The following is a 45,982-nucleotide window of genomic DNA, read 5'->3' as shown; positions in this document are numbered from 1 at the left end:
CCCGGCGCTGGGCCCAAGCAGTATGGTGGCCACCATACTGTGGCCGATCAACTCAGCAAACATCAGATAGGCGGCTCGGGTGTCGCGATGCTGCTGCAGCCAATACCAGGCGAGCAGCCACAGGCAAATACTGCCGATATTGATCCACATGAGCGTTTTGGTGTGCAGCAGCGAAAACAAACCGGCCAAACCGATATGCAATACCAACCCTACCAAGGCGGCAACTTGCAATACCGCGTGTTTACGCCCTTGCGGGTTCATAATGGCGAAGGCTTTTGTACGGCTGAGGCCGGACAACCAGTCGGTTAACGACATAAGCTTTTATCCGAGTCCAGTAGCTTTTATCTAAGCTTAACGGCTTTACTCAGATTCGCCACTGCGCGCCGCGCGATGCTTACTTTTCGGTACACTTTTGTTCACCCACAGCCAGCACTTGTGCGTTACACTTTAGTAAATCCCGCAACTGATTCGCTCGCGCCGTATGAAAAACCAACACTCCGCCCAGACAAGCGCTTTACCGCGCTTTTTTCTACTCTATCTGGGCGCACTGGTCGCTCTGGGCCCTGTGGCCATGGACGCTTACTTACCGGCATTGCCGTCTATGGCAAAGGCGCTCGATGTACCCATCGCTGTTCTCAACGCGTCCATCAGTACATTTTTAGTCGGGTTTGCTTTGGGGCAACTTATGGGCGGCCCTATTTCCGATCAGGTGGGCCGCAAAACGGTGTGTGTCGTCGGCACGGGGTTATTTATTATCGCCAGCGGCGCCATCGCATTATCCGACTCGGCCAACGTCATCAACCTGTGGCGTTTACTGCAAGCGTTTGGCGGCGGCTTTGCAACCATTACCGCCATGGCACAAGTGCGCGACAGCTACCCCGCCGAGGAAATCGGCAAGCGCTTTGCCACGGTAATGATGGTGATGATGATCGCGCCGGTAATAGCACCGCTGATCGGCACCGGGTTGCTGCACTTTGGCTGGCGCAGTATTTTTATTTTTCAGGTGTTATACGCCCTGACAATGCTGGCCATAATGCTGAGCTTAATCCCGGAGACGTTAACCCAACCGCGACAGCGATTATCCCTTGGGCGGGTTGCCTCACAGTACAGCGCGATATTACGGCATCGCTACCAAGGCCAGTTGCTGGCCTTGCGCTTTGCCCTGTGTATTGGCTCGGCAGCGGGTGTGTTGCTTATTTTTGTTACTCACTCATCGTTTATGTACATGAGTTACTTTGGTGTTAGCGAGACCGCGTTTTCGCTGCTATTTGGCTTAAACGCCATTGGTTTAATTGCCGCCAACTCGTTAAGCGCACGTCTATTAAGTGTTATGCCCGCCATGAAACTGTTTGCCATTAGTGTACTGGTACAAGCGGTCGTGGTGGTGTTGCTCACGATCCTGGCGTGGCTGGAAACCCTTTCGCTAGCCTTAGCGGTACCGCTGATTATTCTCAGCGTCAGCTGTGTCGGGGTGAGCAACCCCGCGGGCATGACACGCTTTATGGCGATGTTTCCGCCCCACCGCGGCGGCAGTGCAGCGGCCATTCAAACCGTATCTATGTTTGTGCTGGGCTCCGGCATGGGCGCGCTGGGCAGTGTATTTTACGACGGCACGTTAAAGCCGGTGATGATGGTAATGTTAATCTCGGTTGCGTTTAGTGTGGCGCTATTGCTAACCCTAGGGCCACTGCACCAAGAGCACGACGAAGCGGATAACAATGCGGCGTAACTCTATTAGTAACCCTGTTAGTGCCCGATAAAAATCAGCACTACCAGTAATAACAACCCAAGCAACCCCAGCGCCATGGTCAAGGCCACACTGTAGAGCGATCGGTAATCCGCCGGGCCATCGCGCGCCAACAGGTAACGCACATAACGGGCGTGTCTAATCGCCGCGCCCACGGCCGCCACAACGCCTAAAAAAATAAAGGCCAAACCTAACGCCGCCGTCAAAGATTGATCGGCGCCGGAGGCCAAACCAAACGCGCTCATTAACAGGCCGGCGCGCTCGAGCACAAAACCAAAGCCGATTAAACCCAGCGCCGTGCGGCTCCAGGCCAGCAAAGTGCGCTCGGCGGCCAACAATACCCGGGGATCTTGCATGAATCGTTACCGTGACGCGGCGCAACATTATGCTGCGCCGCGGCTGTGTGCATTACTGTTGCGCGCGGGCCTGATCTAAGCTCTCGCGCAACGACTTTGTCCAGCTGCGCAGATAGCGGTTGGCATCGGCCATATTAGTGGCGCGATTGGTCCACTCAAGGCGCATATCGTCAAAGTCTTCTTTCTCGTCGACAACCCGGGCGATAATCTCACCACTGGTTGCGTCAAACGCCTCTAAAAACAACGTCATCTCGCCCGATGAGGTGGTATAGGTTCGGGTGATACCCACCTCGTTAATATCGGGCGCTGTGACATCTAAATCGATAATACTGGGGCGCACCTCCAGCACCATTTCGTCGGCGGCCTCATCGCCCACAATGTGGTAAGCGGGCTCACGCTCCAGTGCCTCCCGGAAGTGCTCATCGCACGAGCGCGCCAAACGATCCGAAATAACTTGCATGTCTTCTTCAGTCACCCGCGAACTACCGGCCGGGCGATCGAAGTTTTGATTGCGCATCCAGTCGGCACGAAACGCTACGGTACAAGGGGTAAGGCGAATGGCGGAGTACTGCGAGAGCGACACTCCCGGTTTAAGGTAGACCTCATCTAGCGATTTTTGCGCGACCAGGTGCAACCCATCGTGGGACACCGCCGGCGGCGGCGTGGCACACCCACCCAACAATAGCGCGCTAACCGCGCCTGCAAACAATAGTGATTGAACCTTAACAACGCTCATAGAGCCTCCGTTACACAATCATCAAAACACCGAGAAGTACACGGTGACAAAGAACCGTACCTGTTTGAATAATTTAACAGGTTAAATGTAGCTCACGGCCCGGACGACCACAAGCACCTGCCCGCCACAAAAAGCTTAACTGAGTAATGTGTCAATACGCTGTAACTGCACAAGCACCGCACTGGCATCGAGGCTCTGCGGGCGAAAATACTCTTCTGCCATGGGCGCAATGGCACAATTAACGGGCAAGGTGCCGCGCCCTGTGACCAGTGTGTGCATACGCGGTAAAAACATAAATTGCAGCCACTGGGTAAAGGTTAGAGTATCGACGGCAAAGGGGGCCGTACTGGCCAGTGCCTCGGCCGACGGCGGCTCGCTGTGCCACAGGTTTAACTCGCGCAGCGCCGCCTCAAGATCGAGCAGAATATCGGCAACGGCAATGTGCTTATCAGTCATACGTCCCCCTTGCGACAACGAGCCTCTTAGAGCTTACGCCTCGATTTTGCGGCTAAACGGCGGCAGCGAGTCAAGTATCGCCTTGCCATAGCGCTTGGTAACAACGCGGCGATCGAGCAAGGTAATACGCCCGGTGTCACCTTCAGTGCGCAACAGCCTGCCGCAGGCCTGAATCAATTTTAACGAGGCGTCGGGAATGGTGATTTGCATAAAGGCATTGCCGCCGCGCTCTTCTATCCACTCGGCCACCGAGGCCTCGATCGGGTCATCGGGCACCGCAAAGGGGAGCTTAGCAATAATCACGTGGGCGCAGTAATCACCGGGTAGGTCGACACCTTCGGCAAAGCTTGCCAAACCAAACAGTACACTGCCCTCGCCTTTATCAATTTTTTTGCGGTGCGCCACCAGCATCTCTTGTTTCGAGCTCTCGCCCTGCAACAAAATTTTACTTTGCCACAGCGCGGGCAACTCATCGTACACATCCAACATTTGCCGACGCGAAGAAAACAGCACCAAGGATCCTTCATCCGGCTGTAAGAGCTCGGGAAGCTGCTCTACCAAGGCCGCCGTGTGAGCGCGGCTGTCCCCGGCATCCACGGCATCTTTGGGGACATGCAAAATGCCTTTAGAAAAGTCGAAGGGGCTCGGGACCACGGCGTAGCGGCTGTCATCGGGGGTGCCGGTGCGCATCTGTAGCCGGTCAAACTTACCCAGCGCCGTTAACGTCGCCGAGGTGAGCACGGCCCCATAGGCGCGATTCCACAAACTAAACTCCAGGGTACGCGCCGCCAGAATGGGGCTAGAGCAAACCTCAATATCGTAATTACCGTTAAAGTCGATCAGCGTTAACCAACGCGCTTTAGGCACACTTTTATCGCCATCGGTGCGGGCATAGCTTAACCACAAGCCAGCGTTAGCCTCGGCGCGCGCCTGCCAGGCGCCAATGAGCGGATAATTCGCTTCAAGGTCCACTTTGGGCACCCGGCAGTGGGCGTCCTCCATGGCCTCGTTCAGCTCACTTGTCATTTTGGTGAGAAGGTCCGTCAAGCGATCAAAGCTTGAGTGCAACTGCTCGGCCTGGCTGACAATATTGTCCGGCACCACACCACCGACAAACCGGTAGTGATTATTCTTCCAGTCGCGGGCGTTATCTTGCAGCGATTGAATCTTTTCATCGAGCAGCGGATACAACATATCCAGTTCGCGCTTACATTCGAGCAACTGCCCGGGCAATTGCTCGGCGTAATCATCAACCCGGCCGGCACCGCTTATCTGCCCGAGAATAGCGCCCAAGCCTTTGTTGCACTGCTCCAGCCAACGGCTGGTCGAGAGCATTCGGCTGTGATGCGCAAAGTGGTTAAGGGCTTTATCAGGCAGGTGATGGCCTTCGTCAAAGACATAAATGGTGTCTTCCGGGTCGGGCAAAATAGCGCCGCCGCCCAACGCTAAATCGGCCAGTACCATGTCGTGGTTAGTCACAATACAGTCGGCGGTATGCAGCGCATCGCGCGCTTTAAAGAAGCTACAGGCCGACACATTTGAGCAGCGCCGGCCGGTGCACTGACGGTGATCGGTGGTTACCCGCGCCCAGTCGTTAGGCTCAAGGCGCGTGGACCAGGAGTCGCGCTCGCCATCCCACTTATTGGCGGCCAGCGCATCCATCATCGACTCGTATAGTTTAACGCCCTCGGCATCGACGCTGGGTAGCTCATCTTCATACAGCGCACGAGTCGGATCGGCCGCCGAAGAGAACTCACTCATTAACGTATCGAGCTTCGATAAACACAAATAGCGCCCGCGCCCTTTAGCCAGCGCAAAACTAAACGATAAATCCGTATGGTTGCGCAGCTCGGGTAAATCTTTGTGCACAATTTGCTCTTGCAACGCAACGGTCGCCGTCGACACCACCAGCTTTTTTCCCAGCGCCTTGGCAATGATAATGGCTGGCAGTAAATAGGCGATGGTTTTACCGGTACCGGTACCCGCCTCTACCACGCACACATGCGCGCCGGTATTGCGCACGCCTTCAGCGTCGCTGCCAATACCGCCAAGGGTGCGGGCAATTTCGGCAATCATTAACTTTTGCCCATGGCGCGGGCCCAGCTCGCGGCTTTGCAAAAACGCCGAGTAGGTTTGCTGTATTTTTTGTTTTAAATCGTCCGTTAGCATTCGCGCTCTTGACCGCCTGTGGCCGCTAATTTGTGTCGCACCGGATTGGCGTACATGGCTTTGACGATATCGCGATAATCCGACGGGATCGACTGCAGGCGCAGATCAAAACTGGCGCGCTCGTCGGTGAGGTTGCCCGGTTCAAAAGGGATCGCCTGATCGGAGTACGGCAGTGAGCGCGCCTCTTCGCTACCTTGATCAAAGGCGATGCAGTTGCTCGGATGCAACACATAGTTGCTCCAGATTTGACGGTCGATCTCGGCGGTAACCGCATCGGCATCGGCAAAATCGCCACTCAACACATCACCAAAAGCCACATGTACATGACCTTTTTGTCCGGCAATACCGCGGGCAATACTCTGCACATCTTCCTGGTCACCCTTTTCATAACGGCCCGAGGTTCGCTGTTGGTGCAACTCGTGGGCCTTAGCTTCATCACACGGGTCTAGCTCGTAGGAAATAGACACCGGCACAATGGCAAGCTCGCGCACGTAGTCGGCATAGTCCTGGGTTTTGGGGCGGTTGAGCGTCAGCATCCCCACCACCGCTGAATTGGTTAAATCATTGCCGTCTTTAGCGCGGCCCTCGCGCTGGGCGATCCAGATATTGGCTTTGTCGGCGGTAAGCGAGTGGTAAATATAAGCCGATAGTTTTTTCGCCGCCTTGAGTTTTTCTCGCGGTGCTTTAACCCCACGCTTTACGATAAAACTTTTGTTTAAGCGCATCAGGTCGGACACATATTCTTTGGTCAGTAAGTTGTCGCCAATGGCAATACGCAACGTTTTAAATCCCGAGTGGTACAGGCTCCAGTTCACAAACGCCGGGTCCATGGCAATATCGCGATGGTTACTGATAAATAAGTAGGCGCGTGTCGGGTCGAGCTTATCCAACCCCGAGTGGGTGATCTTAGTAGTGGTCTCCTCGATCATATGGCGCATATACTTCTCGACCACCAACTGAAACTCATCGACGCTGTTAACACCCGCCAATTGGCGCCGCATCACCCGTGCCACCAAGGGGCGCAGCACAAACCCCAAAGGCCCCGCTAAGCGCGGAAACTTTAGGCGGGTGACCGCGTCGGCCAACTCCGGATCGGCCAAAATACGATCGAGTACCGGGCGCACTTCGGCGTCATTGTAGGGGCGAATATCGTCAAAATCAGTCATGGGCAAATATCGGTTGGTCAGTCATTGTTACTAAGAAGGAAGCACGCTCAGCTGCCGTTTGCAAAGCTTTCCGAACAGGGTAATCTAATCGGTTAAGATCAAATAGGCAGCCAATTGTGTCAAGTGCCGCCGACAAGCCAAAGTTAGCGTGTAGAATAAGGCGCACAACATACCCAAAAGAGGTGCAAAATGCCACTCACGGCGACTAAATCCTGCCCTTGTGGCTCGGGCAATCGCCCGCTGGATTGCTGTACCGGCTTAATATTGCACGGTGGCGAGGCGCAAACCGCCGAGCAGTTGATGCGCTCGCGCTATACGGCTCACACGTTACTGGCGATCGACTACCTGTGGCAGACCTGGAGCCCGCAAGAGCGCGCAACCAGTTCGCCCGAGGCCATTCGCGAGTGGGCCGGCAGTTGCCAGTGGTTAGGGCTTGAGATTCTCGCCTGCGAGAGAGGTTTGGCAGACGACAACGAGGGCAGCGTGACCTTTTGCGCCCACTACCGGCTGGACGGCCGCGAACAGCACCACCTTGAGAAATCGCTGTTTCGGCGGGAGGCGGGGCTGTGGCGCTACCTACGTCACGCCGATTAACGTTTGGCGAGCTGTTCCAGCGCACGGTCTGGAGGCTGGTGGCCGATAAATCCACCCATTTCTGTGACACAGAATGATGTTTTTGGCGCCAACAATCGTTACACTATTACTTTGGGTGCCGCAGTCGGCACACGGGCACTCTGGGTTATTGAATGAAAATTCTGTTGGTTGAGGACAGCGCAACACTGCGCCACGCAATGAGCCAATACATCACCGATTCCGGTCACACCCCTTTGGTGGCCGACAGCGGTGAGGCGGCGCTGCAGCTGCTGGAGGACACTCCGGTGGACATGATTATCATGGACGTCGAAATGCCCGGCCTTAACGGCTTTGAGACCACCGCGCTGATCCGCGAGTGGCTTGGCAGCCACTGGATTCCCATTATCTTTGTCACCGGTATGAGCGATGATGAAGACTACCGCAAGGGGATCGAAGCCGGCGGCGATGATTACCTGATTAAGCCCGTCAGCAAAATGATCATTCACGCCAAGATCCGGGCGATGGAGCGCATCGCCGAAATGCGCGACCAACTCAGCAAGCTCAATAACGAGCTTGAGGCGCTCAGCCAACTCGATAGCCTGACCCAGCTGCTTAACCGCCGAACCTTTAACGAGTACGCGCAAAAACAATGGCAACTTGCCGCGCGCCAGTTAACTCATACCTGCGTGCTGATGCTGGATGTCGACCACTTTAAGCTCTACAACGATCACTACGGCCACCCCGCCGGCGATCGCTGTTTAGTGGGTGTGGGCGAGGCCATAAAAAGCTGCCTGAAGCGTCCCTTTGACTTACTGGGCCGCTACGGTGGCGAAGAGTTTATTGTGCTATTGCCCGACACCGACGGCAATGGCGCCACCCGGGTAGGAGAATCGATCCGCCGGGCGGTGGCCAATTTAGCAGTGCCGCACGAGGTATCCCCCACCAGCGCCCACGTCACCGTGTCAATTGGCGGGGCCAGCTGCTCGCAAACCAGCGGTTACAACCTGGAAGATGTGATTAAAGCGGCTGACCGGGCGCTGTACCGGGCAAAACACTCGGGCCGCGACTGCTTTGAGCTGGATGAGATGACCGCTCACCGCACAGTGGTGGTGGCCTACCCTGACACTGAGATACAAATGCAAGCCTGCGAGGTGTTGCAGCCACACTACAACCTGATTACCGCCGACAGCTCCGACGAGGCGCTGGAGCTGTCACTCAATATCCGACCGGACCTGATTGTATTAAGCCCGGCAATGACCGATGCCTCGGGCCAAACCCTCACCCAGCGGCTCGCTCAAACACCGCGCACCCAGGGTACACCGCTGCTGTTTATTCTCAGCGATGACAGCATCTTTGATACCCCGCCCGGTACCGCGTCAGTGTCACTGCCGAGCGAGCTGACGCGCCTGCCGGTACTGGCCAGTCGCCTAATCGACGGTGAATAGCCGAGGCCCGTTTGCCTCGGCTACAGGGTGCGCAATGAGTTATACCAGTTAACCTCGCGCGAGCACTGATCCACCTGATCCACCACATCCAGCACCAGGGCAAACAGCGCCATACGCACCAGCACGCCATTATCGGCCTGGCGGAAAATAGCCAGATTGGGGTTCTGGTTTAAATCGTTATCCAGCTCGTTGGCACCGGCCCGCGAGTCGCGCGGCAGCGGGTGCATAATCACCGTGTTGGGCTCACAGTACTCGGTGTAAATCGCCTGATTTAGGCGAAAACGCCCGCGGTACAGGTCGGCCTCTTCTTTGGTGGCAAAACGCTCCTCCTGAATACGGGTGGAGTAAGCGATATCCACGCTGGAAATACTCTGGGGCAAATCATCAGTGACCACCACTTTATGGCCCGCCTCACGCATTTGCTCAATGATCGACTCGGGCATGGCCAGCTCCACCGGCGACACCAAAGTGATATGAATATTGTTAAACAAGCACAGCAATTTACACAGCGAGTGCACAGTGCGGCCGTACTTTAAATCACCGATCAGCGCGATACGCAGACCGTCAATCTCGCGCCCCTTAGAGGCCAACTCTTTACGGATGGTGTACAAATCCAGCAGCGCCTGACTCGGGTGCTCGTTGGCCCCGTCGCCGCCGTTCAACACAGGTACCCGGCTGGCATCGGCAAACTCGGCCACCGAGCCCTCTTGCGGATGGCGCATGCAAATCACATCGGAGAAACCCGACAGCACCCGGGCGGTGTCGTACAGCGACTCGCCTTTGGTAATCGCCGAACTTTCAAACCCGGTGGTCTCGCGTACCTCACCGCCCAACAAATTAAACGCGCAGCCAAAGCTAATGCGGGTCCGGGTGCTGGGTTCAAAAAACATATTGCCCAGAATGGCGCCCTCCAGCACCCGCGTTACGCGGCGACGCAAAGCGTAGGGAGCCATGGCATCGGCCACCTCAAAAATACGCTGGATATCAGCGCGATCAAACTGTGCAATAGAGAGAATGTGAGAGCCGGTAAATATCACGTTGAATCCTCAGGGCGGGGCCGCAGGTGGGTGGTAGAAGATTGCCGCGGCTATTTTAACGCTCAAGAGCGCGATGGCAAACGGCAAAACAAAGAGATTCTAAAAAAAACGAAAAATGCGCCTTGCGGGAGTGACAAAAAGACTTTATAAATCTGCCCTTCGGCCGATAATGACTCTATAGCTAACCAAACCTCAGGAATCGGCGGATTTGTAAAGCTCACGCCGCAAGGATAATAAGGACAAACTGTGCCCGAGCACCCAGACACACTGGCAAAATACTGCCCAGCCCATAGCGCCCTTAGCATTGTCGAATCCCAGACGATACGCTGGAGTGCGCCTGCTATGTTTGCCGACCCGTTTGAGCTCAATCACCGCACGACCTTAGCCTTTGACCCCCACTCGCTGCTCGACAGCGTGATACGCGCCGCCTGCGGGATGATATTTGCCCGTGACGAGCCACGCGGTAACTCGCCGCTGTCGATGGTGATTCGCCGCTGGCGCGATGAAGAGCGCTTTGCCTCCCCCGACGAGGCCGAGGAAGCGCTGCACGAGCTGATGGCGCGCATGGTTGACCAGCGCCAAAGTGAAATTGATGAAATGATGAGCGATTGGCGCCAGTACACCCGCGCCCTGCGTATCTGCTCGTTTAGCACCAAGGCCGACAACCTCACCGCCTGGCAATACTACGCCGACTGCCACCGCGGCGCGGTGCTTAAATTTGCCTGTGGCGAGCACACCGCTCTGCCACACCCCAAAGCGGTTCACTACAACCCCGTTCGGCCGGAGATTTCGAGCCTAAAAGAGCAGCTCAATGCCGTCTTACACAACGAGTCGCTGCGCCCTCAAGAAACGTTTGAAGAGAAGTTTTTAAGTAAACCGCCAACCGCCAAAGGGGAGAAAGAGTGGCGCTGCTTTACCCAAGCCCATGACGAAAGTGGCCTGCGGGACAATGACGAGCAGCACTGGTATCTAGACCGCCCCTTCGCGAAAAACGAATTAAAAGCTGTCTATCTGGGCGCGTTTATGCCGGTAACCGACAAAAAAGCCCTGCTAAACACCCTGAATACAGCCTACCCGGATACCAAAGTATTTCAGGCGCAGCCCGTTGCCGGTAAGTACGAGGTAGCCTTTACCCGACTGTAGCGCCGCTTATTAAAAGCGTCGCCGGGCACTGTACACCCCCACCAGCAGCAACAGCGCGAGTATCACCGAGGGGGCGCTACCCCAACGCATAAACGGCGTTTGACCATAGGCGGGGTAAACGGTGCCGGTCAATGTCGTCGCGACAAACTGCGGCGTTTTAGCCACCAGCCCCCCCTGCGAGTCGACAATGGCGCTAACGCCATTGTTGGTACTGCGAATCATATAGCGGCCGGTTTCCAGCGCGCGCATTTGCGCCATTTGCAAATGTTGCAGCGGGCCAATTGAATCGGCAAACCAGGCGTCGTTACTCACGGTTAGTAACACGTTGCTGTTATGGGCACTGTTGGCCACCAGCGTGGGGTAAACCACCTCGTAACAAATCGTCGGCGCAATGGCGATACCATTGACGACCAAGCCGCTTTGCTGCTCCGGGCCGATATTGATGTAAGAGGTAGGCAAATCAAAAAATTCAATCGAGCCGCGCAACCACTGCTCCAGCGGCACGTATTCACCAAAGGGCACCAGGCGACGCTTGTGGTAAATACCTAGGGCGTCACCCAGCCCTACCAGTGAGTTGTAATAGCGCCGCTGTTGTTGCTCGTCGTAAATAATGCCGGTAATTAAGCCCGTCTTGGTCTCGCTGGCGCGGCGGCTCACGGTGTTTAAAAAGTCCAGCGCCCGATGATAGGTAAGCGGCACCGCCGCTTCGGGCCAGATCAGCCAATCGGCGTCCCAGTGCGGCTCACTTAAATGCTGCAGCCGCTCCAGTGTTGGCTGCGCCTGAGCCGGGTCCCACTTGACCTCCTGAGCAATGTTTGGCTGTACCATGGCCACATTAATAGGCGCATCGTGGTTTACCCGCGTCCACTGCACACCCTGTAATTGCCAACCCAGCAGCCAAATGCCTACCACCATCACACTGGCCACCAGTAAGTTTCCCGACGGGCGGACAAAAAAGCACCAGCCGGCTACGGTAGCGGCACTAAATGCGGCGAGATACCCCACCCCCATCACTCCCAGCAACGGCGCCCAACCGGCCAGTGGCGTATCGATGTGGCCATAACCGGTATAAAGCCAGGGGAAGCCGGTTAGCAGCCAGGAGCGCAACCACTCTCCCAGCAAACAACAGGCGGGAAACACCATTAAGATGCCGAGCCGCCCATAGCCGAGCAGCTTGCTGCTAAGAATAAAAGGCAGCGCGTAGATTGCCGCCATCGCCAGGACAAACACCAGCGTCAGCAAACCCGCCAACAACATAGAGGCGCCGCCAAACTGATGAATGGCAACATAAATCCAGGAGACGCCCACCCCATATAAGCCGACGCCAAAGCAACCCGCCACCAAGGCCGCGCGGCGGCGTGTAACTTTAAATAACAGTAAGGCGAAAACACCAAGACCGATCAGCGCCAAGGGCCACAGATTAAAGGGCGCAAGTGCCAAAGGCTGCAACCCACCGGCCACCAGTGCGGCGGCAGCCGCGTTATAGCTACGCAAGCGGTTAAGGCCGCGCCTTACGTGACCGGTGATAATGGTTTCAGTGCTGATCAAGTGTGAGTCGTACCAAGTGAATTTGTCGGTTATCCGCGTAGAGCACCCGGAAGGTAAAGCCGCCCACTTCGGTGACTTCATTGCGCTTGGGCAAGTGCCCAAATGACTGCATTAAAATACCGCCCATGGTGTCGAAGTCTTCGTCGCTCAGGCCGGCATTAAAGTAATCGTTAAAATCGTCAATCGGAGTCAGCGCTTTAATCACATAGTCGGTATCGCTGACCCGTTTAATCAGTTCATCGCTGACTTCCTCGTCGGTTTCATCTTCAATATTACCGACGATTTCTTCTAAGATATCTTCAATCGTAATCAGACCCGAGATACCGCCATACTCGTCTATCACCAGTGCCATGTGATAGCGCTGCTCGCGAAACTCGCGCAGCAGTACATTCACCCGCTTGCTCTCTGGAACAATATTGGCGGTACGAATAATACTGTCGAGGCTAAAATCGGTGGTACCCTCAAGCATCATGCGCAATAAATCTTTAGCCAGCAAAATGCCTTTAATATCATCAATCGAGTCGCCAATCACCGGAAAGCGCGAGTGCCCGGACTCAATAATTTTCGGCAAAAAGTCCTGCGGTTTATCGTCCAGTTTAACCGCGACAATTTGCGTGCGCGGAATCATAATTTCCCGCGCCTGCAGGCTGGATACATCCAGCGCGCCCTCGATAATATTAAGCGCCTCCTGATCGAGCAGCTTATTCTCGGCGGCGTCTTTGATGATCTCGAGCAAATCATCGCGTGATTTTGGCTCAGAGGAAAACGTATGCAGCAGTCGCTCTAACCAAGAGCGCTCTTGGGCGCGTGTTGCACTGCTACTCGATGGGTCGTCCGTCATGGCACTGTTGGTTCCTGTGTGGGCGATGTTGATTTCTGTGTAGGCAATGTCGCCTGTTGGGTGGGCGATGTCGTTTGGCCCTGGGTGATTTCATTATAAGGTGGGGCAAAGCCCAGCGCGGTGACTATGTCAGTCTCAAGCGCCTCCATGGCTTCGGCCTCGTGCTCTTCAATATGATCGTAACCTAGCAAATGCAAGGTGCCGTGCACAAGCATATGAGCCCAATGTGCGTTGGGGGTTTTGCCTTGCTCAAGCGCCTCGCGCGCAACCACATCGGCGCACACCACAAGATCGCCCAGTAAAGGCAAGCCGAGTTCGGCGGGCAGGTCGGCAGGAAAAGACAACACATTGGTGGGGTAATTTTTACCGCGGTAGCGGTGATTCAGTTCGGCACTGGTGGCCGTATCGACAATACAGACACTGACTTCGGCTACCTCGCGCTCATCGCGCAAAGCAGCCGTTACCCATCGGTGTACCTCGTCGTCACCGGGCACCGCCTCGGTGTCAACTTGCCTGTCGATATCGACGTGAACCTGACTCATAGGGTTAGCGCTCGTCGCCACTGGGGTTGGCTTGCTCAAAGGCATCGTACGCCTGCACGATGCGCTGCACCAGTGGATGGCGCACGACGTCTTTAGCGCTAAAGTGAGTAAAGCTAATACCTTCTACGCCGTCCAACACCTCTATCACATGCTTAAGGCCCGATTTTTGCCCACGGGGCAAATCGATCTGCGAAGGGTCACCGGTAATCACAGCGGTGGAGCCAAACCCGAGACGGGTTAAAAACATCTTCATCTGCTCGCAGGTGGTGTTTTGGCTCTCGTCCAAAATCACAAACGAGTTGTTTAAGGTTCGCCCGCGCATATAGGCCAACGGCGCCACTTCAATCACATTGCGCTCGAGCAATTTACCTACGGTTTCAAAACCCAGCATCTCAAACAGCGCGTCGTACAGTGGGCGTAAATAAGGGTCGACCTTTTGCGCCAAATCGCCTGGCAAAAAGCCGAGCTTTTCGCCGGCCTCCACGGCCGGGCGCACTAACAGAATTCGCTCCACATCATCGCGCAGTAACGACTCCACCGCACAGGCTACCGCCAGATAAGTTTTACCCGTACCGGCCGGACCCACACCAAAATTAATGTCGTGGGTTTGCACCGCGCGCACGTACCGCTGCTGATTGGCGCCACGGGGCTTGATGGTCGCCTTTTTGGTACGAATCAGTACCGTGCCGGCGGGCACTGGCTGATCGTCGTCCGCCTCGGTCACTAAGGTATCGGATACACTCTGTTGCTGCATAAGCTCCTCTATGCCTGCGCTTTGCAAGGCGAGGTGAATTTCATCGGGCGTGAGTTCGCCACTGCCGGTCTCGCGGTACAACTGGCGCAGCACGGCGGCTGCAGCGGCGGTAACGCCGCGCTCACCCACAAGGGCAAACTGGTTGCCGCGGTTGCGAATTTCAATATCGAGGCGATTTTCGATCTGACGCAGGTGTTGATCAAATTGACCACACAGGCTGGCGAGACGACGGTTATCGTTGGGTTCCAAAGTCACCTCGCAGGTAACCTGAGAGGGCTCGGGGGTGACGTGTTTATTCAAGGATGTGTATGCACTCTTTTCGCGTTCATTAATCAAAGCGTAAACCATTAACGCCGCCGGGGGAAGGTAAGTAACCGGTCATTTGCTTATTAATACACTCGGCTAAAAAACCACCAGTTATACCCAGCCTGCCCCATGGTTTTGGCGGCGCGGATTAATCGTCCAACTCCGAGCCAATCAAAGTACCCAGCAGCGAGTTTGGCAAAGCCACATCGATGCGGATATCGGCAAATTTACCAATCAAAGCCGGGTCGTCAGCACGGAAGTTAACCACCCGGTTGTTCTCGGTACGGCCCGATAACTGGCCCGGATCTTTTTTACTGTAACCACTGACCAGTACCCGCTCGACATTACCCACCATGTGCCGGCTAATCTGCTGCGACTGCTGGGTGATGCGATCCTGCAGAATCTTCAACCGCTGCTTTTTAACCTCCATCGGCGTGTCATCGGCCAAATCGGCCGCTGGTGTGCCGGGGCGCGCGCTGTAAATAAAACTAAACGACATATCAAAACCAATATCGGCTATCAGCTTCATGGTTTTTTCAAAATCGTCTTCGGTTTCACCGGGAAAGCCGATAATAAAGTCGGACGAAAAGCTGATGTTAGGCCGATGAGCACGAATACGACGCATTTTAGATTTGTACTCAAGCGCGGTGTGGCCGCGCTTCATGGCCATCAAAATACGATCAGAGCCGCTTTGCACCGGCAGGTGCAAGTGACTTACCAGCTCGGGCACCTCCGCGTAAACGTCGATCAGCGAGTCGGAGAACTCCACCGGGTGCGAGGTGGTAAAGCGGATGCGGTCAATGCCATCTACCGCCGCCACGTCAGTAATCAACTCGGCCAAATCGACGATGCCACCGTCAGACTCGCCGCGATAGGCGTTGACGTTTTGCCCCAACAGGTTAATTTCCCGCACACCCTGACCGGCCAAATGAACCACCTCGGCCATTACATCCGCCATGGGGCGGCTGACCTCTTCACCGCGGGTATAGGGCACCACACAAAACGTACAGTACTTAGAGCAGCCCTCCATAATCGAGACAAACGCGCTCACGCCATCGGCGTCGGGCTGGGGCAGGCGGTCGAATTTTTCGATCTCGGGAAAGCTAATATCCACCACCACCGCGCCGTTATCCCGGGGCTGCTCAATCATTTCGGGCAAGCGGTGCAAGGTTTGGGGGCCAAAAATCAAATCGACAAACGGCGCGCGCTCGGCAATCGCCTCGCCCTCCTGGCTGGCCACACAGCCGCCCACGCCGATAATCATATTGGGGTTCTTCTCTTTTAGCTGCTTCCAGCGGCCCAGCTGATGAAACAGCTTATCGGCCGCCTTCTCGCGAATCGAGCAGGTGTTGATCAGCAGTACATCGGCCTCTTCGGGGTTCTCGGTCGCCACCATTTGGTGTGACTCTCCCAGCAGGTCACGCATGCGCGATGAGTCGTACTCATTCATCTGGCAGCCGTGGGTTTTGATATAGAGCTTTTTAACCGGTGTCTCGGTTGCTGACATTCGCTGAAAACCTTTGCGGGACGATAAAATTGGCTGCGCATTATAGCCATCTCAATAGCCAAATCACAGGGGCTTGGGGCAAAAATAGGCTATTTTTTGTGCAAATTTGTTGGCATTTAGCCAGAATATGCTATTCTTCGCGCCCCCTGATGGCCGGCTGGCGCCATCGGTAGCGACGTTACATCATTCCATCGAGGCATTATGATCGGCAAACCCATCTATAAGGTTATTTTTCACAATCAAGAACAGGTGTACGAAGTCTTTGCGCGGGCGATATACCAAAGCGAAATGTACGGCTTTATTGAAGTAGAAGAGTTTGTGTTTGGCGAGCGCAGCCAGCTGCTGGTGGACCCGGGCGAAGAGAAACTCAAAGGCGAATTCTCGGGCGTAAAACGCTCTTATATCCCCATGCACGCGATTATCCGTATCGACGAAGTGGAAAAAGAAGGCGCGGCCAAAGTGCGCGAGTCCAAAGGCGGGAAAGTTACCCCCTTTCCCTACGGCGGCATGGCCCCCAGCGGCGACTAGCAACACCGTTTTTATCTCCCGCCCCTCACGGGTGATTTACTCGCCAACCGCTTTCGCTTAGGCTCCTGTTAACGTTATATTACGGGAGTCTATCGCGCGCGATGCTCTGGCACAGCAAACGCCTGCACCTTTCTGGGCACTCCGGCTTAGGCACTTGGGGACAGCAGCAGGCTCCGACAGTATCAAACCAGCCTGTCCTGCCCAGCCGGCTCCGTAAGTAGCGCAATAGCGTTCCACAAACCTACATTGGGCCCTAAACGCTCGCAAACGAGACTTGTCATGGATTACGACATTGCCATTATCGGCGCCGGCATCAGCGGTGCTGGCGTCGCGCAGGCGGCTGCGGCCGCTGGCTACAAGGTGCTGCTGCTGGAGCAATCGGCCATCGCCTGCGCCACCTCGCGCAGCTCCAGCAAATTAATCCACGGCGGCCTCAGATACCTCGAGAGCGCGCAGTTTTCGTTGGTACGCGAATCCCTGACCGAGCGCGCCCTACTGCTTAAGCTCGCCCCCGAGCTGGTCAAGCTCGCGCATTTACACATTCCGGTATATCGCAACTCACAACGGGCACCACTCACCATTGCCGCGGGCCTAAGCCTATACCGGTTACTCAGTGGGTTTGATGGCACCACCCGATTTTCGCGGCTCAAACCTGAGCAGTGGCCAGAGCTCGACGGCATAAACACCGAGCACCTGAAAGCGGTGTTTCGCTACCAAGAGGCGCAAACCGACGACCGGGCATTAACAGCCGCTGTCGTGCAATCGGCGCAACAACTGGGGGCCGAGCTCGCGCTGCCGGCCACCTTTTGCGGCGCCGAAACCACACCGGATTACTGCGACTTACGCTACCGGCACAATGGCCGCGAACAACAAGCCCGGGCGGCCATGCTGATCAATTGCGCAGGACCCTGGGCACCGCAGGCAAATCAACTGATATCGCCCACCCCCACGCTGCCCGAGGTTGAGCTTATCCAGGGCGCCCACTTACTGCTGCCGCCGGTGCTACGGCATCATTACTACCTGGAGTCTCCCAGTGATGGCCGGGCAGTGTTTGCCCTGCCCTGGCAAGGCAAACTATTGCTGGGCACGACCGAGACACCCCACAGCGGCGACCCGGCCGACGCCCACTGCCACCCCCACGAGATGCACTACCTATTAAATGTGCTAAAGCACTACTTCCCCGAGCTGCATATCTTGCCCAGCAGCGCTGAGAGTTTTGCCGGCTTACGGGTTTTACCTCGCAGCACGGCTCAGGCGTTTGGGCGCAGCCGGGAATCCATTATGGAGCTCGGCTCCCACAACCGGGTTTTTACACTAATGGGTGGCAAACTGACGACCTACCGAGCGACAGCAGAGCAAGTGCTACAGCAAATCGCGCCACAACTACCCCGGCGCACGCGCCGCGCCGATACCCGCACCCTGCCACTAACACCGGTCGACTAGCACTTGCCAAAGCTGGCGGATGCTTTAACAATATCGCTTAACGTATTGTGCTAGGGCAACCAGCTCAGGGACCGGATCATGAAATTTTATTATGTGCTTATGAGCTTGGCACTTTTGGCCAGTGCCTGCACCGACACGAAACGACAGCACACACCCGCGCGCTCGGCCATGGCCACCGAGCACGACTACTTTGGCGATAGCGCCAGCCGCATTATCTACCCGCAGCAAAATTGGAGCCCGGACGACAGCGAGTGGTTTTACACGGCCGCACAAGGCTCCAACCTAATACCCTACGATATTTTTATTCATTTAGAACAGGCAGGCAGCGCGCAGCTGTTTCGCGCCGAAAGTAATATGCGGCGCTACCGCTACCTGCCCCAGCACCCCAGTGCCTCAAACCCACAGGGCCTCCCGGTAGGCTGGGTCAAAGAGCGCTACGAGGGAAAAGACTATATCGGTTTAACTTGCGCGGCCTGCCACACCTCACAGCTCAACTATAAAGGCGTAGGTATTCGCATCGACGGCGGCGCGGCCATGGCCGACATGGACACCATGCTGCAAGAGTTAGAGCGAGCGCTTGGTGCCGCCTGGCAAGAGCCCGACAAGTTAACCCGGCTGGCCGCCGCACTGCTCCGCGGCGGCGAGCAACAAGCACGGGCGAAGTTGCGCCAACAGTTACGCGAATTACAGCTACAGATGGCGCAGTACAATCGCGACAATCAGTCGTTAAGTGGTGCTACCGCTATCCCCTACGGCTACGGCCGACTCGACGCTTTTGGTCGCATCTACAATCGTATTTTGGGCCACCTAACGCCAGGGCAAAGCAATCGCAACCCGCCCAATGCCCCCGTCAGCCACCCATTTTTATGGGATACCCCACAACACGATTTTGTCCAGTGGAATGGTGTTGGCGACAACGCCGGGCTCGGCCCCTTAGCGCGTAATACCGGCGAAGTATTAGGCGTATTTGCCACCTTTAGCTTACAGCCAGATCCAACTCAACCGGGCTTTGCTTCATCGGCGCAAATCCCCGATCTGGAGGCACTCGAAACACGTCTTAGCAAGTTGTGGTCACCCCAGTGGAGCGAGCTGGCCGAGCGCGGCGTATTACCCGCCATCAACCCCCAACTTGCCGAGCAAGGCCACGCCCTTTACCACCAATATCAGTGCCATCGCTGCCATGAAACGATTCAGCGCACCGACCCCAAGCGCCGCGTTATCGCCCAAATGGCCTCGGTCGAACTGCTGGGTACCGACCCGGTCGCCGCCCGCAACGCGTTAACCTATGGCGGACAATCGGGTTACTTTAAAGGTTTACCGCAAAGCCTTTCGCTGCCCGAAGGGCCGCGTTTTGGCGATACCACAGCAGCACTACCGGCCCTAAGTGTCGCCAGTGCGGGTGTTATTCAGCGCGCTTTATTAGCCCAGCCCAATGCTGCAAAACCGGCCGGCGCCTCAAGTGAAGCGGCCGTCGCAAAACGTAAACACCTCGATTTTACCTTGGTTGATGAGTCGAGCCCCGCCGCGCTAATGGCGTATAAAGGGCGACCGTTAAACGGTATTTGGGCCACCGCCCCCTTTATGCACAATGGCTCCGTAAGCAGCCTGTATCAGCTATTTTTACCCAGTTGCCAAACGCCAGCCGATACACAACCGTGCCGCCACCAGCGCTTTAGTGTCGGGCAGTTGGCGTTTGACCCGGTGGAGGTCGGCTTTAACCAGGCCGTTGCGCAACACGATAGCGAGTTATTTACCTTTGACACCAGCCTACCCGGCAACAGCAACCGGGGGCATGAGTATGCCGCCGGAGTTACCCCCGTACCGCAGTTTGACGCATCCGGGAAACCGCTGCGCGACGCCGGAGGCAACCTAGTGGAAAAACGTCTAGCGCCGTTAAACCACAAGCAACGGCTGGCTCTGGTGGAATATTTAAAAACCCTGTAACGCGCTAACAGCGCAGCCTCGTTGCCGCTGTGTCGCGACACGCAAATTGCACCTAAGAGCCAGACAGGCACAACTTGTTGGGGTATGATTGGGCCACAAACACGGTCGTGCCCTTACTGAGTGCACACCAAGCAAGGGCACGCGCCAGTTGTTATGGCGCCCCTAAAATCGTAAAACAATAAACGTTTAATAACGCAGAATATCAACAACGGTTTAAATTTCTGTTATGCACTCATTTCTTAAACATCATATTACCCGTCTTTATTTATTGTTACTGCTGGTGACTTCGGCCGTGGTATACATCACCGGGTACGGCCAACCCAACGCCCTGTTCTGGGACGAAAATTATCATATTTCGTCCGCCGAAAAGTACATCGACGGCGTGATGTACATGGAGCCCCACCCGCCGCTGGGCAAACTACTGATGGCCGGAAGCGAAGCGCTGCTGGGAGCCAATGCCGGCAAAGACAAATCGAATTTCACCGGCACCGACTATGTACGCGACTCGGACATGCCGCAAGGTGGTATCAGTTTTTACGGTTACCGCATGCCATCCACCGTTTTAATGGCGCTGTCGGTGTTGTTTTTATTTGGCATTATCCGGCGCACTACCGGCAACCCTCACGTGGCGCTGGCATTTTGTTGCTTTTTAATTTTTGATAACGCCCTGGTGATTCACGCGCGCTCGGCAATGCTTGAGGGTATTCAGTTATTTTTTATTCTCGCCGCGATTTACTACGCGGTACGTATCGTCACCTCGGCCAAGGGGCCGACACTCACGCAGTACGCACTGCTGGGGGTCATCATTGGCTTGGCCGTGGCGGTTAAAGTAAATGCTTTAGTGCTGCTATTGCTGTTCGTTATGGTCTACGGGGTCGATCAGTGGCAAGCCATTAAAACGTTTGACCTGATCGCCTTGATAAAACGCTTAGCCAGCACAGTACCCGCTGGCGTAATACCACTGGCCCTGACTTTTTTTGCTGTTTTTTATATCCACATTGGTCTGGGCCAACAAATTTCACCCCACAAAGATTACAGCGCGAGCACCGAGTACCAACAAAAAATCAACGCCGGTGAAAGCTGGGCGCCCGGCACCTTTGTTATCGCCATGCAAGACAACTTAAAGTACATGTCCAATTATGCCGACGGCGTGCCCCGCCTGGACGTGTGCAAAGACGGCGAAAACGGCAGCGCCGCTATCGGCTGGCCGCTGGGCACCAAGACCATCAACTATCGCTGGTCGAAACGCACGATCGACGGCACCACCTACGTCCGCTATCACAACTTAGTAACCAACCCGGTGGTGTGGTTTAGCGTACTCGCCGGCGTGGTGCTTTCGGCCGGGCTCATCATCGGCCGCTTTGTTTACAACAACCCTGTTAAAGACACCTCTTTGTTCTATTGGATTTGCGCTTTCACCGGCTTATACATCAGTTACATGGTGGCGATTTTGCAGATCGAGCGGGTGATGTATATGTATCATTACCTGGTGCCGTTAGTGTTCGGCATTATTAACCTCGCGCTGGTGTTTAGTTATATCTTCCGCGAGCAATTGCAGACAGCAAACCGCCACACCTATATCAATCTGGCCGTGTTTATGGCGTTTACGGTGGGCGTGTTTTTTATCTTTGCGCCTTTCACCTACAGCTGGGAGCTAACCGAGGCGCAATTTGAACTCCGGGACTGGTTTGACTATTGGAAGCTCGAGGTGGTGCGCTAATGCTTAAAAATACGATTTTCTCGGCACTGCTGTTGGTGTTTATTGCACTGACCATTAACCAGCTCATTCCGCCATCGGTAGACCCGGTGTTAAAAATGGTACTCAGTAAAAGCCAAGGCCAAATTAACCAAATCGATCAACCCCGGCAGATATCCGATAGCCGAACTTTACTGATCGACCGGGTAGAGCTAAACGCTAACAACCACTTTAAGCACCCGGAACTTGGGGTACTGGGTTGGAGCGAATACTTTTACGCCGACATTACCACCTCGTTTACCGTGGCCGAGCCCTCGCGTTACCGCTTTGAGGTCGGCAGTGACGATGGCTACCAACTGGAAATCGACGGCGACATTATTTGCCAGTACAAGCGCGACCGGCCGTTTCGGCGCAACACCTGTATGCACCGGTTAAACGCCGGCCAGCACCAGCTAACGCTGCGCTACTTTCAGGGCTATGGCAACGCAGGGCTGACCTTTAAAGCAGCCCCCGACGGCGTCAATAAATTGAAGTTTTGGGGCGAAAAAATCAAAGGCATCGACTATCAGGCCCCTTAAAAACGGCAGGGGTAAATATTTTTAACAATTTATCACTGGTATAGCGTCTATGCTCTGGTTACTTTAAAACCACAGAACAAACACCTTTAGAGACCGGAGCAGACTATGTCTAAGCCATTTTTTACCCGCACAGCCCTGTGCCTAAGCATCGCCGGCGCACTAGCCGCGACAGGCTGCGGCGGCAGTGATGGCGACGAAGATAGCGGCGCTCAGGGGCCAGGCGCACCTAACGCCGACGCAACCGTAACCCCGCAGGCAGTAACGCTAAACTGGGACAGCGTCAACGGCGCCAGTTATTACCGGGTGTCACACGACCCGGACGGCAGCAGCGGCTACAGCGACATCAGCGGTGAGCTGCAAGCCACCGAGTTTAAGGCCCCTTTGGCCGCCCACCTCAACAACTGGGCCGACGGCCGCTATCTGGTCGAGGCCTGCAACAGCAATGGCTGCAGTGCCAGCTCCGACATTTATCTGGAAGATCAGGCCATCGACGCCATCGGCTACCTAAAAGCCGGCTCAGCGCAACAGAAAGCGACGTTTGGCTTTGCCATGGCCACCTCGGCCGACGGCTCGACGCTCGCCGTTGGCGCCCCGCGCTTTGATATTGCAGAAGACGCCGGCACCAACAGTGGCGCCGTCTTTATTTTTACCGCCGGCGACTCCGGCTGGCAGCTCAGCCACACGCTGGAGAACCCCGCCCCGGACATGGGCACTGACGATTTATTTGGCTATTCACTGGCGATGTCTGACGACGGGGCCACTCTGGCCATTGGCGCTCCTTACGAAGACAGCGCCGGCAGTGGCGATGCAGACGATAACTCCACCGTCGACTCAGGCGCGGTCTACATTTACCAAGCTGGCGCAAACAGCTGGCAACAGCAAGCGCGCCTAAAAGCGTCTAACGCCGAAACTCAGGACTTTTTTGGTGTGCGCGTAGCGCTCTCGGCCGACGGCTCGCGGCTAGCTGCGAGCGCGCCCTATGAAGACAGCAATGCCTCGGGCGTTAATGGCGACCAGGACGACAACAGCGTCGATCTGGCCGGCGCGGTGTACCTATTTGAACAAACCGGTGACAACTGGAGCCAACAGGCCTACATCAAACCCAGCGTTCCCTCCTGGTACGACTCCCCCTGTTTTGATCCACGCCCGCCGGGTATCGAGTGCTACTCGACCACGCCCTCGCGGTTTGGCTACGCCCTAGCCTTTGCCGACAATGGCAACATGCTGGCGGTTGGCTCACCCGGCGACAACTCCAGCAGCGGCGGTATTAATGGCGATGCCGAAGATTTCAAAGCGCGCAGCTCGGGCGCAGTACAAATTCTGCGTTATAGCGATGCCGGCTGGGCCCATACCGACTTTATTAAAGCCGCGATTCCCGGCATCAACGATGAATTTGGCCTGAGCCTGTCGCTCTCCGGCGACGGCACCCGCCTCGCGGTTGGCGCGCCCTATGAAGACGGCGCCGAATCCGGTCTTGAGGCAGATGCCAGCATTATTGGCGAGGCCGACTCCGGCGCCGCCTATGTCTTTACTTACGACGGCAGCTGGCAACAGCAGCAATACCTAAAAGCCGAAGAGAACGACGAAGACAATTTATTTGGCTGGCAAGTACTGCTCTCGGGCGACGGTGACATTTTAGTAGCCGGTACCCCGCGGGATGACTCGGACGCCATAGCCATCGGCGACGACTGGGACAACAACCTGGCACCGAGCGCCGGGGCCGCTTACGTGTATCAACTAAACGGCGACAGCTGGGCTCTGGGCAACTACCTTAAAGCCAGTAACACCGATGCCAACGACACCTTTGGTCGCACTCTGGCACTTAGCCGCGACGGCCAAACTCTCGCCGTCACGGCCTCGGGGGAAGACGGTAACGGCACTGGCGTTGATGGCGACAGCAGCACTAACAGCGTGATAGACAGCGGCGCCGTCTACCTGTACTAGCGCCCTCGCTGTGCACACAGCCACCAGAGCCCTACCTTGGCTCTGGTGGCATCCCGCGATAAATACATCCCCAAGGAACCGGCGGCGCGCGCAAGGGTCAAATCCCCTCTTATTTATGGGATACTAATAATCTGGCGTATCGCCTAATTTCCGCCTTTGCATTGACACACCTGTCAGGGCCGGACAGAATCCCCGCACACGATAAACTTCAGGATCGATTGAATGAGTTACGAGCTTCTGCACGCGGTTAAAAAATATAGCCTATTACCCTGCCTTATGGCCTCACTGGTACTCGCCGGCTGTGGCAGCGACGATGACGACGAGCAAACCGCCAGTTCCAGCAGTGTAGCCAGCAGCGCCTCAAGCTCCAGCAGCTCATCATCAACCCCTGTCAGCAGTGGCGAGTGGCCCGACCTAAATATCGAGGGCGCCGGCACCGGCACTCTGCGCATTTACTGGGACGCGGTTGACGGCGCTAGCTTTTACCGCCTTTACAAAGACCCGGACGGTGCCAGTGGCTTCAGCCAAGTGGGTGACGAGCTCAGCGCCCCGGAAGCTTTCGATCAGCTCAGCACACACCTAACCAACTGGCCCGAAGCCCGGTATATGGTTGAGGCCTGCGCCAGCGCCGACGATTGCAGTAACTCTAACGAAGCCACCGCCATACACGCGATGCTCGACACCATCGGTTACGTAAAAGCCTCCAACGCCGAAGCCAGTGACTGGTTTGGCTGGAGCCTGGATCTATCCGCCGACGGCACCACGCTCGTTGTCGGCGCTCAGCAAGAAGACTCGATGGCCCAAGGGGTTGACGGCGACCAAACCGACAACAGCACCTTCGCCGCCGGCGCCGTGTATGTCTTTACCGACAACAATGGTGAGTGGCAACAGCAGGCTTACCTCAAAGCCTCCAACACCGAAGCGCCCTTTGAGAATGACGACGGCGATAAGCTGATAATCCGAAATGACCGCTTCGGCTACTCGGTATCACTGTCTGATGATGGCAACACCCTCGCGGTGGGCGCCCTGCTCGAGGACAGCAACGCCACGGGCATCAATGGCGATGAAGCCGATAACTCCGCGAAAAATGCCGGCGCCGCCTACCTGTTTCAGCGCACCGACGGCAGCTGGTCACAAACGGCCTACGTCAAAGCGTCTAACACGCCAGATGAAGAAAGCACCTCTAGCAGCTCTTCGTCCAGTTCGTCATCATCCAGCGAGGACAACAGCTCATCGTCAAGCGTCTCTTCGGTAGGCTCCAACACCGCCGGGGACAAGTTTGGCTATAGTGTCGCGCTCTCTGGCGATGGCAGCACCCTCGCGGTTGGCGCCATCGGTGAAGACAGCAGCGCCGGCGGCATCAATGGCGATGAAAGCATTAACGATCTTTCACTCGATGGTGCGTTTGGCGCAGTCTATGTCTTTGCCAACGACGGTACCAGCTGGGCACAGCAGGCTTATGTAAAAGCGGAGACCCCCAGAGCGCAAGATCAATTCGGCATCTCGGTGGCGCTAGATTACGAAGGCAACACTCTGGCTGTGGGGGCCAACGGTGAAGACGTGCCCGTTAACGGCGTCAACCAGGAGATTCCCGCAGGTGCCGTGATCAAGCCAGACTCCGGCGCGGTATTTGTCTATAACCGCAATGACGGGGAGTGGAGCCAATCCGCCTATATCAAGCCTGGCTACTCAATACGCTTATCCTATTACAACAACAGAGGCGTTCTCTCATACATAAGCGGCTTGCGCTTTGGCTCTAGCGTGGATCTGTCAAGTGATGGCAAGCGCCTATCGGTAGGCGCCCCCGGCGAGGGCAGTCGCGCCACCGGCGTGAATGGCGACCCCGAGGATTACACCCAGCTCGACCCGGACTACAACAGCGAGATGGAATCCTACTTTGGTGCGGGGGCGGCCTATATTTTTGAAGACTTAGCCGATGGCTGGGAGCAGACGGCCTACATCAAAGCCTCAACCCCGGGCCCCAATGATGCCTTTGGAACCAGCGTGCGGTTTTCGGGCGACGGCTCATACCTTGTGGTAGGCGCCTTTTTTGAAGACAGTGCAGCGGTAGGCATCAATGGCGATGAAACCGACAACAGTGCCGAAAACAGCGGCGCGCTGTACGTGTTTAGCCATGGCGCCTCCGGTGAGTGGTCGCAGCAAAGCTACGTCAAAGCCTCGGTAAGCGACTCGCAAGATCGTTTGGGCCACGCCTTTGCGCTATCGAACGACGGCGCCCGCTTGGCCGCCAGTGTCTACCGCGAAGCGGGCGAAGGCCCGGATGCAGAGCCTGAGGACAATAGCGCCGATGCCACAGGTGCGGTGCGCCTTTACTGATTAACAAACCCCACCGTTCACCCATAAAAAAACCGAGCACATGCTCGGTTTTTTTATGCCGGCTATTTGCCCGCAGTGTCGCGTGATTTCGCGGTTTAGCTCTCGAGCCACACATCGCGTATCCAGTGCCATACCGATGGCCAGGTTTCATCGCTTATTTCACCATCGCGCCAAAACTGTACCTCGCCATCGGGGTCGACGCAGTAATAGTGCCCATGGGTTTCACACAGCGGCACCAAGTGACGCGGCATCCCCCGAGCCCACGCCACAGCGGCCACCTCCGGCAAATAGGTATGAGCGTAAGGGTCTGCCGCGGTAACGGGCTCTAATGAGCCGTAAACAACATCGCTCGCCTGCAACAGGTAATTGCGCAGGTCCAAAGGCAAAGGCAGCAAGAGCTCCTCCTCGACCACCACCAGAGCATCGTCATCGGGCAGCTCAAGCGGCACCGGGACACTGACATTTTGCTCGCGTAATTCGTCCAGTACGTCTTCCATGTTTCTCTCATTGCATGACTTAATATCGGGTAGCAATGCTACCGCCCCCCAGAGAAAGGCACAAGCGTACCCTTCCCGGTGATTTTTGCGCGCCAGTTACAGTTATTGTGGGTAACAACCGGTTAGAATATAACCAACCTGCACTTACAACCGACCCCCAACCCTGAGAATACTTTGTGAAATCGCTTGCTCCCCTTTTATTGATCTTCCTGCTCAGCGCCTGCGGCGGCTCGGGCAGCTCCGACAGCAACGTCGGCGCACCACAGAACAGCTCCGTTTCCAGTAGCCGTTCAAGCAGCAGTTCCGATGGCGACAGTTCTGACTCGAGCAGTTCAATCGTCAATAGCTCGACACCCGCTAGCGCCTCCAGCAGCGCGGAGTCTTCACTAAGCAGCAGCGCGAGCTCAGTATCCAGCTCAAGCGCCCCGAGCTCTGACACCTCCAGCTCGCCCGCCAGCAGCTCTTCGAGCAGCTCAGTAGTAATCAGCAGCTCGTCTCAATCTTCCAGTAGCAGCGAGTCTAATTCTAGTTCCAGTTCTAGCTCCAGCTCTAGCTCCAGCTCCAGCTCCAGCTCCAGCTCCAGCTCCAGCTCTAGCTCTAGCTCTAGCTCTAGCTCTAGCTCTAGCTCTAGCTCTAGCTCTAGCAGTGTGATGCCAGCCCCGAGCGCCGTCAAAGCCGGGGCCGGAAACAGCCAGGTCGTCCTCGATTGGCTGCCAGTGGCGGGGGCCGATGCCTATGAAGTATTTTTTGCCTCCGAGCCCAATATTACCCCGGAGAATATCGGTGCCTACCGCGATGGCGACTGGCAACAGGTAGCGCAACCGCCGGTCACCATCGGTGGTCTGAGTAACGGTACAACCTATTACTTCATAGTAACCGCCACCTTTGCGGAGTCAGCCAGCGGTGCCAGCGCACAGATCAGCGCAACCCCATCGCAACCGAGTGCACCACTGAGTGTCAGTGCCGCCGAGGCCACAATGTTAGAGCTGGTCAATCGCGCACGTTTTGCGCCTGCGGCCGAGGCGTCGCGCTTTGGTATCGACTTAAACGAGGGGCTCGCCCCGGGAACCCTGAGCGCCGAACAGCGCCCGCCGCTGGCCTATAACGAGCTGTTAATGCAAGCAGCGCGCAGCCACAGCCAGTGGATGCTCGACACCGATACCTTCTCGCACACAGGGGTGGCCGGTAGCAGCGCCGCCGAGCGTATGGCGGCTGAAGGCTACACGTTAAGCGGCAACTGGGCGGCGGGAGAGAACATCTCGGTCTCGGGCGCGACGAATACGCCCGATGTGACCACCGCGGCCATTAGCCAACACCGGGGGCTATTCGAGTCCCCTGGGCACCGGCTGAATATCCTCAATGGCAGCTACCGCGAGCTGGGCATTGGCCAACGGGTAGGTGATTTTGCGTTTGAGGGCTACGGCGCTTTGGCAAGCTCAATGATCACCCAAAACTTTGCCCGTCACGGCAGTGACTACTTTGTCTCGGGCGTCGTGTATCGCGATGCCAATAACAATGGCCGCTACAATGCCGGCGAGGGTATCAGCAATGTTACTGTGAGTGCGGGAGACGCGAGTACCGTAACCGGCAGCGCGGGCGCTTACAGTATCGCCCTCCCTAACGGGCGCTATACGGTCGCTGCCTTTGGCGCAAATGTCCCGCTGGTAAGCGAGGCTGTGAACCTCAGCAACGCCAATAAAAAAGTCGATGTGATTGTCAGCGGTAACAGCAGCCAATTGCAGCAGTGGTAATAAAACGCACTAACCGAACAGCGACATTTGCTGATCGGTTATAGCCGCTAGCGAGTCATCTAAAAAATACAAAATAGCATCGGCCACCGGGGCCAACTGGCGGGTGCGATAGTGTTCGTAATCAAGTTCGCTACGCCGCCCCGCTACTGGCTCAGGCCCCTGTAACGTAATCACGTAACTTATCCAGTCACCGCGCTTAAGCTCACCAAGGCCCCACTCCACCTGTTTGCGTGCGGCCTGCACATGGGGCGGAACATTTTTTTGGTACTCACTTAAACGCCGCCGCAGGCGCTTTTTATACACCAGCTTGGCATCGCTCTCGCCGCGCATTAAAGCGCGCACACAATCTTGCACATAACCTTGATAGGGCTCATCGGCAAACACCCGGCGGTACAGCTCGTGCTGAAACTCACGGGCCAGTAATGTCCAGTCACTGCGGGCCGACTCGAGCCCTTTAAACACAAGCGTTTCCGCGCCTGCCTCGCCCACCAACCCTGCGTAGCGTTTTTTACTGCCTTCGTCAGAGCCGCGCACGGTGGGCATTAAAAACTTTTTGTAATGAATTTCAAATTCGATTTCCAGTGCACTGTCAATCGCAAACTCGCGTTCGAGCTTTTCTTGCCACCAGTGGTTTAACCCCGCAGCCAATGTTTTACCCACGGCACTGGCCTTAGCATCCGCCATTGGCGCATCCGTGCAAAGCCAGACAAACACGGAGTCGGTATCACCATAAATCACCCGGTAGCCCTGCTGCTCGATCCAGCGCTTACTCGATTGAATAATGTCGTGCCCGCGCAGGGTAATTGAGCTGGCCACCCGAGGGTCAAAAAAGCGACATCCGGTAGAACCCAACACCCCATAAAAGGAGTTCATAATAATTTTAATCGCGTAAGACAAAGGTTTATTGTCGGCGGCCTTAGCCCGGTCGCGCGCCTGCCACAGCGATTCAATCATATCGGGCAAAATGGCCTTCTCGCGATCAAACGAGGCGCCGTTAAAACCTTCCACCAGATGCCGTTTACTGGTTGCCAGCTCGGCACACCAAAAAGCGCAGGGGTCGATATAAAAAGTGCGGATTATACTGGGGTACAGGCTTTTAAAATCCAGCACCAATACGTGGTGGTAAATGCCGGGGTCCGAGTCCATAACAAAGCCGCCGGGGCTGACAATATCCGAGCGCAGCTCCCCCAGGTTGGGAGCAATAAAACCCTTGCGATGCAAACGCGGTAAGTAGCTGTATTCAAACGCTGCCACAGAGCCGCCAATCCGATCGAGCAACAGCCCGGTTAACTGGCTGCGCTCAATAGCAAACTCCAGCAACTGCTGACGGGCGAAAATATCCCACACCAACTGACAGTCTTTGATGTTGTAGCGCGCCAACGCGGGCTTATCGTCGGCAAATAATCGAGTGATATCATCGCCGCGACCGGCACCATGGAGCAGCTTCCCCTCGCCCAAAAGCTCGGCGGCGACGTTATCCAGAGCAAAGCTATCAAACTGATAATTGGCTTGTTTAAGCAGCTCGATACCGTCCAGTGCGACACGGCCGGGAATCGACACAAACCGGCGGCCGCCCTCGCCCTTTTCCTCGCGCCAAAAAGCGCGCGCGCCACCACGACCTACCTCGAGCACCATTTTTAAGCGGGCGGCAATCTCACTCAGCACCCACAAATCAAACTGCACCAAGTTCCAGCCAATTAAAGCGTCCGGATCTTCGCGCTTTAGCCAATCCAAAAACGCCTGTAAGCAGGCTCTTTCATCAACACATTCGCGCAGCTCTGTCCCGTCATCCAACTGTTGTGTGTGCGAGTGGCCGGCCACCATAAAGACGCAGCGAGTCTGCGCGGAATAAACCCCAATGGAGTACAGGGTTTTAGCGTCCATAGTGGTTTCGATATCGACGGATGCCAGGCGTAAATCGGGACGATACTCGGCGGGGGCAAGTTTGGGGTTATAGAGCGCGCCGGCGCGCTTACCGCCACCATCGATGCAAGCGGCGGCGGTAATAAAACGCTCCATCAAAAAGCGTTCGGGTGGGCGAATGTCCGCCTCCCAACAGGGGATAGTGTGCGAGGTTAAACGCTTTTCGGCCTCACGGGCTGCGGCCATGGTGTGAAAATAAAAAGCCGTAACCGCTTTGCCATCGCGGGTCTTTAACGGTAAATCGCGATGGCGCCAACCGGACAACGATTTTAGTATCTCAATCGCCTGCGGGGTTTTGCGTGTAGCGATAAAAAAAACCGCTTCTTGCCCGCTAAAGCGGGTACACACAGCGCCGGCGTCGGTTGCCCAGTGAAACTCTAACTCAAGCCCTCTAGCGGTATCGCGCCAGCCGCGCGTCAATAAAAAAGCATTCAACATGGCGCGTCGGTGCAGGTTAGCCCTGCTCGAGTAACTCCCGCAAATCAATAATGGCGGCATTGGCGCGGGAAATATAAGAGGCCATAACCAACGAGTGATTGGCCAGCACACCAAACCCGCTGCCGTTTAAAATCATTGGGCTATAAACTGTGCTCTGGGTCGCTTCAAGTTCGCGAATAATTTGTCGCACGCTGACCAGCGCATTTTTCTTAATAAGTATGTCAGAGAAGTCCCGTTCAACAGCGCGCAGCAAATGCAGCAGTGCCCAGGCGGCGCCGCGAGCCTCGTAATAGACATCATCGATCTCTAACCAGGGTGTTTTGACATACTCATCGCCCGGTTTAGGGGTCGAGGCGGTAGCGGCCGCATCGCCGGCCAAATCCGTATTGAGCCGTTGCTGGCCAACGCTGGCACTTAAGCGCTGAGATAAGTTGCCCAACCGGGTTTCAACCGTTTTTAGCCAGTAGCGTAAATTATCGGCACGGGCAAAAAATTGCGCATCTTTGTGCGCCGGATCCACCAACCGATCAAGATACCCCTGCAGGTGCTCAATGCCTTGACGGTATTGCTTTTCCGAGGGCGGAAACAACCAGCTGTCGTTGTTAAAGTTAAAGCGAGACTCAGCCAGCGCTAAATCTTTATCTTCTAATGACTGCGACTGCGAGCGACTAAACGCCTCGCGCAAGGCCTTGTTCATGTCTCGCACCTGGATCAGTACGCCGTACTCCCAATTGGGCATATTATCCAGCCACCAGCTGGGCGGCGTCACATCGTTGCTCAGATAACCGCCGGGCTTATCGAGCAGCGTCTCGGCCACACTCATCAGCGTGATGGTGGTAGTAGCTCCCACCACCGCGGGGCTATTCATTTGCTCGAGCTTAGCCTCGGTGCGGGCGCTGACATTAAAGGTTGGCGGCATCAGGCTCCAGTACCAACCCAGCGCCAATAACGCCATCAATACCAGCACCAGCACGGCCAACAACACCTTCCAGAGTGACCCCTGGCGCGGCTCCCCTTCGTGCGGCGTCACGCCATCAATAGGCGCCGTCTCACTGTCGGCACTGTTGCGGCGAGTTAACTTGCGCCAGGTTTGTCCCAGACTTTCCATTATCGTCATACTCCTATAAAACGCGGCGGTTACGCGTTAGTGATGATGAGAGTGATCGGCGCCATCGTACCGGCTTACTGCGCGCGCCATAATCTGTGCTGTTTTTCCGCTGTTTAACTCAAGGGTTAGCTCTACCGTGTCGCCGGTGGCAATGGATGGCTCCACACCCAGCAACATGATGTGGTAACTGCCGGATTCAAACACTAAGGTCTTACCCGGGGCGATTGTCAGCGACTCCACCGGCCGCATACGCATCATGCCATCAACGCTGGTATGTGAGTGTAGCTGGGCTTTTGCCGCAGCGGCGGTGCTAACACCGACTACAGTCTCAGGCTTGGTGCCGGTATTTTGCAGATGCAAATACACGGCACTGTTATGGGTGCCCGGAATCGGCAACTGGAGCGTCGCGTTACTGACCTTAAGTCCAGATACGGCTACCGACTGAGCGGGCTCAGCGGCCTGAGTGGGCACGACCAAAAACAGCCACAGGGTAATAACAAGGTGCGCCACAAGCGTTGAACGCGAAGCTATATTCAGCGACACGATGAACTCCTTAATAAGATGAAGGTATTTACCTACCATGAGCGTTGCCAGCCACAAAACCGCACGACCGATAGCCTGCTAAGGCGGCGATAAAAACTCTACGCGCACGGGCGAGCCGACTTTTATATCGCCGCGCAACAAGTAGCCTTTTACCGCCTCGCGCATGGTTTGATAGACCCAGCGCCCCTCGGCATCACTGCCGGTGACAATCAGCACCATTTGATCATCCCGTCGTGCGCGCAAAGCCAGATCTTTTAATTGGGCTTTTAACGTGTCGCTGCGCGCCTGTAGCTCCCCGGCGTTAAGCATCACGGCATTGTCTGCCACCACCGGCGCCTGGGGCTCCAGCGTGTGTTTACGCTGCTCGCTAATCATCGCGCTCACCGCGGCGTTGTCAGGCAGTATTGTCGCAGCCCGGTCGAGGTAGGTGTGCGCCTCCTGGTAGCGGCTGCGCTGCGCTGCATCCCGGGCCATATCCAAATAGCGCAACACAATCGCCTGCATTCCCAGTTCGGCGGGCTCGTTGTCTTTATCCAACTGCAATACGCTGGCATAGCGGTCGTAGGCGTTATCATAGGCGGGCATCAATAGCCGGTCTTGGGCGAGCGCGCGCTCTGCCTGCGACAATAACCGGGCGATGGTACGGGCACGTTGTTGCTCCGGGCTGACGGTGGGCTTGGTTACCACGGGTTCGGGGGCCGCGGGCGCTTTACTGCCCATATTCGAGCAGCCGGCCAGCACCATTAATACACACAAAACCGCCGAGCCGTTTAAAAACTTCATTACCGCCAAATCTCCACAAGCGCTCAAGTAAATTAACATTGCAAACCAAGGCTACCGTGGGGCCAGTGTAGCCGGTCGCCTGCCCGGCGGCAACGCACCGGAACCACACTCCGGCGCTGTGGTCTGACGCATGTTGCCCAGAGCGGATCACCGGCCGCGTCACAGCATTTGTAAAAGATCGCGGCGAGCGCGAGAATAGGCAACCACATTCATCCGTTTTACTGTTTGCGAGTTAACACTGCGTAATGACTGACACCTTGATCCGCCGCTTAACCTTGGCCACTGCCAGCCGGTTGTTACTGTTACTAGCCCTTTGCGCTTCGACACTCGCCCACAGTGCCAACACCCTGGAGCTGGTGCCACCAAAATCCGCCAGCCCCGGCACCGGCCTTGCTTTGGGCGGCACCGAACAAGACGCCGAGCCGGAGTTTTTACCCGTTACCGAAGCCTATATGCTAAGCAGCTGGGTGCGGGACGGCTCGCTGATACTCCACTGGGACATTGAACCCGGCTACTACCTCTACCAGCAAAGCTTTAAGCTCACCACCGATACCGGCGTCGAGCTAACGCCACACTTTTCTGAGAGCGTCGATAAGTACGACGAGTACTTTGAAAAAAATATGGCGCTGCACTTTGGCTCAGCCACCCTGACCCTGGCTCTACCTGCCGATACCGCGCCATTTAATCTAAAAGTACAATCACAAGGCTGCGCCGAGGCCGGCCTGTGCTACCCCCCCTACGACGACTACCTGCGTATCGACCCAGGCCAGCAATCCGCCGACCCGATTACAACCGAAACCTTTCACAGCGCCACCGGCACCGGTGACACGGCGAGCTCTACCACAGCCAACAAAGGCCGTGGGTTGTGGGCCATATTGGCGCTGGCACTGGCGGGCGGCGTGATTCTGAATTTAATGCCCTGCGTGTTTCCGGTGCTGTCGATTAAGGTGCTGAGCCTTACCGGCGCCAACCGCCAGCGCGCCCATCACCATGGCTGGGCCTATACCGCCGGCATCCTGGTGAGCTTTGCCGCGTTTGCCTGTTTACTGCTTGTGGCTCGCGCCAGCGGCGAAGCGGCCGGCTGGGGGTTTCAGTTGCAATCACCCCTGGTGATTGCCGCACTGGTCTACCTGTTTGTATTAATGGGGTTAGTGCTTTCCGGGCTCATTGATATGGGCAGTAGCCTGATGGGGGTCGGCCAGCGGTTAACGCAAAGCCAGGGTTTGTCGGGCTCATTTTTTACCGGCGTGCTGGCCGCCGTAGTCGCCAGCCCCTGCACCGCACCTTTTATGGGGGTCGCTCTTGGCTACGCCCTTACGCAGCCCGCCCCCACCGCCCTGCTGGTGTTTGTCGCGCTGGGCTTTGGCATGGCCTTGCCGCTGTTATTGCTGTGTTACGCCCCCAGCCTGATTCGCCACTTACCGGCGCCGGGCCCCTGGATGGACACTCTGAAACAGCTGCTCGCGTTTCCGATTTACCTCACGGCCCTGTGGTTACTTTGGGTGCTGGGGCATCAGACCGATAGCGATGGCATTGTCATTATATTGCTGGGCGCCCTGTTATTTGGCTTTGCCCTTTGGTTGCGTCAACACCGCCCCACTCGGGCAGCCGCCAAGGTGATTATTAATATTGTCGCCATCGTATCGGTAGCACTCGCGCTGGTACTACCGGTGGTTGCTCTCAAAGCAAAACCCACAGCACTTACCAGCACTGATCACTGGCAACCCTACACAGCCGACACCCTGGCGCAGTTGCGCCGCGAAGGGCGCGGAGTGTTCGTTAACTTAACCGCCGACTGGTGCGTCACCTGTTTAACCAACGAGGCGGTGGTATTGAGTACCGATGACATTACCGACGCGTTTAAAGCCCACGATATCGCCACATTAAAAGGCGACTGGACCAATGGCGACCCGGCCATCACCGCGTTACTGCAAGAATATGAGCGCAGCGGGGTGCCGCTTTATTTATGGTTTGCGCCAAAGGCTCAGGGGAAAGCCGTAATTTTGCCGCAATTACTGCGCAAAAAGCACTTGCTGGACGAATTTGCCCTCGCCTACCCCAAACAGACAGCACATTAAGCGACGTTAGCAACACAATCAAAGAAGTTGCTCAACTTTCCGCCAAGTGGGTGCTATTCCGGGGGTAATTGCCCTTATCGTGCAAAAACGCAAACCATCAGCCGGGCAACAAACAGCCAGCTTCCCGTAAATACCTACTAACGCCCGCAAACGTGTCGACATTTTTCGGGATTTCGAGAAAAATACCGGCACATCATGGACACATCAGCTTTTTTGCGGCAAACTCGCGCCTTATACGCGGCTGGGAGAACAGCTCCCGCCTATCATTGGCACAGGCAGCATAGGATTCCTTATGGCGAGCATACTGGTGTTACACGGCCCCAACCTTAATTTGCTGGGTACTCGTGAGCCGGGCGTCTACGGAGCCACCACGCTCAACGATATCAACAATCGCCTAAGCGCTATTTGCCTAGAGCAAGGCCACCATTTGCTAAGCCTGCAAAGCAACGCCGAGTACGAACTGATAGACCGAGTGCATGAAGCGCGCAACGAGGGTGTCGATTTTATTATTATCAACCCAGCCGCCTTTACCCACACCAGTGTCGCACTGCGCGATGCACTGCTGGCCGTGGGAATTCCGTTTATCGAGGTGCATATCTCCAACGTCTATAAACGTGAAGAGTTTCGCCACACATCTTATTTTTCTGATATTGCCGAGGGCGTTATTTGCGGCCTTGGCGCTCAGGGCTACGAGCTGGCACTGTCTGCAGCGCTCGCTCGTAGCTCATCGTAAACCTATTGCTTAAATTGAATCCGGTACATTAAGAGAGGATCACATGGACATTCGTAAAATTAAAAAACTGATTGAGCTTTTAGAAGAGTCTGATATCGGTGAGCTGGAAATTAAAGAAGGCGAAGAGTCTGTACGCATCAGCCGCAACTCTACCCACGCCGCGGCCGCGCAACCCCAACAAGTGTATGCCCCTGCGGCGGCCCCTGCAGCCCCAGCGGCTCCGGCGCCAACCCCGGTTGCCGCCGAACCCGAAGGCCCGGCCGGCCACGCACTCAAATCGCCCATGGTCGGCACTTTTTATCGCTCACCCAGCCCAGGCTCGCCATCGTTTGTGGAAGTAGGCAAACAAGTTAAAGCCGGCGATGTTGTCTGCATCATCGAAGCGATGAAGATGATGAATCAGATTGAAGCCGATAAATCAGGCGTTATTGAAGCCATTTTGGTAGAAGACGGCGAGCCCGTAGAGTTTGACCAACCCTTGGTAACCATCGTTTAACCGCGATTGTTAAGCACAGCTGTTAGGCGCAACGCGCCGTTAAACACGAGGAGTTGGTGTCATGTTTGAGAAAATACTAATTGCAAACCGCGGTGAGATTGCCCTGCGGATTTTGCGCGCCTGTAAAGAGATGGGCATTAAAACCGTCGCCGTGCACTCGCTAGTGGACCGCGATTTAAAGCACGTGCGACTGGCCGATGAGTCGGTCTGTATCGGACCGAACCCGTCGCCCCAAAGCTATCTGAATATCCCCGCGATTATCAGCGCTATGGAAGTGACCGAGTCAATCGCGGTCCACCCAGGCTACGGCTTTTTGGCCGAAAATGCCGATTTTGCCGAGCAAGTGCAAAAAAGCGGATTTGTCTTTATCGGGCCCGATCCGGACGTTATCCGCACCATGGGCGACAAGGTCGCGGCCATTGTGGCCATGAAAGAAGCCGGCGTACCTACCGTACCTGGCTCTGACGGCCCGCTAGACTCTAAAGATAGTGCCGCTTGCCAAGCTACCGCCAAGCGCATTGGCTACCCCATTATTATTAAAGCCGCTGCCGGCGGCGGTGGACGGGGTATGCGCGTGGTACATTCCGAAGCGTCGCTGATGAACTCGATCCAAATCACCCAAAACGAAGCCAAAAGCGCGTTTGGTGACGATACCGTCTACATGGAGAAATTCCTGCAAAACCCTCGTCACGTCGAGATTCAGGTTCTGTCCGACGGTCAGGGTAATGCCATCCACCTGGGCGATCGCGACTGCTCGCTGCAGCGTCGCCACCAAAAAGTATTGGAAGAAGCACCGGCACCGGGCATTCCCGACGACATTCGCGAATCCACCGCTGCAGCCTGCGTAAAGGCCTGTATCGATATCGGCTATAAAGGCGCGGGCACCTTTGAGTTTTTGTACGAAGACGGCCGCTTTTACTTTATTGAGATGAACACCCGCGTTCAGGTGGAGCACCCGGTTACCGAGATGGTTACTGGCGTCGACATTATTCGCGAGCAAATTCGCGTTTGCGCCGGCGAGAAACTCTCGATCAAGCAAGAGGATGTGGTCATTCGCGGGCACGCGTTTGAGTGTCGTATCAACGCCGAAGACCCCAAAACCTTTATGCCCTGCCCTGGCACCATCAACAATTTTCACGCCCCGGGCGGCTTTGGCGTACGGGTAGACTCACACCTGTACAGCGGCTACACCGTACCGCCAAACTACGACTCAATGATCGCCAAGATCATTACCCACGGTGAAGATCGCACCATCGCCCTTAACCGCATGCGCAACGCGCTGGAAGAAACCGTTATCGACGGTATTCGCACCAACATTCCGCTGCAGCAGCGCTTGGTACGCGACCCGGCCTTCCGTGAAGGCGGCGTTAACATTCACTACCTCGAGAAAAAACTCGAAGGTTAAACCTGCAGGGCCCGGCACCCGTCGGGCCCTAAGTTTGCGGATTCCCATGCCCTGGTTACAAATCAAAGTTAATACGGTGCGCGAGCAAGCAGCAACGCTCGAAGATGCCCTACTGGATGCTGGCGCGGTGTCGGTCACGCTACAGGATAATGCCGACCAGCCGATTTTAGAGCCCGGGCTCGGCGAGACCCCGCTGTGGGATCAAGTGCGTATTACCGGACTGTTTGATGCCGGCATCGATACCCGCGCCACCACTAACGAAATCAGCAACGCTTTAGACTCCGGGCTACCCGAGCACCAGTGGGAACAACTGGAGGATAAAGACTGGGAGCGGGAGTGGATGAGCAACTACCACCCCATTTGCTGCGGCGAGCGCCTGTGGATTTGCCCCAGCTGGATTGCGCCCCCCGAACCCGACAAGGTCAACATCCTGCTGGACCCGGGCCTGGCGTTCGGCACCGGAACCCACCCCACGACCTTTTTATGTATGCAGTGGCTGGACCAGCAACCGCTACAAGACTTAACCCTCGTGGACTACGGCTGCGGCTCAGGCATTTTGGGCATCGCCGCGTTAAAATTGGGCGCGCGCCACGTTGTAGGGGTCGACATCGACCCGCAGGCGCTGCTCGCCACCAGCGATAACGCCCAGCGCAACCAACTGGCCGATGACGCCATGCCCGTGTATTTGCCGCCCAAAGCGCCCTCCGACCAGGTGGATATTGTGCTTGCCAACATTCTGGCCGGGCCGCTCGCCGAACTCGCCCCACAGCTGTCGGCACTCACCCGCCCGGGCGGAAAAATATGCTTATCGGGCATTTTGGCCACTCAGGCCGATGCGGTTATGGCCGCTTACAGCGACGACTTTGAGTTTGACCCGATCGCACAAAAAGACGAATGGGTTCGCATCACCGGTACCAAAAGCCGCTAAACTGTGGCGCATTTACCCGTGCAGGCTTTGCGACTAAACTGCCCCTAGAGTGTGTTCGGGAAAGCTCTCCCGCGACAGCAAGGAAAACGCGTTTGCTATGACCCAATTGGTTACTCGCTGCCCGCAATGCAGTACGTCATTCCGGATTACGCCTGCGCAAATTCAAAAAGCCCGCGGCGCTGTGCGTTGCGGCTCTTGCCTGCATATCTTTAACGCCGAGCACAATCTTATTGAAGGCGGCAATCCCAAGCCAGTCGAGAACCGTACCAAAGCGATCAAACGCCCACCGCAAACGCCTGCACCGACCCAGGCGCAATTGCCAATGAGTGACGCCCCCGCGCAAAGCAATGAGCCCATAAATCACCAAGACATCGCGGCACCCAGCCCAAAAACCACGCCTGATCCGGCGCAACCCGACACCGGGGCTGCGCCTGCCCCAGCAACCGCGCCGGACACAGAAGATACAAGCTCGGCAACGTCCTCCGTCGCCAGCGACTCATCGCCCGCCGCCGAAACGCCCATGACAAGTTCTCAAAGCGAGGCAGACGGCTTGCTGCGTTTTGATCAGGCGCAAATCGATCTGGAAAGTGAAATTGATGACGATGTCTTAATCAGTGATGATATGGGCAACCCGCCCGCTCAAAACGACACGCACTTATACGTCGCCCCAAGCACAAGCGGACATTCACTGTTTGAGCGGCAACTGCAGCAACAGCCCGACGAGTTCGTCGATGACAGCGACGAGTCCTGGGCCGAGAGCTTGCTGGAAGACGACGGCGCGGAAGGCGCACTTGGCCGCGATAATGACAACACCTTCGACAACCCGCTCAGCATCACCCACGAAGAGTCGTCCGTCCGCCTTAAGCCTAGCCACACTGCGGCAACGGCACATAACCCGCAAGACGACACTCCCCCTCAGGGTTACGACGATTACGACGTGCCTGAAAGTTTTGCGCCAGACAGCTTTGCAACTGAAAGCTACGATCTGGACACCGCATTATTGGATGACCCGGACACCGCAGACGACAGCGCCATTAAAGCCGATCGCTCAGAGACAATAAATGAGAGCGACTCCGCACAAGAGGCGTTTTCGGGGCGGTTACGCGCCTACGATAGCGAGCGCAGCGCCCTGCTGATGGGCATCGACCCAGAGCCGGTGGAAATGGCAACAGCCCACCACCGCCCCTGGCGCAAACGATTATTGTGGGCGTCACTGTGTGCGCTTGCCGCCATTGCCCTGGCGGCGCAAATTGCCTGGCTGCAAGTCGACCGGTTTAGCCGCACCCAACCCTATCGAGGCTACTACCAAAGCGCCTGCCAATGGCTGGGTTGCCAACTACCAACTCTGCGCGACACCAGCAAAGTTAGCGCCTATAACCTGGTGGTGCGGCAACACCCAGAGCGCAGCGACGCCTTAATGGTCGACGCTATTATTCTCAATAGCGCCGAGTTCGAGCAGCCCTACCCGGACCTACAACTCTCTTTTAGCGACCTCAACGACAAACCTGTCGCCTCGCGCCGGTTTACCCCTAAAGAGTACTTGCGGGGCGAATTGAGCGGCCGCTCGATTATGCCGCCCAACCAACCGGTACACTTAAGCCTTGAGCTGGCCGACCCCGGCCCTAACGCCGTCAATTACAGCCTGGTTATTCCCTAGAGGATTCAGGCACCGGAGTTAAAGTCCAAAATTCGCTTAAAAAAAAGCCAATCTGTGCGAAATCTGCGTTCCCAATCCGGTTGCAAAAAGGTATCATAGCCAGCCTTTTTCGACCGGCCCTGCCGCTAGAAATTTAATGAATCGCTATAAGCAGAACTGTCGGTAAGGTAGTTGACAATGCTCCAGATTGGCCCCTATCAAATCGATGCACCAGTGATTCTGGCGCCTATGGCAGGCGTGACTGACCGCCCTTTTCGTCAGCTTTGCCGGCAACAGGGCGCGGGCCTCGCGATCTCAGAAATGGTCACCTCTGACGCCTCGCTTTGGCATAGTCGCAAAAGTCGCCAACGTCTGGATCACCGGGGTGAAACCGGACCGATTGCAGTGCAAATAGCCGGTGCCGACCCGGCCATGATGGCTGACGCCGCCCGCCTTAACGTGGATAACGGCGCCCAAATCATCGACATCAATATGGGATGTCCGGCAAAAAAAGTCTGTAAAAAAGCTGCCGGCTCTGCTCTGTTGCGCGACGAAGCATTAGTCGCCGATATACTGCACGCCGTCGTCAGCGCTGTTGATGTACCGGTGACCCTAAAGATACGCACCGGCTGGAGCCCTGAACAACGCAACGCCGTGGCCATCGCCCGGCTCGCCGAAGACAGTGGCATCCAGGCATTAGCCATACACGGCCGCACCCGGGCTTGTCGCTTTGGCGGCCAGGCCGAGTACGACACGATTGCCGAGGTTGTGCAGAACATAGCCATACCAGTGCTGTGCAATGGCGATATCGACAGCGCACACAAAGCACAGTGCGTACTGCAGCACACAGGCGCGCAGGCCGTGATGATTGGGCGCGCCGCGCAAGGGCGCCCTTGGATTTTTCGACAGATTGACCATTACTTGCGTACTGGTGAACTGTTAGCTGAACCACCCCTGACTGACATCAGGGATATTCTTTGTACCCATTTGGGGGAACTGGCCGAATTTTACGGGCCGGTCATGGGGCCGCGCATCTCGCGCAAGCACCTCGGCTGGTACCTGCAAACTCTGCCCGATAGCGGGCCGTTTCGCGCCACGTTCAACCAGTTAGAAAACGCCCAAGATCAATATGCCAGTGTTCGGGATTACTTCGAACAACTGTTAGAAAGAGAGGAAAAAGCGGCATGAATTCAGTAGAAACTTTTATCACCGAAGCGTCCATTACTCCCAAAGAGTCACTGAGCACGCAAGCACCACAGGCACCCGCAACGCAGGCTCAATCGCTGCGCGGCAGTGTCGAGCAGGCGATGGAAAATTACTTCCAGCACTTAGACGGACAGCCTGTGAGCAATGTCTACGACATGGTGATGGCCGAGGTCGAAGCGCCTCTGCTTGAGGTGGTATTAAAATACACCCGTCACAACCAAACCCGCGCCGCACAAGCTCTGGGCTTAAACCGTGGTACCTTGCGCAAAAAACTTAAGCAATACGGTTTACTGTAAACGCTAATCGCTGGTGCCTATGGCACCCAAGGGTGGCTCAGGGCCACCTTTTTTATTGGTAAGACTTTAATCTTGACCTCAGCTTAACCACAACTGGAAGCGTCCCCATGACTACCGACCTCGCGCCCGTAAAACGCGCCCTGATCAGCGTCTCCGACAAAACAGGCATCGTAGATTTTGCCCGCGCCCTGCATCAGCAAGGTGTTGAAATTCTCTCTACCGGCGGGACTTACCGCTTGCTCAAAGACAGCGACATTCCCGCAGTAGAAGTGTCCGATTACACCGGTTTCCCCGAGATGATGGACGGCCGGGTTAAAACGCTGCACCCCAAAGTGCACGGTGGCATTCTGGCGCGTCGCGGCCAGGACGATAGCGTTATGAGTGAGCACGGTATCGGCACCATCGACATGGTTGTGGTTAACCTTTATCCGTTCGAAAACACCGTAGCCAAAGAAGGCTGCAGCCTGGAAGACGCCATCGAGAACATCGATATCGGCGGCCCGACCATGGTGCGCGCTGCGGCTAAAAACCACGCGTGGGTTAACATCGTGGTTAACGCCTCTGACTACGAGAAAATTTTGGCCGAGATGTCAGCCAACGGTGGCGCTACCACGTACAAAACCCGTTTTGATTTAGCCATTAAAGCCTACGAGCACACAGCCGCCTACGACGGCGCGATTGCCAACTACTTTGGTCGTATGGTCGAAGGTGGCAGCGAAGATTTTCCTCGCACCTTTAACAGCCAGTTTCAGCAAGTACAAACTCTGCGCTACGGTGAAAACTCTCACCAAAAAAGCGCCTTTTTTATCGAGAAAAACCCAGCGCCCGGCACCATTGCCACCAGTAAGCAGTTGCAGGGTAAAGAGCTCTCGTACAACAATATTGCCGACACCGACGCCGCACTCGAAACCGTTAAACTGTTCGACGCTCCCACCTGTGTGATCGTCAAGCACGCCAACCCCTGTGGCGTCGCCAGTGCCGACTCTTTGCAAGTGGCGTACGAGCGCGCTTTTGCCACCGACCCCGAGTCATCCTTTGGCGGTATCATCGCCTTTAACCGTCCGCTCGACGCCGCTACCGCCAAAGCCATTGTCGATAAGCAGTTTGTCGAGGTGATTATCGCCCCGAGCATCGAGCCGGCCGCCATTGAGGCGGTTAGCGCGAAAAAGAATGTCCGTTTGTTAGAGTGTGGCCAGTGGGGTGCCAGCCCCGCCGATTACGATTACAAACGCGTTGCCGGTGGCCTGTTGGTGCAAGATCGCGACAACGGCACTGTGAGCGAGTCAGACTTAAAAGTGGTGACCAAACAGGTGCCCACCGAAGCGCAAATGCGTGACCTGCTATTCACCTGGAAGGTGGCGAAGATGGTTAAGTCTAACGCCATTGTGTACGGCAAAGACGGCGCTACCGTGGGCGTCGGTGCCGGCCAGATGAGCCGTGTTAACTCGGCGCGTATTGCCGGCATTAAAGCCGAGCACGCCGGCCTTACCGTACCCGGTTCGGTGATGGCATCGGATGCGTTCTTTCCGTTTCGCGACGGTATCGACAACGCTGCGGCGGCAGGTATTGCTGCGGTAATCCAGCCCGGCGGCTCCATGCGCGACGACGAAGTTATCGCCGCCGCCGACGAAGCTGGCATCGCCATGGTGTTTACCGGCATGCGGCATTTTAGGCACTAAGACGGGCAACGGGAGACGGTTCACGGAGAACGGAACCGACTCCCCACTAACGTAAAACCAAAATTCTGGAGGATCGGAAGAACGCCGGAACGTACTCCGTTCCCCGTTCACCGTGTACCGAAAAAATGAATATTCTCATTATTGGCGGCGGTGGCCGCGAGCACGCGCTGGCCTGGAAGGCGGCGCAAAGCCAGCAAGTCGAAACCGTTTACCTCGCACCCGGTAACGCCGGTACCGCGCTGGACGACAAACTTAAAAATGTCGATATTGATGTGCTGGATTTTGCCGCGCTGGCCGAGTTCGCTAAAGCCGAAGAAATTGCACTGACCATCGTCGGCCCCGAAGTACCCTTGGTTGAAGGCGTGGTAGATTATTTTACCGAGCGCAATCTGGCTTGCTTTGGCCCCAGCAAAGGTGCCGCACAACTGGAAGGCTCAAAAGCCTTTACCAAAGACTTTTTAGAGCGCCATAAAATCCCCACCGCCGACTATCAAAACTTTACCGAGGTCGAGCCGGCACTGGCGTACTTGCGCGAGAAAGGTGCCCCTATCGTGGTTAAAGCCGACGGCTTAGCCGCCGGTAAAGGCGTTATTGTGGCAGAGACCCTTGAGCAAGCCGAAGACGCGGTACGCGACATGCTCTCGGGCAACGCATTTGGTGACGCCGGTTGTCGCGTGGTTATTGAAGAGTTTCTCAGCGGTGAAGAGGCGAGCTTTATCGTGATGGTCGACGGCGAGAACGTATTGCCCATGGCCACCAGCCAGGATCACAAACGCGCCGGCAACGGCGACACCGGCCCCAACACTGGCGGTATGGGAGCCTACTCTCCCGCACCGGTTGTCACTAATGAAGTGCACCAACGCATTATGGATGAAGTGATTTATCCAACCGTGAAAGGCATGGCCGCCGAAGGCAATCGCTACACCGGTTTTCTTTACGCCGGCTTGATGATTGACGAATCTGGTACGCCCAAAGTGATTGAATACAACTGCCGCTTTGGCGACCCGGAAACCCAGCCGATTATGCTGCGCCTTAAATCTGATTTAGTCGCGCTGTGCCTGACGGCCCTCAAAGGCGAGCTCAACAGCGCCAGCGTCGAGTGGGACCCGCGCGCCTCGGTAGGTGTAGTGCTGGCCGCAGGCGGCTATCCGGCCAGCTACAATAAGGGCGATGCGATTTCTGGTCTGCCCGCCACCGAAACTGCTGGCGAGAAAGTATTCCACGCCGGCACCAGCCGTCAGGGTGACGACATTGTCACCAATGGCGGTCGCGTACTGTGCGCAACGGCTCTGGGCAATAGCGTGCAAGAGGCGCAAGAGCGCGCTTACAAACTTGCCAGCAATATTAAGTGGAACGGCGTTAACTACCGCACTGATATCGCTTACCGAGCCATCGCCCGCGAGCAACAGAGCTAATCCGCCCTGTTAGCCCAGCAAGGCTAAACGCAAAAAGCCCCGATAAATCGGGGCTTTTTGCGTTACGTCTTTAGCCTCAGCGGCTAACGGCCTTCGTTCAACTCCGGTAGCCAGTGGGCAAGCGCAACATCGTGCTGCTCGATCACGGCCAGTAGTTGCAAGTTTAGTTGCTCAGCCACCTGTAAAAATTCCGCATAATCATCCGTGTTAATATAAGCGTTGAGACTGTAGAAAAACTCCAAAAAATAGGCGTTTTTTGCTAAAATAAGGC

At 56.1% G+C, this 45,982-nt stretch carries 42 protein-coding genes; 22 read left to right on the top strand and 20 right to left on the bottom strand.

Features of this window, described 5'->3' with window-relative positions:
• Nucleotides 1–315, bottom strand: a 315-nt coding sequence (locus tag AAC019_RS15005) for a hypothetical protein (RefSeq protein WP_339899950.1), incomplete at its 3' end; no start/stop codon positions are given.
• Between the two features lie 166 nt (nucleotides 316–481).
• Here AAC019_RS15005 and AAC019_RS15000 point away from each other — a divergent pair.
• Nucleotides 482–1,729, top strand: a complete 1,248-nt coding sequence (locus tag AAC019_RS15000; protein WP_339899948.1) for a multidrug effflux MFS transporter — start codon at nucleotides 482–484, stop codon at nucleotides 1,727–1,729.
• A 17-nt stretch (nucleotides 1,730–1,746) separates the two neighbouring features.
• On the opposite strand, the gene AAC019_RS14995 is transcribed toward AAC019_RS15000, so the two are convergent.
• From AAC019_RS14995 to AAC019_RS14975, 5 genes are all read right to left on the bottom strand, one after another.
• Nucleotides 1,747–2,103, bottom strand: coding sequence for a DUF202 domain-containing protein (locus AAC019_RS14995; RefSeq protein ID WP_339899946.1), 357 nt, complete (start codon nucleotides 2,101–2,103; stop codon nucleotides 1,747–1,749).
• A 52-nt stretch (nucleotides 2,104–2,155) separates the two neighbouring features.
• Nucleotides 2,156–2,839, bottom strand: coding sequence for a DUF3313 family protein (locus AAC019_RS14990; RefSeq protein ID WP_339899944.1), 684 nt, complete (start codon nucleotides 2,837–2,839; stop codon nucleotides 2,156–2,158).
• Between the two features lie 135 nt (nucleotides 2,840–2,974).
• Nucleotides 2,975–3,295: a YqcC family protein gene (locus AAC019_RS14985; protein WP_339899943.1), complete on the bottom strand. Its 321-nt coding sequence runs from the start codon at nucleotides 3,293–3,295 to the stop codon at nucleotides 2,975–2,977.
• A 33-nt stretch (nucleotides 3,296–3,328) separates the two neighbouring features.
• Nucleotides 3,329–5,464 carry an ATP-dependent DNA helicase DinG gene (gene dinG / locus AAC019_RS14980; protein ID WP_339899941.1) on the bottom strand — a complete coding sequence of 712 codons (2,136 nt, stop codon included), beginning with the start codon at nucleotides 5,462–5,464 and terminating at the stop codon, nucleotides 3,329–3,331.
• Nucleotides 5,458–6,630, bottom strand: coding sequence for a 1-acyl-sn-glycerol-3-phosphate acyltransferase (locus AAC019_RS14975; RefSeq protein WP_339899940.1), 1,173 nt, complete (start codon nucleotides 6,628–6,630; stop codon nucleotides 5,458–5,460). The genes dinG and AAC019_RS14975 overlap by 7 nt, the downstream gene beginning before the upstream one ends.
• 189 nt (nucleotides 6,631–6,819) lie before the next feature.
• Here AAC019_RS14975 and AAC019_RS14970 point away from each other — a divergent pair, with 189 nt between their 5' ends.
• On the top strand, nucleotides 6,820–7,224 hold the full coding sequence (locus AAC019_RS14970) for a YchJ family metal-binding protein (protein ID WP_339899938.1): 405 nt from the start codon (nucleotides 6,820–6,822) through the stop codon (nucleotides 7,222–7,224).
• A 152-nt stretch (nucleotides 7,225–7,376) separates the two neighbouring features.
• Entirely contained in the window at nucleotides 7,377–8,648 is a 1,272-nt protein-coding gene (locus AAC019_RS14965; protein ID WP_339899936.1) for a diguanylate cyclase, read from the top strand.
• Between the two features lie 20 nt (nucleotides 8,649–8,668).
• Here the strand turns inward: AAC019_RS14965 and AAC019_RS14960 are convergent, their stop codons facing one another.
• Nucleotides 8,669–9,685, bottom strand: coding sequence for an aspartate carbamoyltransferase (locus AAC019_RS14960; RefSeq protein ID WP_339899934.1), 1,017 nt, complete (start codon nucleotides 9,683–9,685; stop codon nucleotides 8,669–8,671).
• A gap of 246 nt (nucleotides 9,686–9,931) precedes the next feature.
• Here AAC019_RS14960 and AAC019_RS14955 point away from each other — a divergent pair, with 246 nt between their 5' ends.
• Entirely contained in the window at nucleotides 9,932–10,828 is an 897-nt protein-coding gene (locus tag AAC019_RS14955; protein ID WP_339899932.1) for a DUF2971 domain-containing protein, read from the top strand.
• 9 nt (nucleotides 10,829–10,837) lie between these two features.
• Here AAC019_RS14955 and lnt read toward each other — a convergent pair whose 3' ends face one another.
• The 5 genes from lnt to miaB all read right to left on the bottom strand — a co-directional run bounded on the left by lnt (nucleotide 10,838) and on the right by miaB (nucleotide 16,326).
• Complete coding sequence (gene lnt / locus AAC019_RS14950; RefSeq protein ID WP_339899931.1) at nucleotides 10,838–12,376, bottom strand: apolipoprotein N-acyltransferase; 1,539 nt, start codon at nucleotides 12,374–12,376, stop codon at nucleotides 10,838–10,840.
• Nucleotides 12,363–13,217, bottom strand: coding sequence for a transporter associated domain-containing protein (locus AAC019_RS14945; protein ID WP_339899929.1), 855 nt, complete (start codon nucleotides 13,215–13,217; stop codon nucleotides 12,363–12,365). Before AAC019_RS14945 ends, lnt begins: the two co-directional genes overlap by 14 nt.
• Nucleotides 13,214–13,759, bottom strand: coding sequence for an rRNA maturation RNase YbeY (gene ybeY, locus AAC019_RS14940; RefSeq protein ID WP_339899927.1), 546 nt, complete (start codon nucleotides 13,757–13,759; stop codon nucleotides 13,214–13,216). Before ybeY ends, AAC019_RS14945 begins: the two co-directional genes overlap by 4 nt.
• 4 nt (nucleotides 13,760–13,763) lie before the next feature.
• The gene (locus tag AAC019_RS14935; RefSeq protein ID WP_339899926.1) at nucleotides 13,764–14,813 is read right to left on the bottom strand and encodes a PhoH family protein; all 1,050 of its coding nucleotides are present in this window, start codon (nucleotides 14,811–14,813) and stop codon (nucleotides 13,764–13,766) included.
• 154 nt (nucleotides 14,814–14,967) lie between these two features.
• Entirely contained in the window at nucleotides 14,968–16,326 is a 1,359-nt protein-coding gene (gene miaB, locus AAC019_RS14930) for a tRNA (N6-isopentenyl adenosine(37)-C2)-methylthiotransferase MiaB (RefSeq protein WP_339899924.1), read from the bottom strand.
• A 201-nt stretch (nucleotides 16,327–16,527) separates the two neighbouring features.
• On the opposite strand from miaB, the gene AAC019_RS14925 reads away from it, so the two are divergent.
• The 7 genes from AAC019_RS14925 to AAC019_RS14895 all read left to right on the top strand — a co-directional run bounded on the left by AAC019_RS14925 (nucleotide 16,528) and on the right by AAC019_RS14895 (nucleotide 26,796).
• Entirely contained in the window at nucleotides 16,528–16,854 is a 327-nt protein-coding gene (locus AAC019_RS14925; RefSeq protein WP_339899923.1) for a DUF1820 family protein, read from the top strand.
• 279 nt (nucleotides 16,855–17,133) lie between these two features.
• A complete protein-coding gene (locus AAC019_RS14920; protein ID WP_339899922.1) occupies nucleotides 17,134–18,297 on the top strand; it encodes an FAD-dependent oxidoreductase in 1,164 nt (387 codons plus the stop codon).
• Between the two features lie 78 nt (nucleotides 18,298–18,375).
• Nucleotides 18,376–20,241: a di-heme-cytochrome C peroxidase gene (locus AAC019_RS14915; RefSeq protein WP_339899920.1), complete on the top strand. Its 1,866-nt coding sequence runs from the start codon at nucleotides 18,376–18,378 to the stop codon at nucleotides 20,239–20,241.
• 226 nt (nucleotides 20,242–20,467) lie between these two features.
• Nucleotides 20,468–21,961: a phospholipid carrier-dependent glycosyltransferase gene (locus tag AAC019_RS14910; protein ID WP_339899918.1), complete on the top strand. Its 1,494-nt coding sequence runs from the start codon at nucleotides 20,468–20,470 to the stop codon at nucleotides 21,959–21,961.
• Entirely contained in the window at nucleotides 21,961–22,515 is a 555-nt protein-coding gene (locus tag AAC019_RS14905; RefSeq protein WP_339899917.1) for a PA14 domain-containing protein, read from the top strand. The genes AAC019_RS14910 and AAC019_RS14905 overlap by 1 nt, the downstream gene beginning before the upstream one ends.
• A gap of 105 nt (nucleotides 22,516–22,620) precedes the next feature.
• Complete coding sequence (locus AAC019_RS14900) at nucleotides 22,621–24,459, top strand: hypothetical protein (RefSeq protein ID WP_339899915.1); 1,839 nt, start codon at nucleotides 22,621–22,623, stop codon at nucleotides 24,457–24,459.
• A 222-nt stretch (nucleotides 24,460–24,681) separates the two neighbouring features.
• Nucleotides 24,682–26,796, top strand: coding sequence for a hypothetical protein (locus AAC019_RS14895; protein WP_339899913.1), 2,115 nt, complete (start codon nucleotides 24,682–24,684; stop codon nucleotides 26,794–26,796).
• 95 nt (nucleotides 26,797–26,891) lie between these two features.
• Here the strand turns inward: AAC019_RS14895 and AAC019_RS14890 are convergent, their stop codons facing one another.
• The 3 genes from AAC019_RS14890 to AAC019_RS14880 are packed head-to-tail and all read right to left on the bottom strand — an operon-like array spanning nucleotide 26,892 to nucleotide 27,966.
• Nucleotides 26,892–27,293 carry an SMI1/KNR4 family protein gene (locus AAC019_RS14890; RefSeq protein WP_339899912.1) on the bottom strand — a complete coding sequence of 134 codons (402 nt, stop codon included), beginning with the start codon at nucleotides 27,291–27,293 and terminating at the stop codon, nucleotides 26,892–26,894.
• 19 nt (nucleotides 27,294–27,312) lie between these two features.
• Complete coding sequence (locus AAC019_RS14885; RefSeq protein WP_339899910.1) at nucleotides 27,313–27,732, bottom strand: hypothetical protein; 420 nt, start codon at nucleotides 27,730–27,732, stop codon at nucleotides 27,313–27,315.
• A 57-nt stretch (nucleotides 27,733–27,789) separates the two neighbouring features.
• On the bottom strand, nucleotides 27,790–27,966 hold the full coding sequence (locus AAC019_RS14880) for a hypothetical protein (protein WP_339899909.1): 177 nt from the start codon (nucleotides 27,964–27,966) through the stop codon (nucleotides 27,790–27,792).
• Here AAC019_RS14880 and AAC019_RS14875 point away from each other — a divergent pair.
• Entirely contained in the window at nucleotides 27,944–29,044 is a 1,101-nt protein-coding gene (locus AAC019_RS14875) for a CAP domain-containing protein (RefSeq protein ID WP_339899908.1), read from the top strand. The two genes, AAC019_RS14880 and AAC019_RS14875, sit on opposite strands and share 23 nt — an antisense overlap.
• A gap of 9 nt (nucleotides 29,045–29,053) precedes the next feature.
• Here AAC019_RS14875 and AAC019_RS14870 read toward each other — a convergent pair whose 3' ends face one another.
• The 4 genes from AAC019_RS14870 to AAC019_RS14855 form a co-directional block, all read right to left on the bottom strand.
• Complete coding sequence (locus tag AAC019_RS14870; RefSeq protein ID WP_339899906.1) at nucleotides 29,054–31,405, bottom strand: DNA polymerase II; 2,352 nt, start codon at nucleotides 31,403–31,405, stop codon at nucleotides 29,054–29,056.
• A 16-nt stretch (nucleotides 31,406–31,421) separates the two neighbouring features.
• Nucleotides 31,422–32,513, bottom strand: a complete 1,092-nt coding sequence (locus tag AAC019_RS14865) for a DUF2333 family protein (RefSeq protein WP_339899905.1) — start codon at nucleotides 32,511–32,513, stop codon at nucleotides 31,422–31,424.
• Nucleotides 32,514–32,549: 36 nt separating this feature from the next.
• Nucleotides 32,550–33,056 carry a copper chaperone PCu(A)C gene (locus AAC019_RS14860; RefSeq protein WP_339899904.1) on the bottom strand — a complete coding sequence of 169 codons (507 nt, stop codon included), beginning with the start codon at nucleotides 33,054–33,056 and terminating at the stop codon, nucleotides 32,550–32,552.
• A gap of 78 nt (nucleotides 33,057–33,134) precedes the next feature.
• Nucleotides 33,135–33,839, bottom strand: coding sequence for an N-acetylglucosaminyltransferase (locus AAC019_RS14855; RefSeq protein WP_339899903.1), 705 nt, complete (start codon nucleotides 33,837–33,839; stop codon nucleotides 33,135–33,137).
• 245 nt (nucleotides 33,840–34,084) lie between these two features.
• Here AAC019_RS14855 and AAC019_RS14850 point away from each other — a divergent pair, with 245 nt between their 5' ends.
• The 10 genes from AAC019_RS14850 (at nucleotide 34,085) to purD (ending at nucleotide 45,711) form a co-directional block, all read left to right on the top strand.
• Entirely contained in the window at nucleotides 34,085–35,917 is a 1,833-nt protein-coding gene (locus tag AAC019_RS14850; protein ID WP_339899902.1) for a protein-disulfide reductase DsbD, read from the top strand.
• Between the two features lie 292 nt (nucleotides 35,918–36,209).
• Entirely contained in the window at nucleotides 36,210–36,650 is a 441-nt protein-coding gene (aroQ, locus tag AAC019_RS14845) for a type II 3-dehydroquinate dehydratase (protein ID WP_339899901.1), read from the top strand.
• Nucleotides 36,651–36,693: 43 nt separating this feature from the next.
• The gene (gene accB, locus AAC019_RS14840; RefSeq protein ID WP_339899900.1) at nucleotides 36,694–37,146 is read left to right on the top strand and encodes an acetyl-CoA carboxylase biotin carboxyl carrier protein; all 453 of its coding nucleotides are present in this window, start codon (nucleotides 36,694–36,696) and stop codon (nucleotides 37,144–37,146) included.
• Between the two features lie 61 nt (nucleotides 37,147–37,207).
• The gene (gene accC, locus AAC019_RS14835) at nucleotides 37,208–38,551 is read left to right on the top strand and encodes an acetyl-CoA carboxylase biotin carboxylase subunit (RefSeq protein ID WP_339899899.1); all 1,344 of its coding nucleotides are present in this window, start codon (nucleotides 37,208–37,210) and stop codon (nucleotides 38,549–38,551) included.
• Between the two features lie 46 nt (nucleotides 38,552–38,597).
• On the top strand, nucleotides 38,598–39,479 hold the full coding sequence (gene prmA, locus AAC019_RS14830) for a 50S ribosomal protein L11 methyltransferase (RefSeq protein ID WP_339899897.1): 882 nt from the start codon (nucleotides 38,598–38,600) through the stop codon (nucleotides 39,477–39,479).
• Between the two features lie 97 nt (nucleotides 39,480–39,576).
• Nucleotides 39,577–41,136, top strand: a complete 1,560-nt coding sequence (locus AAC019_RS14825) for a DUF3426 domain-containing protein (protein WP_339899896.1) — start codon at nucleotides 39,577–39,579, stop codon at nucleotides 41,134–41,136.
• Nucleotides 41,137–41,307: 171 nt separating this feature from the next.
• On the top strand, nucleotides 41,308–42,303 hold the full coding sequence (gene dusB / locus AAC019_RS14820; protein ID WP_339899895.1) for a tRNA dihydrouridine synthase DusB: 996 nt from the start codon (nucleotides 41,308–41,310) through the stop codon (nucleotides 42,301–42,303).
• Entirely contained in the window at nucleotides 42,300–42,617 is a 318-nt protein-coding gene (gene fis, locus AAC019_RS14815; RefSeq protein ID WP_041522533.1) for a DNA-binding transcriptional regulator Fis, read from the top strand. Before dusB ends, fis begins: the two co-directional genes overlap by 4 nt.
• A gap of 107 nt (nucleotides 42,618–42,724) precedes the next feature.
• A complete protein-coding gene (purH, locus tag AAC019_RS14810; RefSeq protein WP_339899894.1) occupies nucleotides 42,725–44,296 on the top strand; it encodes a bifunctional phosphoribosylaminoimidazolecarboxamide formyltransferase/IMP cyclohydrolase in 1,572 nt (523 codons plus the stop codon).
• Between the two features lie 125 nt (nucleotides 44,297–44,421).
• Nucleotides 44,422–45,711: a phosphoribosylamine--glycine ligase gene (gene purD, locus AAC019_RS14805; protein WP_339899893.1), complete on the top strand. Its 1,290-nt coding sequence runs from the start codon at nucleotides 44,422–44,424 to the stop codon at nucleotides 45,709–45,711.
• Between the two features lie 83 nt (nucleotides 45,712–45,794).
• On the opposite strand, the gene AAC019_RS14800 is transcribed toward purD, so the two are convergent.
• Nucleotides 45,795–45,982: hypothetical protein (locus AAC019_RS14800; protein WP_339899892.1), on the bottom strand; the 188-nt coding region annotated here is incomplete at its 5' end.

The sequence above is a fragment of the uncultured Gilvimarinus sp. genome (genome assembly GCF_963975215.1).
Classification (GTDB): Bacteria; Pseudomonadota; Gammaproteobacteria; order Pseudomonadales; family Cellvibrionaceae; genus Gilvimarinus.
This window is presented reverse-complemented; position numbering and strand designations above follow the sequence as displayed.

Excerpts from the sequence above, each read along its gene's own strand:
- AAC019_RS14925 (WP_339899923.1), top strand. The coding sequence starts at position 16,528 with ATGATCGGCAAACCCATCTATAAGGTTATTTTTCACAATCAAGAACAG.
- purH (WP_339899894.1), top strand. The coding sequence starts at position 42,725 with ATGACTACCGACCTCGCGCCCGTAAAACGCGCCCTGATCAGCGTCTCC.
- AAC019_RS14825 (WP_339899896.1), top strand. The coding sequence starts at position 39,577 with ATGACCCAATTGGTTACTCGCTGCCCGCAATGCAGTACGTCATTCCGG.
- AAC019_RS14875 (WP_339899908.1), top strand. The coding sequence starts at position 27,944 with ATGCCAGCCCCGAGCGCCGTCAAAGCCGGGGCCGGAAACAGCCAGGTC.
- AAC019_RS14865 (WP_339899905.1), bottom strand. The coding sequence starts at position 32,513 with ATGGAAAGTCTGGGACAAACCTGGCGCAAGTTAACTCGCCGCAACAGT.
- AAC019_RS15000 (WP_339899948.1), top strand. The coding sequence starts at position 482 with ATGAAAAACCAACACTCCGCCCAGACAAGCGCTTTACCGCGCTTTTTT.
- AAC019_RS14975 (WP_339899940.1), bottom strand. The coding sequence starts at position 6,630 with ATGACTGATTTTGACGATATTCGCCCCTACAATGACGCCGAAGTGCGC.
- prmA (WP_339899897.1), top strand. The coding sequence starts at position 38,598 with ATGCCCTGGTTACAAATCAAAGTTAATACGGTGCGCGAGCAAGCAGCA.
- AAC019_RS14985 (WP_339899943.1), bottom strand. The coding sequence starts at position 3,295 with ATGACTGATAAGCACATTGCCGTTGCCGATATTCTGCTCGATCTTGAG.
- AAC019_RS14915 (WP_339899920.1), top strand. The coding sequence starts at position 18,376 with ATGAAATTTTATTATGTGCTTATGAGCTTGGCACTTTTGGCCAGTGCC.
- aroQ (WP_339899901.1), top strand. The coding sequence starts at position 36,210 with ATGGCGAGCATACTGGTGTTACACGGCCCCAACCTTAATTTGCTGGGT.
- fis (WP_041522533.1), top strand. The coding sequence starts at position 42,300 with ATGAATTCAGTAGAAACTTTTATCACCGAAGCGTCCATTACTCCCAAA.
- AAC019_RS14945 (WP_339899929.1), bottom strand. The coding sequence starts at position 13,217 with ATGACGGACGACCCATCGAGTAGCAGTGCAACACGCGCCCAAGAGCGC.
- AAC019_RS14870 (WP_339899906.1), bottom strand. The coding sequence starts at position 31,405 with ATGTTGAATGCTTTTTTATTGACGCGCGGCTGGCGCGATACCGCTAGA.
- accB (WP_339899900.1), top strand. The coding sequence starts at position 36,694 with ATGGACATTCGTAAAATTAAAAAACTGATTGAGCTTTTAGAAGAGTCT.
- AAC019_RS14970 (WP_339899938.1), top strand. The coding sequence starts at position 6,820 with ATGCCACTCACGGCGACTAAATCCTGCCCTTGTGGCTCGGGCAATCGC.
- AAC019_RS14995 (WP_339899946.1), bottom strand. The coding sequence starts at position 2,103 with ATGCAAGATCCCCGGGTATTGTTGGCCGCCGAGCGCACTTTGCTGGCC.
- AAC019_RS14855 (WP_339899903.1), bottom strand. The coding sequence starts at position 33,839 with ATGAAGTTTTTAAACGGCTCGGCGGTTTTGTGTGTATTAATGGTGCTG.
- AAC019_RS14910 (WP_339899918.1), top strand. The coding sequence starts at position 20,468 with ATGCACTCATTTCTTAAACATCATATTACCCGTCTTTATTTATTGTTA.
- miaB (WP_339899924.1), bottom strand. The coding sequence starts at position 16,326 with ATGTCAGCAACCGAGACACCGGTTAAAAAGCTCTATATCAAAACCCAC.
- dinG (WP_339899941.1), bottom strand. The coding sequence starts at position 5,464 with ATGCTAACGGACGATTTAAAACAAAAAATACAGCAAACCTACTCGGCG.
- AAC019_RS14850 (WP_339899902.1), top strand. The coding sequence starts at position 34,085 with ATGACTGACACCTTGATCCGCCGCTTAACCTTGGCCACTGCCAGCCGG.
- AAC019_RS14920 (WP_339899922.1), top strand. The coding sequence starts at position 17,134 with ATGGATTACGACATTGCCATTATCGGCGCCGGCATCAGCGGTGCTGGC.
- AAC019_RS14990 (WP_339899944.1), bottom strand. The coding sequence starts at position 2,839 with ATGAGCGTTGTTAAGGTTCAATCACTATTGTTTGCAGGCGCGGTTAGC.
- AAC019_RS14965 (WP_339899936.1), top strand. The coding sequence starts at position 7,377 with ATGAAAATTCTGTTGGTTGAGGACAGCGCAACACTGCGCCACGCAATG.
- AAC019_RS14895 (WP_339899913.1), top strand. The coding sequence starts at position 24,682 with ATGAGTTACGAGCTTCTGCACGCGGTTAAAAAATATAGCCTATTACCC.
- AAC019_RS14890 (WP_339899912.1), bottom strand. The coding sequence starts at position 27,293 with ATGGAAGACGTACTGGACGAATTACGCGAGCAAAATGTCAGTGTCCCG.
- accC (WP_339899899.1), top strand. The coding sequence starts at position 37,208 with ATGTTTGAGAAAATACTAATTGCAAACCGCGGTGAGATTGCCCTGCGG.
- AAC019_RS14900 (WP_339899915.1), top strand. The coding sequence starts at position 22,621 with ATGTCTAAGCCATTTTTTACCCGCACAGCCCTGTGCCTAAGCATCGCC.
- ybeY (WP_339899927.1), bottom strand. The coding sequence starts at position 13,759 with ATGAGTCAGGTTCACGTCGATATCGACAGGCAAGTTGACACCGAGGCG.
- purD (WP_339899893.1), top strand. The coding sequence starts at position 44,422 with ATGAATATTCTCATTATTGGCGGCGGTGGCCGCGAGCACGCGCTGGCC.
- AAC019_RS14905 (WP_339899917.1), top strand. The coding sequence starts at position 21,961 with ATGCTTAAAAATACGATTTTCTCGGCACTGCTGTTGGTGTTTATTGCA.